Raw genomic sequence first — 55,043 nt, forward strand, 5'->3', positions numbered from 1 at the left:
GCTCCACCGGACTTGGCGCCGGCGTGGCGATCCCTCACGGCCGCATCAAGGGGCTCAAGCAGCCGCTGGCCGCCTTCATGCGCCTGGCCGAACCGATTCCGTTCGAATCGCCCGACGGCAAGCCGGTATCGCTGCTGATTTTCCTGCTGGTGCCGGAACAGGCCACGCAGCAGCACCTGGAAATCCTGTCCGAGATCGCGCAGCTGCTGTCGGATCGCGACATGCGCGAAGGACTGGCGACGTTGCCCACTTCCGAAGCCGTGCACCAGTTGCTGACCGAATGGCATCCCTGATTCACCGATTGACCTGAACGGGCCGGCACAGACCGGACAGGCACAGCGCCTGGCACACCGCCCCACACGTCATACCCGCATGGAACTCACCGGCGTCACCTCCCAGTCCATCTTCGACGACAACGCAGCCGACCTCAAACTCTCATGGGTCGCCGGCCTGGAAGGTGCGGACCGCGCCTTCGACGTGGAATTCGCCCGCGAAGCCACCTCGGCCGCGGACCTGGTGGGCCACCTGAACCTGATCCACCCCAACCGCATCCAGGTGCTCGGCAAGCCCGAGATCACCTACTACCAGCGGCTGGACGACGATATCCGCAAGCGCCAGATGGGCGAGCTGATCCTGCTGGAGCCGCCTTTCCTGGTGGTGGCCGACGGCATGGAGCCGCCGCCGGACCTGGAGCTGCGCTGTACGCGCTCTTCCACGCCGCTGTTCACCACGCCGGTGTCGTCGGCCGCGGTGATCGACCACCTGCGGCTGTACCTGTCGCGCATTTCCGCGCCGCGCGTGACCATGCACGGAGTGTTCCTCGACATCCTCGGCATGGGCGTGCTGATCATGGGCGAATCGGGCCTGGGCAAGAGCGAACTGGGCCTGGAACTGATTTCGCGCGGCCACGGCCTGGTGGCTGACGACGCGGTCGACTTCGTGCGGCTGGGGCCGGACTTCATCGAGGGGCGTTGCCCGCCGCTGCTGCAGAACCTGCTCGAAGTGCGCGGCCTTGGCCTGCTCGACATCAAGACCATCTTCGGCGAGACCGCGGTGCGGCGGAAGATGAAGATCAAGCTGGTGGTGCAGCTGGTGCGCCGCAACGACGGCGAGTTCGAGCGCCTGCCGCTCGATTCGCAATACCTCGACGTGCTGGGCCTGCCGATCCACATGGTCAAGATCCAGGTGGCGGCCGGCCGCAACCTCGCCGTGCTGGTCGAGGCCGCCGTGCGCAACACCATCCTGCGCCTGCGCGGCATCGACACGCTGCGCGATTTCATGGACCGCCAGCGCGCCGCGATGCAGGCCGATGCGGTCTCGCGCGGCCAGGGCCGCCTGCTCTGAGCGGGCTGATTGCCCGCGCACGCGTTTTCAATTGCTTACAACGGCGGCCTCCCCCGCCGTCAACGCCGACGTCCGGTCTGCCGTTTTGTGCTGTAATGGGCATCGAGCCCATTCCAAGGCCGCCACGAGCCCCTGACACCGTGCGGCCGTGATGTTTTCCACACCAAGGAGAGCGAGCATGAAGAAACTGATCGCGATGTGCGCGCTGGTCACCCCGCTGCTGGCATCCGTGGCCTTCGCCCAGTCGGCGTCGGCACCGGCCGCCCCGGCAAAGGACGCCGCCAAGGCGCCCACCGCGCAGCAGGAAAAGATGAAGACCTGCAATACGCAGGCCGGCGACAAGAAGGGCGACGAGCGCAAGGCGTTTATGAAGCAATGCCTGTCGGCCAAGCCGGACGCCACGCCCAAGACCCAGCAGGAAAAGATGGCTGCCTGCAGCAAGGAAGGCAAGGGCAAGAAGGGCGACGAATACAAGGCGTACATGAAGGAGTGCCTGTCGAAGTCGGCCTGAAGCAGGTCTTCTTCCGAAGCAAACCACGGCAATGGCGGACCGCAAGGTTCGCCATCGTTGTTTCCGGGTCCGCAGTCATCCCGCTGTCATGACGCGGCCATCACGTGATGCTATGCTTCAGTTGCTATGCGCATCATCCTCATCACCGGCATTTCCGGTTCCGGCAAGTCCGTTGCACTGAACGTCCTCGAAGATGCGGGGTACTACTGCGTGGACAACCTGCCGGCGCAGTTCATCCCGGAACTGGCCCGCTACCTTTCCAGCCAGGGCTATACGCACCTGGGCATTGCCACCGACATCCGCAGCCGCGAGTCGCTCGACCAGTTGCCCGATACCGTGCGCACGCTCGCCGGCGAGCACCAGGTCGAGGTGCTGTTCCTGACGGCCAGCACGGACGCGCTGGTGCAACGCTACTCCGAGACGCGCCGGCGCCATCCGCTGTCGATCCGCACCGATGGTGGCGTGGCAAGCCCCGGCGGCGAGCCCGCCTTCAACGACACCGCGCTGATGGAAGCGATCGAGATGGAGCGCGAGCTGCTGAGCCCGCTGGCCGAGGCCGCGCACCGCATCGATACCAGCAATGTGCGCACCAATACGCTGCGCAGCTGGATCAAGGAGCTGATCCGCAACGACAGCGAGCGCCTGACGCTGCTGTTCGAATCCTTCGGCTTCAAGCACGGCGTGCCCAGCGACGCCGACATGGTGTTCGACGTGCGCTCGCTGCCCAACCCCTATTACGACCTGGCGCTGCGCCCGCTGACGGGGCGCGACACGCCGGTGATCGATTTCCTGCAGGCGCAGCCGATGGTGCTGGCGATGGCCGAGGATATCCGCGCCTATGTGGAAAAGTGGCTGCCAAGCTTCATCGCCGACAACCGCAGCTACCTGACCGTCGCCATCGGCTGTACCGGCGGGCAGCATCGCTCGGTCTATATTGCGGAAAGGCTCGCCAACTATTTCCGCGCGCATGGTAATGTGCTGGTGAGACACCGAGAGCTCGCGCCGGCGGGCTGACGCCAAGCGCGCGTGCCTGGGGGCACTGGCGGCGTACGGTCCGGCGGCGCGCCGTTGCTGCATTCTGGCATCCCACTGCATCCCCTTATGCACGCTGGCACCGCATGTCTTCCACCGACCTCTACCGCCCCACCTCGTCCGCCGGGTCCGACCCCGAGCCGCAGACGCTAGACAACCTCCCGCTGTTCCCGCTGCACACCGTGCTCTTTCCCGGTGGCCGGCTGCCGTTGCGCGTGTTCGAGGCGCGCTACGTCGACATGGTGCGCAACTGCCTGCGCGACGGCACGCCGTTCGGCGCCTGCCTGATCGAGAGCGGCGAAGAAGTGGCGCGGCCAGGCAAGGCGACCGTGCCGGAGTCCGTGGGCTGCCTGGCCGAAATCGTCGATTGCAACATGGAGCAGCTGGGCGTGCTGCTGATCCGCGCGCGCGGGCGCGAGCGTTTCCAGATCATCAGCCACGAGACCCGCGACGACGGCCTGCTGGTGGCGCGTGCGCAGGTGCTGCCCGCCGACATCATCGACTGCAAGCTCGAGCTGCTGGGCGAATGCCTGGACGCGCTGCGCCGCATCGTGACGCGGCTGCATGCCGAGCAGCCCGACCGGATGCCGTTCGACGAGCCTTACCTGTGGGACGATCCCAGCTGGGTCGCCAACCGGCTGTGCGAACTGCTGCCGGTGCCGCTGAAGGCCAAGCAGATGCTGATGGCGCTGCCTGACGCGGGCATGCGCATCGAGATCGTGCACCGCTACATGCGGCAGAACCACATCGTCTGAGCGGCGCCGCGGCCGGCTTCAGAACAGGCCGCCGCGGGCCTGGTCTTCCAGCAGCCTGCGCACCGGCGCGGGCGTGCCCAGCGCATCGAGATCGTCGAGCGAGAGCCAGCGCTGTGCCGCTTCCGTGGCGCTGTCCTGCGCCATCAGCTCACCTGGCCCCACATCGACGCGAATCGCGCGGATCAACAGGCGGAAGTGCGTGAAGACGTGGGTCAGTTCGCCCGCCATCGCGGCGCGCACGGGTACGCCATAGGCGCGGGCGTAGTCGAGCGCGGCGGCTTCGGCGGCTTCCGCATCGAAGGGCACGGTGTCGACCGGCATCTCGGGCAGGCTCCACAGGCCGCCCCAGATGCCGCTGCCGGGGCGCAGCCGCAACAGCACTTCACGCTCGCGCCGCACCATCAGCATCACCGTGCTGCGCTCGGGGATCGCGGCGCGCGGCTTTGGCGTGGGCAGCACGCCGGTCAACCCTTCGCGGCGCGCCACGCAGTCGGCGGACAGCGGGCACGCGCCGGCATCGGCCAGGCATGCCGGCTTGCCGCGCGAGCAAACCGTCGCGCCGAGGTCCATCAGCCCTTGCGTATAGGCGACCATGTCTTCGGCCTGGCGCGTGCCCGCTGCGGGCAGCGCGATCTCGGCCAGCTGCCACATGCGCGTTTCCACCGCGCGCTCGCCCGGGTGGCCATGGATGCCGAAGCAGCGCGCAAACACGCGCTTGACGTTGCCGTCGAGAATCGGCGAGCGTACGCCGGCGCTGAAGGCAGCGATCGCCGCCGCGGTCGAGCGGCCGATGCCGGGCAGCGTCGCCAGTACCGCGGGATCGGTCGGGAAAACGCCGCCGTGCTCGCTGACCACCTGCATGGCGCAGCGGTGCAGGTTGCGCGCGCGCGAGTAGTAGCCAAGGCCGGCCCAAAGGGCCATCACCTGGTCCGCGGGCGCGGCGGCCAGTGCCTGCACCGTCGGCAATGTAGCGACAAAGCGCTGGAAATACTCGATCACCGCGCTGACCTGGGTCTGCTGCAGCATGATTTCCGACAGCCAGATGCGGTAGGCGTCGCGCGTGTTCTGCCACGGCAGGTCGTGCCGGCCGTGGCAGCGTTGCCAGTTGACGACCCGTGCGCCGAAATCGGGGGGCACCTGGATGTCGTCGGGGATGGGTGCGGTGGCTCGGGGGGCGGACTTGCGGGGCATGGGGTACGGCTTGTGGTGTGGGGCTGGTGTTGGGCCAGCAGCGTGCGAACGTGTCAAAAAAAGCGCCGCTGTACGCGGCGCTACATGATATACCGGCCCTGAAATACGCCTACCGCCAGCCGCTTCCCGTCACGCCACCGCCAGGCTCGCCTGCTCCGCCACGCCCGCCGGCCGCAGCAGGCGTTGCGCAAACCCCTCGATCTTGCCGCTGCGCTCATCCAGCCCGTTCAGCACCTCCTCGAGCTCCGCGATACGGCTTTCCAGCGTATCGGTCGCTTCGTGGATGCGCTCGATCGAATCGACGCGCCGGCGCAACTGCTTCTGGTGCTCGCGCACCTGCGCCTCGAGCGGCGTCATCACCGATTTGAGCCACACCTCGATATCGCGATTCAGGTCGCGGAAGTTCTCCAGCACGCGGCTGGCCATGGTGCTGAATGCGTTCTGCACCAGTTGCGGCCGCGAGCGCGTCAGCATGCTGACCGTGCCGAAGTGCGCATGCACCAGCCGCAGCGTTTCCTGCAGCTCGGCCACGTAGCGCTCGGCGGTGAACTGCATCGGCGTGGGCAGCGTGAAGCCATGCTCGGCATTGAAGCGCCGGTACATGCTTTCGATCAGCTGGTGCAACTGCCCGATCTTGTTGTCGGCATCGGTCACCAGCGCGGTGAGCTGGGCGAACAGCGCATCCATGTCCTCGCGCAGGCCGCGCGAGAAGAAGCGCTCCTTCATCTGCTCGCGCGCGGTCCGCATGGTCCGGCGCACGTCGCGCAGCTGCAGGCTCTTGATGATGTCGGCGCTGTGGCGGCCGAACACCAGCCGCAGAGCCTGGAACTTGCTGATGCTCTGCTCGAACTCTTCCTTCTCGCCCTGCACGCGCATCAGCATGTGCTTGACCATCGCGTGGTTCTTGCCGCGCAGCCCGCGCAGCTCGAACAGTTGCTCGACGATATCGCGGCGGCGGCTCTGCAGCAGCTGCTGCGCGGCCCGCGCCATGTCCTGCGCCTGGCGGTGGACCTGATCGGAGACGATGTCGCGCCGCCGCGGGATCAGCTGGTCGGACAGCACATGCTCGAACTCCGGCAAGCCGCTGCGCGCCAGCAGCGCGTCGTCGTGCGTGACCTTTGCCACCAGGCCCTTCTGTGCCGACACGGGATAGACACGCGCCTGCTCGATGCCCAGCACCTGCGCCGTGCTCGAGACCTGCCGCCCGATCTCGCCGGCGATCTCGGCCGGCTGGCGCAGCGGGTCCCACAGCCCGTCGATCTTGTTGAGCACGGCCAGGCAGCCGCGCCGGTGGCCGGCGTCCACGTGGGTGCGCCACAGTTCCAGGTCGCTCTTGGTCACGCCGGCATCGGCGGCCAGCACGAACACCACCACGTGCGCGTCAGGGATCAGGCGCAGCGTCAGCTCGGGCTCGGTGCCGATCGCGTTCAGCCCCGGCGTGTCCAGGATGACCAGCCCCTGGCGCAGCAGCGGATGCGGGAAATTGATCACCGCATGGCGCCAGCGGGATATCTCGACCATGCCCTCGGCATCGACCGCGTAGGCGGCGTCGGGGTCGCTCTCATGGTAGAGGCCCAGCGCCTCGGCTTGCTGCGGCGGCACGCGCACGGTCTGGACCACGTGCTGGAAGGCTTCGAGCATGCCCTCGGGCGAGGACGGATCCAGCGGCACCGTATGCCAGTGTGCCGACGGGCCGGCCTCGAGAAAATCCGCGGTCGAAGCGTCCTGGAGCCTGGTCTCGATCGGCAGCAGCCGGATGCAAGGCGGCTCGGCCTCGTCGTAGCGCAGCTCGGTCGGGCACATCGTGGTGCGGCCCGCCGACGACGGCAGGATGCGGCGCCCGTAGTCGGCGAAGAAGATCGCATTGATCAGTTCGCTCTTGCCGCGCGAGAACTCCGCAATGAAGGCGACCTTGAGCCGGTCGCTGCGCAGCACGTTCTGGATGCGCTGCACGCGGTCGTCGGCCTGCGCGTCGTACAGGTCGTGCTGCTGCAGCCACGACTGGAATTCGGCCAGGGACTGGAGGACCCCCGTTCTCCAGGCGCCATATTGTTCGAATTGGTGGGCGAGCGTTGTCATGGAGCTGTTCGGCTGACTCGGTTTTTGCCTCGGGGCCGCCGCCGGCGGAGGCGTGCCCGTGTTCCCGCACTGCCGGCCCGCCGCGACCCGGGCGAGCCAATCTGTTCCATTTTTGTAACTTTTTATAACTGCGCACACGATACAGGTTTCCACGGCGGTTTTGTGGAATTCGCGTCCCTTGTGAATGGCGTGCGGGCAGAGTGTTGCGCCGAGCCATCGACAATCGCCGCCGGCGCGCATTGTGCGCCACACGGCGCATCGTAATGGCGGCCACCGGTCAGTGCCGGCTCAGTGCTGGCTCAGTGCTGGCAGTTGGGGCAGTAGAAGGTGGAACGCTGGCCCTGCACGATCTGGCGCACGGGCGTGGCGCAGACCCGGCACGGCTGGCCGGCCCGGTCGTAGACAAAGCAATCGAGCTGGAAGTAGCCGCTGGCGCCGTCGCTGCCGACGAAATCGCGCAGCGTGCTGCCGCCGCGCTCGATCGCCTGCGCCAGGGTCTCGCGCACGGCCTGCGCCAGCCGGTCGCAACGCGCACGGCTGAGGCGGCCAGCCGGCGTGGTCGGGCGGATGCCGGCGCGGAACAGGCTTTCCGAAGCGTAGATGTTGCCGACCCCGACGACGATGCCGCCGGCCAGCAACACCGTCTTGATGGCGGCACTGCGGCCGCGCGTGTGGCGGTGCAGCCAGGCGCCGTCGAAGGCAGCATCGAAGGGCTCGATGCCGAGCGTGCGCAGCAGCGGGTGGGATGGCAGTTCGTGCTCGGGCAGCGTGGTCCACAGCACCGCGCCGAAGCGGCGCGGATCGCGAAAGCGCAGCACCAGCCGGCCCCCGGCGCCCTCCGCCGCCACTACACCCTCTGCACCAGCGGCCAGCACCATGTCCAGGTGGTCGTGGGCGCCGGGTGGCGGCGCCTGCGGCAACACCCTGAGCGTGCCGGTCATGCCGAGATGCACCAGCAGCCAGCCGGCCGGTTCGGCGGGATCGTCGCTGACACACTCGAGCAGCAGGTATTTGCCGCGGCGTTCGATCCGGCGCACCACGCGCTGCGCCAGGCGGGCTTCGAGGTCCGGCTCGACCGGCCAGCGCAACCCGCGGTGGCGCACCGTCACCGCTTCAATGCGCCGTCCCACCACATGCGGCAGCAAGCCGCGCCGGGTCACTTCGACCTCGGGCAATTCAGGCATCGAACCTCTCCGTTGGTTAGCGCTCCAAACTCCTGCCGGCCTTGCTGGCCATGGGCCGGCGCGCCAAGCAGCGCATTGTAGCGGCAGGCTACAATGCCTTTATCCATTCCTTCGCCAGCGCGCGCCCGGAGCACTCGATACATGTCGGACCTGAAGTTGGACCTGACGCCGGACCTGATGCCGGACGCCACATTGCAAGCCTCCCAGTGCGGCATCCCCGTGCACGAGGGCGCATTTTCGCCCACGGCGGGCGCCGCGGGAGCCTTTGCCAGAACCCGCCGCCACGCACGTGCGCTGGGCGCCGCGGCACTGCTCGCGCTGGCCGGCGCCGCGCATGCGGCACCTCCGGCCGGCGACGTGCCGCTGCCGCAGCTTGCGCAGATGCCGCAGCTTGCGCAGATGCAGATCGCCGCCTCCGATGACGCGCGCCCCGCCAGCAGCACCGCCAAGCCGGCACGCAGCCCGCTGCCGTCGCTGGAACTGACCGACGACATCGTCTATATGGTGCTGGCGGCCGAGATTTCCATGCAGCGCGGCCTGGTCGGGCCGGCCTACCGCACCTACCTCGAACTGGCGCGGCAGACCCGCGACCCGCGCTTCGCGCAGCGCGCCACCGAGATCGCCTTCAACGCGCGCATCCCGCAGCAGGCGTTGGATGCGGCCCGGCTGTGGCGTGAAATCTCGCCCAATTCGCCCGCCGCCGCGCAGGTCCTGTCGACGCTGCTGGTGCTGAACGGACGCTGGGACGATGCCCGCCCGCTGCTGCAGCAGCAACTCGCCGCCGTACCCGCCAGCCACCGCGGCGACGCCATCCTGCAGATGCAGCAGCAGCTGTCGCGCACCAGCGATCCCGCCGGCGCGGCCACGTTGCTGCAGGAACTGACGCGCAACGATACGAAACTGCCGGAAACCCACCTGGCGCTGGCGCGCGCGCGCGAAATCGCCGGCGACGTGCCGGGCGCGATCGCCGCGCTGGACCAGGCACTGAAGCTGCGCCCGGGCTTTGAGGCCGCCGCGCTGATGGCCGCCGAGCTGCGCGCCGAAAAGGAGCCCGACGAAGCCGTCGCCATCCTGAAGCGCTTCCTTGACAAGTCGCCCGAATCGGTCAACGGCCATATCACGCTGGCGCGCCTGTACCTGCTGCGCAACGACATGCAGGCGGCACGGCAGGAGTTCGAGACCTTGCGCAAGGTGGCGCCCGCCGATCCGCGCGTGCCACTGGCGCTGGGGCTCACGAGCCTGCAGGCCAAGAACTACAGCGAAGCCGAGCAATACCTGCAGGAGTATCTGCAGCTGGTCGAGAAGCAACCCACGGCCAATCCCGACATCGCCTACCAGTACCTGGCGCAGATTGCCGAAGAACGTAAGGACTATGCCGGCGCGATCCAGTGGCTGGACCGCATCGAGGACATCCGCCTGGCGCCCGCGGCCACCGCCAAGCGCGCGCAGCTGCTGGCACGCCTGGGCAAGCTCGACGATGCGCAGGCACTGTTCGGCGAGATGCTTGCCGATGCCGAGGAAATCCCCGACCCGGGCCAGCGCGCGCAGCGCGTCATGGCGATCCGCCAGGCCGAGGTGGCCACGCTGATGGAGACCAAGGCTTACGACCGAGCACGCAAGCTGCTCGACGACCGCGTCGCCGCCGAGCCCGACAACGCCGACTGGATCTACGAGCTGGCCATGCTCGACGAGCGCCAGAAGCGCTACGACAGCATGGAAAAGGGCCTGCGCCGCGTGATCGCGCTGCAGCCGCAGCAGAAGCAGGGCTACAACGCGCTCGGCTACTCGCTCGCCGACCGCAACGAACGCCTGCCCGAAGCGCGCAGCCTGCTGGAACGCGCCTCCGAGCTGGGCCCGGACGATCCCTACATCATGGACAGCCTGGCCTGGGTCAAATTCCGCATGGGCGAGCTGCGCCCCGCAGCGGACCTGCTGCGCAACGCCTACTCCAAGGCGCCCGAGGCCGAGATCGGCGCGCACCTGGGCGAGGTGCTGTGGCAGCTCGGCGAGCACGAGGAAGCGCGCAAGACCTGGACCGAGGCCATGCGCATCGATCCCGAGAACGAAACCCTGGTCGATACGCTGCGCAGGTACAAGTTCGACGTGCAGCTGGCCAAGTAACCAACCTCCTGATCCCGTGCCCCCGCTTGCCGCGCGCTTGCGTTGCCAGGCGCGGCACGGGATTTCCGTCAGTCCGGCGGCCGCCGCCGCGCGCCGCCGCTCCACGACCATGCCCATGAATCGAACCAGACGCCTGGCACTGCTTTGCCTGGGCGCCCCATTGCTGCTGCAGGCGTGCGCCAGCGTGGCACCGTCGCGCGGCTTCGATGCCGGCGAATCCAGCGCAAGCCGGCAATACACCGGCCGCTTCTCGGCCAACTACCAGCGCTACGGCCGCGACGAAGGCGTGACCGGCAGCTTCCGCTGGGAAGAGCAAGGCCGCAACGTGCGGCTCGACCTGGTCTCGCCGCTGGGCCAGACGCTGGCAGTGGTCACCGCCACGCCGTCCGGCGCCACGCTGGACCTGCCCAACCAGCCGCCGCGCAACGCGCCCGAGGTCGACACGCTGATGGAAGACGCGCTCGGCTTCGCGCTGCCGGTGGCCGGCATGCGCGACTGGCTGCATGGCCGCGCCGCGCAGGGATCGCCCGCGCGCGCCACGCGCGACGAGCAGGGGCGCCTGTCGACGCTGGCGCAGAACGGCTGGACCGTGCGCTACGTCGCGTGGCAGGACACGCAGCCCGCAAGCACCGCCGCGGCGCTGCCGCGCCGCATCGACCTCGCGCGCGACTCCGGCAGCAATCCGCTGTCGGTGCGGCTCGTCATCGATCCCCAGACGCCATGACCCCTGACCGGACCCCGGCACTGCCGCCACCCGAACTGCGCGACTGTCCCGCGCCCGCGAAACTCAACCTGTTCCTGCACGTGACCGGGCGCCGCGCCGACGGCTACCACACGCTGCAGACCGTGTTCCAGCTGGTCGACTGGAGCGACACGCTGCATTTCCGCCGGCGCGACGATGGCATCGTGGCGCGCATCACCGACGTGCCCGGCGTGCCCGCCGACAGCGACCTGGTCGTGCGCGCCGCGCGCGCGTTGCAGGCTGCCACGGGCACCCCCTTCGGCGCCGACATCGAGATCGACAAGGTGCTGCCGATGGGCGGCGGCATCGGCGGCGGCTCGTCGGATGCCGCGACCACGCTGCTGGCGCTGAACCACCTCTGGGGCCTGGGCCTGTCGCGCGAGGAGCTGATGCGCATCGGCCTGGCGCTGGGTGCGGACGTGCCGGTGTTTGTGTTCGGCCAGAACGCATTCGCCGAGGGCGTGGGCGAGCAGCTGACCGCGGTGGAGCTGCCCGAAAGCTGGTTCGTGGTCATCCATCCGAAACAGCATGTGCCGACGTCTGAAATTTTTTCGGACCAGCGCTTGACAAGGGATACGCCCATCTCCATAATTGCGGTCTTCGCTGCTCGCACAAACAAATTCGATTTCGGTCGCAACGACCTGGAACCGATAGCAACAGCGAAGTTCGGCGAAGTCGCCCGAGCCCTGGAATGGCTGAAGCAATACAATCAGCATGCCAGGATGACCGGATCCGGAGCCTGCGTGTTTGCGCGTTTTCCTGACGCAAAGACAGCGCAGCAGGTTTTGGAAAGGTTGCCTCCCGAATGGGATGGCAGGTGTGTGAGGAGTCTGGCACATCACCCGCTCGCAGCGCTCGCATAGCAAGTTATCGTTCGGCGCGGTACGGTAGTTTGGTACCACGAAGAACGGCCCGGTTGTGTAGGGGAGTCGCCAAGTTGGTCAAGGCACCGGATTTTGATTCCGGCATTCGAAGGTTCGAATCCTTCTTCCCCTGCCATTACTTCCTATAGTGTCCTAACGGAACACGATATCTTCCAAGTCACCGGCTTCGCCGGTGACACCAAGCTCCCCCAGCAGCAAGACAGGTGCCCCGAATGAGCAGCGACGGCTTGATGGTATTTACCGGCAACGCCAACCCCAAACTCGCGGAGGCTGTCGTACAGCACCTCGGCATTCCGCTAGGCAAGGCCCAGGTTGGCCGTTTCTCCGACGGTGAAGTCCAGGTTGAAATCCAGGAAAACGTTCGCGGCAAGCACGTCATCGTGCTGCAGTCCACCTGCGCGCCGACCAACGACAACCTGATGGAACTGATGGTGATGGTCGACGCGCTCAAGCGCGCCTCGGCACGCAGCATCACCGCCGCCATGCCCTACTTCGGCTATGCCCGCCAGGACCGCCGCCCGCGTTCGGCGCGCGTGGCAATCTCGGCCAAGGTCGTGGCCAACATGCTGGAAGTCGCCGGCGTCGAGCGCGTGCTGACGATGGACCTGCATGCCGACCAGATCCAGGGCTTCTTCGATATTCCCGTCGACAACATCTACGCATCGCCGGTACTGCTGGGCGACCTGCGCGAGAAGAACTACGGCGACCTGCTGGTGGTCTCGCCTGACGTCGGCGGCGTGGTCCGTGCGCGTGCGCTGGCCAAGGAACTGAACTGCGACCTGGCGATCATCGACAAGCGCCGTCCCAAGGCCAACGTGGCCGAGGTGATGAACATCATCGGTGAAGTCGAAGGCCGCAACTGCGTCATCATGGATGACATGATCGACACCGGAGGCACGCTGTGCAAGGCCGCCCAGGTGTTGAAGGAACGTGGCGCGCTGAAGGTGTTTGCGTACTGTACGCACCCGGTGCTGTCCGGCGGCGCCGCTGCCCGCATCGCCGATTCGTCGCTGGACGAAGTGGTGGTGTGCGACACCATCCCGCTGTCGGAAGAAGCGGCCAAGTGCGGCAAGATCCGCCAGCTCTCGACCGCCCCGCTGCTGGCCGAGACCTTTACCCGCATCGTCAAGGGCGACTCGATCATGTCGCTGTTTGCGGGTTCCTGATAGAATTTAATGCTTTGCTGCGTTGGCAGCCGTTTTGCGGCGGCCAGCGTGACTTGATCGGCGCTGATTCTGTTTTTCACGCCGCAACGAGGCTGTCTGGTCGCGGACGGCCTTCTTTACTTTTGGAGTCATCATGAAAGTTGTCGCTTTCGAGCGTAGCGTACAGGGTACGGGTGCGAGCCGCCGCCTGCGCAATTCGGGCAAGACCCCCGGCATCATCTACGGCGGCGCCGCCGAGCCGAAGATGATCGAACTGGATCACAACGCGCTGTGGCACGCCCTGAAGAAGGAAGCGTTCCACTCGTCGATCCTGGACCTGGAAGTCGCTGGCAAGTCGGAAAAGGCCCTGCTGCGCGCATTCCAGATGCACCCGTTCAAGCCGCTGGTGCTGCACGTCGATTTCCAGCGCGTGTCGGCCAACGACAAGATCCACGTCAAGGTGCCCCTGCACTTCATGAACCAGGAAACCGCTCCTGGCGTGAAGCTGGGCCACGGCCTGGTCAACCACATCGTCAACGACCTGGAAGTGTCGTGCCTGCCGGCCGACCTGCCCGAGTTCATCGAAGTGGACGTCGGCGCGATGGAACTGGGCCAGACCCTGCACCTGGCCGACCTGAAGCTGCCGAAGGGCGTGACCGTCATCACCCACGGTGACGAGAACCCCGCCATCGCCAGCATCTCGCTGCCGGCTGGCGCCGCTTCGGCCGCCGAAGGCGCTGCCGAGGGCGAAGGCGAAACGCCGGCTGCCTGAGCTGCTGCTGCAGCGGGCGCGGCTTCCGGGCCGCGCCACTGAGAAAACCGCCGCCCTTCGCGGCGGTTTTTTTTCGACCCCGCCGAACCGGCACCTGGCTGGATTTTCGGTATCCTTGGCGCCTGTGGCGCAGTCCTGCGCGCCAACGACTCAGTCAATCGCATGATCAAGCTCATCGTCGGCCTCGGCAATCCCGGTGCGGAATACGAGGCCACCCGGCACAACGCCGGCTTCTGGCTGGTGGACCAGCTTGCCCGCATGGGCGGCGCCACGCTGCGCGTGGAAGGCCGCTTTCACGGGCTGGCCGCGCGCGCGCGGCTGTGGGACCAGGACATCTGGCTGCTCAAGCCCTCGACCTTCATGAACCGCTCGGGGCTGGCCGTGGTCTCGCTGGCACGCTTCTACAAGATCCTGCCCGACGAGATCGTCGTCGCCCATGACGAGATGGACCTGCCGTCCGGCACCGTCAAGCTCAAGCGTGGCGGCGGCGCGGGCGGCCACAATGGCCTCAAGGACATCTCGGCCCACCTGACCACGCAAGACTACTGGCGGCTGCGCATCGGCGTTGGCCATCCGCGCAATGCGCCTGGCGGCGCCGGCGCTGGCCGCGAGGACGTAGTCAACTTCGTGCTCAAGCCGCCGCGCAAAGAGGAGCAGGAGGCGATCGAGGCGGCCATCGACCGCAGCATCGATCCGCTGGGGCTGCTGGCGCGCGGCGATGCCGAACGCGCGATGGCGCAGCTGCACACCACTCGCTGAAGGTGGGCAGCGCAGGCACATTCCTGCGACATCCATGTGACACGGGCCGCACACGCGGCCCGTTTGTCGTTGGCGCGCTGCAACTCTTATGTTGCAGACAAGCTGTCATCAAACTTCCATGGGCAGTCCCTACATTGCGGGGTTTCCACCGCGCCGGCATCACATCGTAGCCGGCGCGCATGACAAACCCGCAAGAGAGGAAAGCCCATGTCGTACCTGACCGATGAAGCGCGCGCCGCCGGCCGTGCTGCCAAGCCTGACGTTGACGTGCCCGGCCAGCGGCTGGAAGACATCGTTGCGGCCAACCCGGCCCGCCGCCGCGTGCTGCGCGGCGGCGTGGGCCTGTCGCTGTTCTCCGCCTTCGGCAGCGGCCTGCTGGCCGCCTGCGGTGGTGGCGACGATCCTGCGCCGGCGCCCGCACCTGCCCCCGCTCCGGCGCCGGCCCCCGGTCCGGCACCTGGCGCGGTCACGCCGAGCTATGAGGTCACCTTCGAGCCGGTCGCCAAGTCGACCGCCGACGCGGTGGTCGTGCCGAACGGCTACAGCGTCGACGTGCTATTTTCCGCCGGCGACCCGGTCGAGGCCGGCGCCACCGGCTATGCCGGCGCGTTCCAGTCGTCGGCCGAAACCGAGCGCCAGGCCGGCGGCAACCACGACGGCATGCACTTCTTCGCGCTGTCGGGTGTCGATCCGCAGAAGGGCGGCCTGCTCGCCATCAACCACGAACTGCCGGACTACAACATCCTGTTCGCCGGCGGCACCTACAGCGCAGGCACCGCCACGCCGGAGCAGAAGCGCATCGCGCTGTCGGCGGTCGGCATCTCGGTGATCGAGGTCGAACTGGCTGCCAGCGGCAAGTGGCAGGTCAAGCGCGACTCGATCTACAACAAGCGCTACACCGGCAACACGCTGTACCGCGTGGGTGGTCCGGCCGCTCCGGTGGTGGGCCCGACCGTGGTTGGCATGCTGAACAACTGCTCAAGCGGGTACACGCCCTGGGGCACCTACCTGACCTGCGAAGAAAGCACGGACAACTACCTGGATCCGATCCAGGATGAGAAGGGCTACGGCTGGGTCGTCGAGATCGACCCGTACGGCACGCTGGGCGCGCCGGCCAAGCGCACCGCGATGGGCCGCTTCGACCATGAGAACGTTGCCTTCATGACCGACACCGGCAACAACGTGGCCTTCTACATGGGCGACGACGGCACGCCGGGCTGCATCTACAAGTTCATCCCGAGCAAGGCGTTCGACCCCAACGATCGCGCCGCCAACGCCAACCTGCTGGACAGCGGCACGCTGTACGTGGCGAAGTTCAACGCCGACGGCAGCGGGCAGTGGATCGAGCTGACGCAAGGCAAGAACGGCCTGACCGTCGGCGCCTCGGATCCGGGCAACTGGACCCAGTTCGCCACCGCACCGGCACCGACCACGGTCGACTTCGCCACGCAGGCCGACGTGCTGGTCAACACCAAGGCGGCCGCGCGCGTGGCCGGCGGCACGCTGATGGACCGCCCGGAATGGATCACGGTCGGCCTGGACAAGACCGTCTACTGCACGCTGACCAACAACAGCGGCCGCCAGCAAACCGACGCCGCCAACCCGCGCGTGCAGAACCTGCACGGCCACATCGTCCAGTGGAAGGAAGCCGGCGACTCGCCGCTGGCCACCACCTTCACCTGGAGCATCCTGCTGCAGGCCGGCGACCCGTCGCTGGCCACGGACAACCTGAAGGGCAACATCAACGGCGATACCTTCTCGAGCCCGGACGGCCTGCGCGTGGACCCGAAGGGCCGCCTGTGGGTGCAGACCGACTCGAGCACCAGCTCGACCTACACCAACACCTTCGGCAACAACAGCATGTACTACATCTCGCCGACGGGGCAGTCGAAGCGCTTCCTGGTGGGACCGAAGGGTTGCGAGATCACCGGCATCGCCTACACGCCGGACCTGACCACCTGCTTCATCAACATCCAGCACCCGACCGGCCAGTGGCCGGACGCCGCCAAGCCGCCGCGCTCGTCGACCATCGTCGTGCGCCGCACGGATGGCAAGCCGATGGGTGCGTGACCGCGTTGTACCGTGTAGTGTCGTAGTACCGTAGTAACTGGGGAAAAGTTAAGCCCCCGCCACCTTGCGGTGACGGGGGCTTTTTTTACCTCTGAGTGCAGTGCGACTTGGTGCGGCGTGGTGCGAAGCGATGCGGGCCGACGGCCAGCCGATCAGGCAGCGTGCTTGGCCGCGGTCAGCAGCCGGTAGCGCTGCATCAGCACCTCTTGCGACTCCACCCGGTTCGGATCCTTGGGGATGCAGGCGACCGGGCAGACCTGCTGGCATTGCGGCTCGTCGAAGTGTCCTACGCACTCGGTGCACTTGTTGGGGTCGATTTCATAGATCTCGGGCCCCATCGAAATGGCTTCGTTCGGGCACTCGGGTTCACAAACGTCGCAGTTGATGCAGTCGTCGGTGATCATCAGCGCCATGGTGTTTCCTTCCTGCGGACACGCCCGCGCCCGACTGGCCGCGGTCTGACGTGTCTGAAGCCGTATTTTATTCCGGTTTGGCGATTTTCTCTTGCAGCCAGCGCTCCACCGACGGGAACACGAACTTGCTGACATCGCCGCCCAGCACCGCGATCTCGCGCACGAAGGTGCCGGAGATGAACTGGTACTGGTCCGACGGGGTCAGGAACATGGTTTCCACGTCGGGCAGCAGGTAGCGGTTCATGCCCGCCATCTGGAATTCGTACTCGAAGTCGGACACCGCGCGCAGGCCGCGCACTATCACGCGCGCATTGTTCTTGCGCACGAAGTCCTTGAGCAGCCCGGCGAATCCTTCCACGCGGACGTTGGGATAGTGCCCGAGCACTTCGCGGGCAATGCCGATGCGCTCGTCGAGCGAAAAGAACGGGCGCTTGTTGGGGCTGTGCGCCACGCCGACCACCAGTTCGTCGAAGATGTTCGACGCACGGCGGACCAGATCCTCGTGTCCCCGGGTCATTGGATCGAAGGTGCCGGGATAGACCGCGATGACCATACTTCCTCCTTGATCTGCCCGCTGCCGGCCGTTGTGGCCGCCTCGTTCGCCGGCCGGACCGGCGCGGGTGCTGCGTCGCGAGCGTTGTGACAGCGGCGTAGTGTAACCCTAAATGCGCCACTTGGAAGGCGGGCGGCACACCGTTTTGCGGCACTGCACCCAAGAATCCGTTCCGCAATCGGGAAGGTGCCCTTAGCGCATGGCGAAACTGGAGCTTCGCGCAATCCCGGAGCAGGCCGTCAACCGGCGCCGTTGCCGTGCTGTGGGTGCTGGCGGTGCTGCAGCAGATGGAAATGCACCGCGCCGGCGCGCGCATGGCGCACGATCTCAAGCGATGCCGGGACCGGGGCGTCGACGCCGGTCAGCGCATGGTCGGTTTCGACATAGACGGCGCCACCGGGCCGCAGCAGCCGCGCGGCATGCTCCAGCGACGGGCCGATCCAGTCCTCGGCAAAGGGCGGGTCCAGGAACACCACGTCGAAGCTGCCGTCGGGCAGCTGCGCCGCGACCGTAAAGGCATCGCCCTGCACGACGCGCACCTGGCTGGCATCGAGCCGGTACTGGTTGTCGCGCAGCTGCCTGGCTGCGCGCGGGTTGAATTCCACCAGCGTTACTGCAGCCGCGCCGCGGGAGGCGGCTTCGAAGCCGAGCGCGCCGGAGCCGGCGAACAGGTCCAGGCAGGCTAGCCCCGACAGGTCCTGGCCGAGCCAGTTGAACAGGGTTTCGCGCACGCGGTCGGGCGTCGGACGCAAACCCTGAGCGTCCGGCACCGGCAGCAGCGTACGCTTCCAGCGCCCGCCGATGATGCGGACCTGGGACGGCGCCTGGCGCGGCACCGGGCGCGGAGGGGCTGCGGGAGAACGTCCGCCGGCGGCAGCGGCCGGCGCGGAGGAAGGAGTACGCCCGCCGGGAGCGGGCGAAGGCAATCGGGAACGCGAATTCATCCCGTGATTGTAGAGCCTGCGGGACGGTTCGCCGCAGCCACGCGTGAGGCCGCGCGCATAGGCGGACCCGCGCGTTGAGGCGCCTGCATCACTTCCGCGATGCGGTCGGCGCGCTTCCCACCGGGCCGCCGACGATCACCGTGGCCATGCCGTCCGGGCGCACATGGCGCTGGAAGGCCGCCCTGACCTGCTCGCGGGTGACCTTGCCGACCTGCGCGGTCCAGGTGTCAAGATAGTCCAGCGGCAGTCCGTACCAGCCGATATTGGCAACGTTCGTCAGCAGCTTGCGGTTGTTGTCGATGCGCAGCGGGAAGCCGTTGATCAGGTTGTCCTTGGCCGCGCGCAGTTCCTTGTCGGTCGGCCCTTCCGCGACAAAGCGCGCCAGCACCTGGCGCACCAATGCCAGCGCTTCATCGGTCTGCGCCTTCTTGGTCTGCAGGCTGATGCCGAACGGCCCCGGCTGTTTCGACGGCGCGAAATAGCTGTCGACACCGTAGGTCAGTCCGCGCTTCTCGCGCACCTCGTCGGTCAGGCGCGAACTGAAACCGCCGCCGCCAAGCACGTAGTTGCCCACCAGCAGCGCGAAGTAGTCAGGGTCGCCGCGCGCGATCGACGGCTGGCCGATGGCCACGCTCGATTGCTGCGCCGGATGCGGCAGGCGCTGCTCGCTGGCCGGGATGTTGAGCTTGACCTGCGGCAGCGCCGGGGCGGCACTGCCCTGCGGCAGCCCGCTCGTAAGCCGCTCGGCAAGGGCTTCGGCCTGCTTGCGGTCGATGGCGCCGATCAGCGTCACCACCGCGCGCTGCGCGCCGTAGTTGTCGCGCCAGAATCTGGCGATGTCATCGCGCGTGATCGACTGCACGCTCTCCGGCGTAGCCGCGATGCCGTAGGGATGGTCCGGGTACATGGCCCTGGACAGCGCCTTGTCGGCAATCACCCCCGGCTTGGTGTCGGCCTCGCGGATGGCGGTGATCAGGCGCTGCTTCTCGCGCCCGACCACGGCGTCCGGGTAGGTCGGCGCCTTGATCAGCTGCGCGGCCAGCGCCACCGACTGGTCCAGCTCGGGTTGCGCGGTCAGCGTGCGCAGCCCGATGCCGCCGCGGTCGCCGCCCGCCGCGCCGCCGAAAGCCGCTCCGGTATCGGCAAAGGCGTCGGCAATCTGCGCCTCGTCACGGGCCGGCTGGCCGTCCTGCGCGCCCGCGCCCTTGTCCAGCAGCGCCGCCGTCAGCGTCGCCAAGCCGGCCTTGCCGGGCGGGTCATAGCGGCTGCCGGCATCGAAGTCGATATTGACGTCGAGCATCGGGATCGACGGGCTGTGGACAAAGTACACGCGCGCGCCGGTGGATGCGGTCCAGTGCTCGATCGGGATCGCGGCCTGGGCCAGCTGCGCGGCCAGCAGCATGGCGGCGCCGAGCGCCGCGCCGGCCAGCATGCGCAGCGTGCGGGGCCGCGCATTGAATGAAGTGGCGGACTGGGACATGGTCGTTCCTCAGTGGCGCAGGCCCGACGGGGCCTGGGTCTTGGGCTTGTTCGGATCGATCGGCTGCGGCACCAGCGTGGCCACGGTCAGGTTATCGTCGTTGAAATACTTCGAGGCGACTGCCTGCACCTGCGCCGGCGTGACGGCCTTGATCTTGTCGAGCATACGGTCGATCTGGCGCCACGAGAGATCAGAAATCTCGGATACGCCGATCTCCATGCCTTGCCCGAACACCGAATCGCGCTTGTAGATCTGCCCGGCCACCACCTGCGCCTTGACCCGCTTGAGCTCTTCCGGCGAGACCCCTTCCTTGGCAATGCGCTGGATCTCGGCGCGCAGGGCGCGCTCGATCTCGTCGGTGCTGTGGCCGGCCGCGGGCGTGCCGTCGAGGACGAACAGCGACTCGCCGCGGTTGATGCTGTCGTAGCCGACGTTGACGTCGTCGGCCAGGCGCTGCTCGCGCACCAGTTCGCGCGTCAGGCGGGCATTGTCGTAGCCGTTGAGCACGGCCGCCAGGACTTCCAGCGCGTACGGGTCGACGTCCTTCTCGACATCGCGCAGCCGCGGCACCTTGTATGCCATCACCATGTACGGGTTCTCGGCCGGTGCCTTGACCCAGATGCGCTTGATGCCCTTCTGCTCCGGCTCTTCCTGGTCCTTGCGCAGCGGCAGCGTGCGCGGCTTGAGCTTGCCGTAGTAGCGCTGGGCGAGCGCGCGCACTTCCTCGGCCTTGACGTCGCCGGTGACGATCACCATCGCGTTGTTCGGCACGTACCACTGGCGGTACCAGTCCTTGACGTCCTCGACCCGCATATTGACCAGGTCGTCCATCCAGCCGATCACCGGATGGCGATACGCCGCCGCGGTATAGACGGTGGCGAGCAGTTGTTCATAGACGGTGCCGCGCGACGAGTCGTCGGTGCGCAGGCGGCGCTCTTCCATCACCACCTTCATCTCGCGGTCGAACTCGTCCTTTTTGATGATGAGGTTGGCCATGCGGTCGGCCTCCAGCTCCATCATCTTCGGCAGGTACTGCTTGCCGATCTGCTGGTAGTACATGGTGAAGTCGCGGTTGGTCAGGGCGTTCTCGCGCCCGCCCAGTGCCGCCACCTGCTTGGAGAACTCGCCCACGCCGACCTTGGGCGTGCCCTTGAACATCATGTGCTCGAGCATGTGGGCCACGCCCGTGGTGCCGCTGACTTCGTCGATGCCGCCGACGCGGTACCAGATCTGGTGCGCCACCGTGGGCGCCCGGTGGTCTTCCTTGACGATCAGCCGCAGGCCGTTGGAGAGCCGGTATTCGGTGGTGCCATGCGCGGTGGCGCCGGCGGGCGCGGTCTGCGCGGAAGGCATCGGCGATCCGACCACGCCTTGGGCGCCGGCCGGCAATGACCAGGGGAGCAGGCCGAGCAGCAACGCCGGGACGATGCGCCGCGCCAGGCGCGCGGCGCCGGCTGGAAGTGCTGAGGACGTAGGCTGGGAATGCCGTTGGATGCGTGCTTGGGCACCTTCGGCGCCCGCCGCGGTCAGGACAGCGCAATGGTTCATGCGACCCCGTCTGCTAGAATTTTGCCGATCGATCCGCGCGGGCGGCATGCGCGCGCGGATCAGCCATGTAGCGAACTGATGTAGCGAACTATACGCAATCGCCGGCCGGGACCACAACGGGTTCTCCCCGACCTTCGCGATGTCAGCGTAAGCCCTTGATTATTAACCGGTCGCCTGCCGGCAGTGTGCCACCAGGGTAGCGGCCCCGGTATTGACTCCATTCCCCAATGTTTAGTTTCTGGAAGAAGCGCAAGGCCGAGCCCGCGTCCGTCGAAACGCCAGCGCCGGCACCCGCGCCGCTGGAGGCGCCCGCGCCCACCCCCACGCCTGCCCCGGCCCCTACCCCGGCTCCGGTCCCGACGCCGACACCAGTCCCCGCCCAGGTGCCGCCCCCGGCGCCGGCCCCCGTGGCCGTGTCCCAGGCCGCGCCCGAGGCCGCCACCATCGAAACGCTTGAACTGGTCCCCCCGCCCGCCACCAGCGCCGAAGCCCGGCAAGGATGGATGCAGCGGCTGCGTACCGGCCTGTCCAAGACCAGCCGCAACATCGGCACGCTGTTCGTCGGCGTCAAGGTCGACGAGGCGCTGTTCGAGGAGCTGGAGACCGCGCTGCTGATGGCCGACGCGGGCGTGGAAGCCACCGAATATCTGCTCGCCGAGCTGCGCAAGCGGGTCAGGTCCGAGCGCATCGAATCGGCCGAAGGCGTCAAGGCCGCGCTCAAGACGCTTCTGACCGACCTGCTGCGCCCGCTGGAAAAGACCATGGCGCTGGGCCGCGAACAGCCGCTGGTGATGATGATCGCGGGCGTCAACGGCGCCGGCAAGACCACCAGCATCGGCAAGCTGTGCAAGCACTTCCAGCGCTACGACCAGAAGGTGCTGCTGGCCGCCGGCGATACCTTCCGCGCCGCCGCGCGCGAACAGCTGACGATCTGGGGCGAGCGCAACAACGTCACGGTGGTGGCGCAGGAAAGCGGCGACCCCGCCGCGGTGATCTTCGACGCGGTGAACGCGGCCAAGGCGCGCGGCATCGACATCGTGATGGCCGATACCGCCGGCCGCCTGCCGACGCAGCTGCACCTGATGGAAGAGCTGAAGAAGGTCAAGCGCGTCATCAGCAAGGCCATGCCGACCGCGCCGCATGAGGTGCTGCTGGTGATCGACGCCAATACCGGCCAGAACGCGCTGCAGCAAACCCGCGCCTTCGACGATGCGCTGGGGCTGACCGGCCTGGTCGTGACCAAGCTGGACGGGACAGCCAAGGGCGGCATCCTGGCGGCGATCGCACGCCAGCGCCCGGTGCCGGTGTACTTCATCGGCGTGGGCGAGAAGGTGGAGGATCTGCAGCCGTTCAAGGCGGAGGAATTCGCCGAAGCGCTTCTGGGATAAGCATCCAGAACAACGCCGAGGCCAACGGTTTTGGGTGCTCCCAAGCCGCCCGAGCTAGCCTTAGCAAGGTGTTCTCCCTCTCCCCTCATGGGGACAGGGTTGGGGTGAGGGGTGGTCTAGCAAGGAACCGTGAAGCGAGACCAGCGGTTTGAACCCACAGGCGTCAGCCGTTGAGACCCTCCAGCCCTCACCCCTGCCCCTCTCCCGCAAGCGGGAGAGGGGAGCAAACCCTCAGCACATCAAAGCAACACGCTCACTCCGCGTCCGGCTGCGCCTTCGGCTCCGCCTTCTGGAACGCCTCCATCGCCATGCACGCTTCGTAGATCCTCGCGATCGCCGGATAGCGGCTCACGTCGACATTGAAGCGCTGCGCATTGAACACCTGCGGCACCAGGCAGATATCGGCCAGCGTCGGCGTATCGCCAAGGCAGAAGCGCCCCGCCTTGCCGCCGCGCGCCAGGTTGGCCTGCAGCGACTCGAAGCCCAGCTCGATCCAGTGGCGGTACCACGCGTCCTTGACCTCGTCGGTCACACCCACCTTGTGCTTCAGGTACTTGAGCACGCGCAGGTTGTTCAGCGGATGGATCTCGCACGCGATTTCCTGCGCCAGCCCGCGCACATAGGCGCGGTCCAGCGCCGTGCCGGGCAGCAGCTTCGGCTCGGGATGGACTTCGTCCAGGTATTCGACGATGGCCAGCGATTGCTGCAGCACGTTGCCGTCGTCGGCCAGCGCCGGCACCAGGCCGTCAGGGTTCACCGCGCGGAATTCGGGCTTGAGCTGCTGGCCGCCGTCCTTGAGCAGGTGCACCGGCACGTATTCGTACGGCAGCCCCTTCAGTTCCAGCGCGATGCGCACGCGGAACGAGGCTGAGCTGCGGAAGTAGCTGTAGAGCTTGAGCATCGGATCAGACTACCTTGATGGTGAGGTCGCCCACGCCGCCGACGTGGCATTGCATGACATCGTCCTTGACCACCGGGCCCACGCCTTCAGGCGTACCGCTGAAGATCAGGTCGCCCGGCTGCAACTCGAACAGCCTGGACAGGTACGACACCATCTCCGGCACCGACCAGATCAGGTCCGACAGGTCGCCGCGCTGCTTCTCCACGCCGTTGACCGACAGCGTCACTTCGCCCTTCTGCGGATGGCCGATGGCCGAGACCGGCACGATCGGGCCGATCGGCGCCGACTTGTCGAAGGCCTTGCCGGTTTCCCAGGGGCGGCCGGTTTTCTTGGACTCGTTCTGCAGGTCGCGGCGGGTCATGTCCAGGCCCACGGCGTAGCCGAACACGTGCTGCGCGGCGCTTTCCACAGGGATGTCGCGCCCGCCCGTGCCGATCGCCACCACCAGCTCCACTTCATAGTGGCAGTTGCTGGTGCCCGGCGGGTACGGGAACGCCCCTTCGGTGCCGTCGGCGACGTAGCTGACCGCGTCGGCCGGCTTGCAGAAGAAGAACGGCGGTTCGCGGTCGGGGTCCGAGCCCATTTCGCGGGCATGGGCAGCATAGTTGCGGCCGACGCAGTACACGCGGCGGACCGGGAAGCTAGCGTCGCTGCCACGCACCGGCACCCCAACGGGGGCCGGCGGGGCGAACACGAATTCGGTCATGCATCTCTCCAGATTTTTTCTGATCGGTCCCGCAGCCGGGATGCGAGGGTGTGCATCGCGGCGTCGCCAGCAGACGCCCCCGGCGCGGCAGGGCCACAGGATACACCGCGCGCGGTGGGCTGCGTACGACGGCATACAATGAATCCAGGCGGGCCCGCGACCACTCTGCACCACGGCAGTGCAGCGTGGACCGCCGAACCCGGCGCGAATCTTGCATGGCGCACTGCAACAGAATCAAGCCATGACCCGACGCCATCCGCCCCCATCGCCATCGACGCCTGCCCCCGCCGCCGGTCGGGCGCTGCGTATCCTGCTGGTGCGCGATCCCCTTGACGGTAACCCACTCAACGTCGAGACCATCCGCAACGGACTGGTCAGCGCGGGCTTCAGCGAGATCCAGATCGTCGATGCCGACTTGCGGCTGCCGGACGTGATCACCGCGACCCAGCCCGACATGCTGATCATCGCCTCGGAATCGGCCGCGCGCGACACCATCGAGCACGTCTGCGTCTCGACCCAGCATGCGCCGCGCCCCATTGTGCTGTTCACCGACAACGACGACAGCCAGCGCATCAAGGCCGCGCTGTCGGCGGGCATCACCGCCTATATCGTCGACGGCCTGCGCGCCGAGCGCGTCAAGACGGTGCTCGACGTCGCCTATGCCCGCTTCGAGCTGGACCAGCAACTGCGCGCCGAACTCGACGCCACCCGCCTCAAGCTGGCCGAGCGCAAGGTGGTCGAGCGCGCCAAGGGCCTGCTGATGCAGGCGCGCGGCATCACCGAGGACGAGGCCTACAAGCGCCTGCGCAGCATGGCGATGGAGCGCGGCCTGAAGCTGGTCGATGCAGCCCAGCGCGTGATCGACGTCATGGGCTGAACGCCCGCCTGCCGGCCGCGTGGCGCCACAGCCCGCGGCTGGTGCAATGCACGATACTGGCGCTGCCCCAAAGCGAATCCTTCGCGCCCCGCCGTCCTCGGCTCTGCCCCGGGATGCGGCAGCGCAGCCGGCGCACGCACCGCGTTCGCTCATTTCATCCCGAAGCATCACTCCGCCGGCACGGTTCCGCCCCGAAATGCTGCACCGCACAGGCTGGCACACGCCTTGCGATATGCAGGCATCGGCCAACGGCGGCCGATCACAATTTAGGCGGACCCAGCCAACGCAGGCTGCGTCACGCCATGGACAACGGCGTCCCTGCACCGTACCCGTCTTCTGGCGAAGCCGGCACGGACGGGGACGCTTTTTTCTTGGAGTTTCGCAATGCCCTCTCGCCTCAGGATTGCCAAGCCGCTGCACGCGGCGGTGAACGCCTCCGAAGCCGCCTCGGCGGCCGCAGCCGACGCGGTGCCGGCCAGCAGCGGCCGCCGCCGCGCGCTGGCGACCATCGCCGGCGCCAGCGTGATGACGCTGGTCGATCCGCTGGTGCGCGCCGGGGCGTGGGCGGCGGGCTCCGACGCCCCCGAGAAGACCGACGTGCGCATCGGCTTCATCCCGCTGACCGACTGCGCCTCGGTGGTGATGGCGTCCACGCTCGGCCTCGACAAGAAGTACGGGATCAAGATCACGCCGACCAAGGAAGCCTCGTGGGCCGGCGTGCGCGACAAGCTGGTCAACGGCGAGCTCGACGCCGCGCACGTGCTGTACGGCCTGATCTACGGCGTGCAGCTCGGCATCGGCGGCCCCAGGAAAGACATGGCGGTCCTGATGAACCTGAACTACAACGGCCAGGCCATCACGCTGTCGTCCAAGCTGGCCGAGAAAGGCGTGCGCGACGGTGCCAGCCTGAAGGCGCTGATGATGAAGGAAAAGCGCGACTACACCTTCGCGCAGACCTTCCCCACCGGCACGCACGCGATGTGGCTGTACTACTGGCTCGCGGCCAACGGCATCAACCCGATGCAGGACGCCAAGGCCATCACCGTGCCGCCGCCGCAGATGGTGGCCAACATGCGCGTGGGCAACATGGACGGCTTCTGCGTGGGCGAGCCCTGGGGCGCGCGCGCCATCGCCGACAAGATCGGCTTTACCGCCGAGACCACCCAGTCGATCTGGAAGAACCATCCGGAGAAGACGCTCGGCACCACCGCGGAATTCGTGCAGAAGTACCCCAACACCGCGCGCGCGATGGTGGCTGCGGTGCTGGAAGCGTCCAAGTTCATCGACGCTTCGGCCTCGAACCGCCGCAAGACCGCCGAGACCATCGCCGCCAAGTCCTACGTCAACACCGACATGGACATCATCCTGGACCGCATGCTTGGCCGCTACAGCAACGGCCTGGGCAAGACCTGGGACGATCCCGATGCCATGAAGTTCTACCAGGACGGCAGCGCCAACTACCCGTTCCTGTCCGATGGCATGTGGTTCCTGACCCAGCACAAGCGCTGGGGCCTGCTCAAGGAGCACCCCGACTACCTGGCCGTGGCGAAGCAGGTCAACCGCATCGACATCTTCAGGCAGGCCGCCACCGCGGCGCAGGTGCCGCTGCCCAAGGGCGACTTCCGTACCGCAAAGCTGATCGACGGCGTGGTCTGGGATGCCACCAAGGACCCGAAGGCGTATGCCGACGGCTTCAAGATCAAGGCCGGCGCGCAGAACGCTTGACCACAGGCCGCCACCACCCCACCGATCCGCAGCGCCCCTGGATAAAGGAGCCCGATGTGAATGCCATCGCCCACACCGCGCCTGAAGGCGCCAATGCTGCCAATGTCGCCGCCACCGACACCGACATCAAGGAACGCGCACGGCGGCGCGAGCTGGAAATCGCCGCGCAGGAACGGCGCGCACAACGCCACGCACAACGCCAAGACCTGCTCGGCGCGCTGGTGCTCAAGGCCGTGCCGCCGATCCTGGGCTTTGCCGTGTTCGTGATGGCCTGGCACGGCATCGCCACACTGATCCCGGCGATTCCGACGCCGGGTGCAACGTGGAACGCGGCGGTGCCGCTGTTCTCCGACCCGTTCTACCGCAACGGCCCCAACGATCAGGGCATCGGCTGGAATGTGCTGGCGTCGCTGGCGCGCGTGGCCGCGGGCTTCGGCCTGGCCGCCGTGATCGGCATTCCGGCGGGCTTCCTGATCGGGCGCTTTGCATTCCTGAACGCGATGGCGTCGCCCGTGATCAGCCTGCTGCGGCCGGTCTCGCCGCTGGCGTGGCTGCCGATCGGGCTGCTGCTGTTCAAGGCTGCCAACCCGGCGGCGATCTGGGCCATCTTCATCTGCTCGATCTGGCCGATGGTGATCAACACCGCGGTAGGCGTCACGCGCGTGCCGCAGGACTACCTGAACGTGGCGCGCGTGCTTGACCTGTCGGAATGGAAGGTGTTCACGCGGGTGCTGTTTCCCGCGGTGCTGCCCTACATGCTGACCGGCGTGCGGCTGTCGATCGGCACGGCGTGGCTGGTGATCGTCGCGGCCGAGATGCTGACCGGCGGCACCGGCATCGGCTTCTGGCTGTGGGACGAGTGGAACAACCTGAAGGTCGAGCACATCGTGATCGCGATCTTCGTGATCGGCATCATCGGACTGATGCTCGAGCATGCATTGCTGGCACTGGCACGGCGCTTCAGCTACGGCGCCAACTAAAAGCGAGGGAGAGACGCCATGGACAAGTTCGTCAGCATCGAGAACGTCGGACAGACCTTCAAGACGCGCAAAGGGCCGTTCGTCGCCCTGCGCGACATCAACCTTCAGATCGCCGAGGGCGAGTTCATTACGCTGATCGGCCACTCCGGCTGTGGCAAGTCCACGCTGCTGAACCTGATCGCGGGGCTGGCCACGCCGACCACCGGCGCGCTGATCTGCGCCGGGCGCGAGATCGCCGGACCCGGGCCGGAGCGCGCCGTGGTGTTCCAGAACCATTCGCTGCTGCCGTGGCTGACCTGCTTCGAGAACGTCTACCTGGGCGTGGAGCGTGTGTTCGGTGCCAGCGAAGGCAAGGCTGAACTGAAGACGCGCACGCACGAGACGCTGGCACTCGTGGGCCTGACGCACGCCGAGGGCAAGTATCCGCACGAGATCTCCGGCGGCATGAAGCAGCGCGTCGGCATTGCCCGCGCGCTGGCGATGGCGCCCAAGGTGCTGCTGATGGACGAACCCTTCGGCGCGCTCGATGCCCTGACCCGCGCACACCTGCAGGACGAACTGATCAAGATCGTGGCGCGCACGCGCAGCACGGTGGTGATGGTCACGCACGATGTCGACGAGGCCGTGCTGCTCGCCGACCGCATCGTGATGATGACCAACGGCCCGGCCGCCACCATCGGCGAGATCCTCAGGGTGGACCTGCCGCGCCCGCGCGACCGCGTGGCGCTGGCCGACGACAAGGACTACCACGCCTGCCGTACCGCGGTGCTGGACTTTCTCTACCGCAAGCAGCGCAATCCCGCGCTCCAGGAAGCAGCCTGAGCGTGCTCCCCGCCGTCGCGCTCGTCCGTGGCAACGGGCGGCGATGGGCGCGACGGCGCTGCTCCGCTATCATGAACCCAGAACAGACTCCTCCCCCAAGCCGCCATGACCACGCCAGCCAACCCGTTTTCCGCCGCCCGCTATATCAAGGAAGTCGGCCGTGGCGTCAACGGCGCGCGCGCGCTGCCGCGCGACGACGCCAAGACCCTGTTCGACGCGATGCTGGCTGGGCGCGTGTCCGACCTGGAGCTGGGCGCGATCCTGATGGCCTACCGCATCAAGGGCGAGGCCCCGCACGAACTGGCCGGCATGCTCGAGGCCGCCCATGCGCACTGCCAGCCGCTGCCCGCGCCGCCCGAGCGCCAGGTGGTAGTGATCCCCAGCTACAACGGCGCACGCAAGCAGCCGAACCTGGTGCCGCTGCTGGCGCTGCTGCTGGCTCGCGACGGCATCCCCGTACTGGTGCACGGGACGCGCGTCTTCAATGACCGCATCACCAGCATGACCCTGTTCGAGGCGCTGGGCATTCCCCTGTGCGCCAGCACGGCCGAAGCCTCGGCACGGCTGCGCGAGACCGGCGGCGACGGCCCGCTGGCGGTGCTGCCGGTCGATGTGCTGTCGCCGGGCCTGTCGCAGCTGCTGGAGCGGCGCACCGTGATCGGCTTGCGCAACTCGTCGCATACCGTGGCCAAGATGCTGCAGCCGGTGGGCGAGCACGCGCCGGCTGAAGGCTTGCGGCTGTATAGCTATACCCACCCGGAATACCGCGAGACGCTGACCGACTATTTCTCTCACGAGCCGGCCAACGTGCTGCTGGCACGCGGCACCGAAGGCGAAGTGGTGGCCGATGCGCGCCGCAGCGGCCGCATCGACTGGCTGCATGAAGGGCACCAGCAGACGCTGGTCGATCCCTCCGGCGGATCGCTGGCCGAAGTGCCGGATCTGCCGCCCGGCAATGATGCCGGCCTGACCGCGGCATGGATCCGGCGCGTGCTCGATGGCGCCGTGCCGGTGCCGGCGCCAATCGCCACGCAGGTCGAAGCCATCCGCGAGTGCCTGAAGCTCGGCACCCGCGTCACCTGGGCCAGTCCGGTCTAAACGCGCGGTCTGAGCGCGGTCTGAGCCCGGACCGCCCGGTTCAGGGCTTGCGCGCCGGCAGCGGGATGCGCTCGCGCTCGTCGCCCGGCACGCGCGGAAACTGGTCGTCCTCCCAGCGTCTGGCAGCGGACTCGATGGCTTCCTTGCTGCTGGCCACGAAATTCCAGTAGATGAAGCGGCGGCCGTCGGTCGGGTCGCCTCCCAGCAGCATCACGCGCGAAGGCGCCGTCGCCATCAGCAGCGCCGGCTGCCCGGGCGTCAGCACCACCATGTGCTCGGCCGGCAGCGGCTCGCCGTCCAGCGACACCGCGCCGTCCACCGGGTAGATGCCGCGCTCGGCATGGTCGGCGGGGATCTCCACGCTCGCGCCCGCATCCAGCTCGATCGCCACGTACAGGGTGCGGCTGAAGACCTTGACCGGCGAAGTCTTGCCGAAGGCATCGCCGGCGATCACCACCATGCGCACCCCCGGCCGCTCGATGCGCGGCAGCGTTGCAGCGGGATGGTGGAAGAAGGACGGTTCGTCGGTCTCGTGCGACTGCGGCAATGCCACCCATGTCTGGATGCCGTGCAGGCGCGCGCCGTCGGCGCGCGCGGAATCGGGCGAGCGCTCCGAATGGACGATGCCGTGGCCGGCAGTCATCCAGTTGACGTCGCCCGGCCGGATCGCCTGCTCGCTGCCGAGACTGTCGCGGTGAATGATCTCGCCTTCGAACAGGTATGTGACGGTCGCCAGCCCGATATGCGGATGCGGGCGCACATCGGCACCCTCGCCCGGCGGCATCTGCACCGGCCCCATATGGTCGAAGAAGATAAATGGCCCGACCGTCTGGGTCGCAGCGGCCGGCAGCAGGCGGCGCACGGTGAAATCGCCCAGGTCGCGCACATGCGGTTTCAACAAGTGTTCGATAGCAGACATAGCTCCTCCGGAGTATGAGAGATCGGCAAGCGTGCCAGCTTGCCGCCGCTTGCGTCGAGTGTAGCCGCTGGCGCAACAAATCATTCCACTGGCATGCAGAACCGGCGGGCACACATTCGCTCTAACACGAGTGTACCCAGCCACGAGTATCCCCGAAGCCGCTTCATAGCGTTATTGCTATTCTATGCGGTGAGTCAATCGACGGGAACTATCAAGACCGTTGGGACTCCAATTAGCACTCACCCGGATGGAGTGCTAAGATGTGTTGCAGTGCCGCCGCCGTTCCCACAAGGACGTGCGGGACATGACCCGGCAACCCAACCGCCGGATGCGAAAGGAGCGATTGAGTGAACGCAGTCTTGTCTGCCGAACAAACCCTGACGACTAGCCGTCTGCCGACGGCGCCCCGTAGCGGGAGCAGCTTTGCGCTGACCTTCCCGGCGACCGTGGGCAATCTCGACAGCTATATCCAGGCTGTCCACCGAATTCCGTTGCTGACCGCGGAGGAAGAGCAGCGCCTGGCGCGCGATCTCCGCGATAACGATTCCGTCGATGCCGCCCGCCAGCTGGTGATGTCCCACCTGCGACTGGTGGTGTCGATCGCCCGCCAGTACCTGGGCTATGGCCTGCCGCACGCCGACCTGATCCAGGAAGGCAATATCGGCCTGATGAAGGCCGTGAAGCGCTTCGATCCCGAGCAGGGCGTACGCCTGGTCTCGTATGCGATGCACTGGATCAAGGCCGAGATCCACGAGTACGTGCTGAAGAACTGGCGCATGGTCAAGGTGGCAACCACCAAGGCCCAGCGCAAGCTGTTCTTCAACCTGCGCAGCCACAAGCAGGGTTCGCACACGTTCACGCCGGAGCAGGTCGAGGCCGTGGCGCGCGAGCTGAACGTGAAGCCGGAAGAAGTAATGGAGATGGAAACCCGCCTGTCGGGCGGCGACCTCGCGCTGGAAGGCCAGGTCGACGACGGCGAAGAGGAATTCGCCCCCATCGCCTACCTGGCTGACAACCACAACGAACCCACGCGCGTGCTGGAAGCCAAGCGCCAGGACCGCATGCAGGTCGAAGGCCTGGAAGAAGCGCTGGGCCGGCTGGACGAGCGCAGCCGCCGGATCATCGAGGCGCGCTGGCTGAACGTGGCCGACGACGGCTCGGGCGGCGCCACGCTGCATGAGCTGGCCGCCGAGTTCGGCGTCTCGGCGGAGCGCATCCGCCAGATCGAAGCCGCGGCGATGAAGAAGATGAAAGGGGCGCTGCAGGCATTTGCCTGATGCCGGGCACCCATGCAAAAAGCCGGTCCAAGTGGACCGGCTTTTTTTTGCCTGCGATCGCAGCGGTGCGACGTTATGCCGCACCGTCAGGCGTCAGGAAAGCAGCTGCTTCAGGTCGTGCGCGATCGGCTCCGGCCCCTGGCCGTGGCGGATGAACAGCCGCAGCCGGCCTTCCGGATCGAATACATAGCTGCCCGCCGAGTGATCCACCGTGTAGTTGTTGGGCGAGCTGCCCGGCACCTTGGCGTAGAACACCTTGAAGTCCTTGGCCAGCTTCTGCAGCGCGGCGTCGTCGGCCGGGCGCAGGCCCAGGAAGCGCGGGTCGAATGCTGGGACGTACTGCGCCAGCAGCGCCTGCGTGTCGCGCTCCGGATCGACCGTGACGAACAGCACCTGGACGCGGTCGGCATCGGGGCCCAGCTGCTCCATCACCGCCTTGAGCTCGGCCATGGTGGTCGGGCATACGTCGGGGCAATGGGTGTAGCCGAAGAACATCACCACCGCCTTGCCCTTGAAGTCGGCAATGGTGCGGACTTTGCCATTGTGGTCGGGCAGCGAGAAATCCTTGCCGAAATCCGCCGCGCCGCTGATATCGACATTGCGGAACGACGCCTTCTGCTGGCCGCAGGCTGCCAGCGCCAGCGCGAGCGCGGCAACCAGGGAAAAGCGGCGGAAGGCTGAGAACAGGCCGGAAGCGGGTCTGGGCATGCGCGAAAGCTTGTGTGGAACGATCAGCAATGGAAAGGTCGGCGAAAGCACCCAGTATCGCCGATGGCGCCGCCGCGCTGCGCCGGCCGCGACAAGATGACGCAGCCCGCAGCGTGGCAAGGCCGGTCAGACCTGCGGCACGAACTTGAAGTAATGGTCGACCAGCAGCGCCGCGAACAGCAGCGACAGGTACAGGATCGAGAAGCGGAAGGTGCGCTGCGCCAGCTCGTCCGAGTAATTGCGGTACATCTTCCAGGCATAGGCCAGGAAGCCGCCGCCCAGCGCCAGCGCGGCCACCAGGTAGATGTAGCCGCTCATGCCGTAGACGAACGGCAGCAGCGTCGCCGCGATCATGATCAGCGTGTACAGCAGGATATGCAGCAGCGTGTAGCGCTCGCCGTGGGTGACCGGCAGCATCGGCAGGCCCGACTTGGCATAGTCGGCGCGCCGGTACAGCGCCAGCGCCCAGAAGTGCGGCGGCGTCCACGTAAAGATGATCAGCACCAGGAACCAGGCCTCGGCCGGCACTTCGCCGGCGACGGCGGCCCAGCCCAGCGCCGGCGGCATAGCGCCGGACAGCCCGCCGATGACGATGTTCTGCGGCGTGGCCGGCTTGAGCAGGATGGTGTAGACCACCGCATAGCCCAGGAAGGTGGCGAAGGTCAGCCACATCGTCAGGTCGTTGGCGAACTCGTGCAGCATCCACATGCCAGCGCCGCCAAGGATGGCGGAGAACACCAGCGTCTGCGGGGTGGTGATCTCGCCGGTGGCGGACGGGCGCCAGGCGGTGCGGCGCATCAGCGCATCGATCTTCTGCTCGACCAGGCAATTGATGGCAAAGGCGGCGCCGGCAAGCAGCCAGATGCCTGCGGCACCGCCGATCAGCACGCGCCACGGCACCATGCCGGGCGTGGCCAGGAACATGCCGATGATGGCGCAGAAGACTGCCAGCTGCGTCACGCGCGGCTTGGTCAGGGCGGCATATTGCCGGGCCAGGTGCCGTATCCGGCTCAGCTTGCCCAGTGAATGAGGGTGTGTAGCGGTAACCACGGAAGGGGTCTTGTCTTTCATGTGGCGCGGGCGGCGTTCGGCATGGCTTTGGGGGCGCCGGCGGCCCGGGTCGCGAGCCCTATATTGTAGTGGAGGCGGACCAGCAGCAGCAGGAGCACCGCCGCGCCGCCGTTGTGGGCGACCGCCGCCACCAGGGGCCAGTCGAACACGATATTGGACATCCCGGTGGCCAGTTGCAGCACCAGCATGCCGAGCAGCCAGCCTGCCTGCCGGTGCAGCCCGTCGAGCCGGCGCGCACGCAAGCCGAACCACGCCAGGTAGCCCAGCACCACGAATGCAAAGCCCCGGTGCACCCAGTGGATCGCAACCAGCGCAGCGTGCGGGATGTAGTCGCCAGCGGCCGTCATGCCAAGCTGGCGCCACAGCGTGAAGCCGTGCCGGAAGTCCATCTCGGGCACCAGCTGGCCGTTGCACAGCGGGAAATCCGTGCAGGCGAGCACCGCGTAGTTGGTGCTGACCCAGCCGCCCAGGAAAATCTGGATCACCAGCAACAACAGGCCGATGCGAACCGGCCAGTGCAGCCGCGCCGCCTCGGGTACGACCGGGTGCGGCGGGTCGCTGCGCGAGCCCAGCTGGATCAGCGCGGCCAGCAGTGCCATGCCCAGCATCAGGTGCGTGACCACGATGATCGGCTGCAGCTTCATGGTCACGGTGAACGCGCCGAATGCGCCCTGCACGCACACCAGCACCAGCACGCCGGTGGCGAACCATGGCGATTGCTTCAGCTCGCGGCGCTTGACCCATGCCAGCACCATCAGCGCGATGATCAGCACGCCCACCGCCATGGCGAAGTAGCGATGGATCATCTCGATCCACGCCTTCATCAGCGTCACCGGACCGCTGGGCAGCGCGGTCTCGGCCGCCCGGATCGGCTCCATCGCGGCATGCGGGTTGGAGTGTCCATAGCAGCCCGGCCAGTCCGGGCAGCCCAGGCCGGAGTCGGTCAGCCGCGTGAAGCTGCCGAACATGATCAGGTCCAGCGTCAGGAAGGCGGTGATCCAGACCAGCTTGCGGTATTTGTTGCGATCGCCCTTGACCAGCACGTAGCTGAGCGGCAGCAGTGCGATCAGGACGCCGATGACGGCCAGTTGCAGCAGCATGCCCTTCCCCTTAACCGATGCGCGAGACCTTGAGCAGCTTCTTCAGGTCGCCGCTCAGCTTCTTGGGGTCCGGATCCTGCGGGAAGCGCATCATCAGGTTGCCGAGCGGATCCACCAGGAAGATGGTGTCCTCGGCACGCTTGCCCGGCTCGGCCGGCAGCCATTGCTGCGCCACCTGGTGGTCGATGCGCAGGAAGCGCACGCCGGCGTAGGGCTCGTTGTAGGCGGTGCTCAGGCGCTCGTCGATCTTGCCGTCATCGGTGATCAGCCACACCGGCACGATGCGCTCGCGGTCCTGGCCTTGCCCGGCGCGGATCTGGCGGATGGTGAAGAGCTTCTTTGCGCAGGCCTCGTCGCACGCGGACGGATCCGCCGTCACCAGCAGCCACTTGCCGCGGTACTGCTCCAGCGGCACGGCGTTGCCTTGCTCGTCGGTGACGCGCACCGGCGGCATCGGCCGTTGTGGATCGACCAGCGCGCCGTAGTTGGTGGCGCCGCCCCTGGGCTTGATGACGTAGTAGGTGAAATAGGAGGCGATCACCGGCGAGGCGCACACCAGCAACAGCATCAGCATCTGCAGGCGGCCACGGCGCGTGCGCGCGTCGATGCGGGGATCCTGCGGCGAGGCCGACATCGCGGGAGGCCCGACGGGTGCCGGGGCGGAGTCTTGCTGTGACATGGGAGTACGTCTGTCCTTTTTCATCTGCAGTCAGGCCCGTCCGGGAACCTGCCCCGGTCGTGCTGCCATCCGTTCATGCGTTGTTGCGGGCCGCGGACGATACCGCGCGCCGGCGCGTGCGCCAGCCCAGCACCGCCACCAATACCACCGTCAGCGCAGCCAGGCCGAACCACTGGAAGGCATAGCCATAGTGCCGGTCCGCGCCCGCATCGGCCGGCGCCCAGTCGCGAGCGAGGCCGTCGCCGGTATCGCTGCGCTGCGCGACCACCAGCGGCTGCAGCGCCAGCCCGGTTTCGGCGGCGTAGTCGGCGATTTCCAGGTTCTGGCGGATCTTGCTGCCGGCCTCGGCGCTGGCCGCCTGGCCCAGGCCATAGACCCGCGGCACGGCCGCCAGTGCCGTGCCTTCGATGGTCACCTCGCCGTCGGGCGTCGGAAAGGGCGCGATCCGGGTGCGGTCCTGCGCATCGCGCGGCAGCCAGCCGCGCAGCACCAGCACCGCCCGCGTGGCGCCGGCACCGTCCTGTGCCGGACTAATCACCAGCGGCGTGACCACCAGGAAGCCGGCACGGCTGTCGCCGCTGCGCCCGCCGGCGCCGTGGGGGCGATTATCCAGCAATACGGTGCGGGCCGTGTCGAACCGCCCCGTGACCCGCACCCTTCGATCCGTCACAACTTGTGACAGCGGCGCGGTGCCCAGTTCCACCGGCGGCTGTGCCGCCAGTGCCTGCAGCCGCGCGGCGCGCGCCTCTTTCTCGTGCGCGCGGTTGAGCTGCCAGTTGCCAAGCGCAGCGGTCACGGCAATCACCACCAGCGCGGCGGCCAGCGGCAGCACGCCGAGTAGGCGGCCTGCCTTCATTGCGCCGACATGCCCGGCGGCATGCATGCGGGGCCGGTGCGATAATGTGCCGCACCGTCATCCATCGCGGCCACTACTACGAGACTGCGGCAAGCTCCGCTGCCAACCCGCCCCGCCATGCGCTTCGTCATCATCGTCGCCTTCATCCTGATCATCGCCAGCCTGGCCTCCGCCCTGTTCTTCATGATGCGCGACCGCGGCAAGACGCCCAACATGATGCGCTCGCTGATGCTGCGCGTGGGTTTTTCGGTGGCGCTGTTCCTGTTCATCCTGTTCTCGAGCTGGATGGGCTGGATCCATAGCACGGGCATCCGCATGGCGCCCTGACGGACCGCATGGCTTGAGGCCAATGCAAACGACAAACGCCGCAGGCTGCCGGGCCTCCTGCGGCGTTTCTCCTTTGCGTTGGCGCCGGCACCCCGCTGCGGGGCGGCCGGCGGGTATGGCAGCTTACAGCCAGTACACCACGACGTAGAGCAACAGCCACACCACGTCAACGAAGTGCCAGTACCAGGCGGCGCCTTCGAAGGCAAAGTGGTGATCCGGCGTGAAGTGGCCCTTGAGCACGCGGCCCAGCACCACCGCCAGCATGATCGCGCCCATGGTCACGTGGAAACCGTGGAAGCCGGTCAGCAGGAAGAATGTCGAACCGTAGATGCCCGAGGTCAGCTTCAGGTTCAGGTCCTGGTAGGCGTGCATGTACTCGTACACCTGCAGGCACATGAAGATCGCGCCCAGCAGGATGGTCAGCACCATGCCCTGGATCAGCTGGTTGCGCTTGCCGGCCAGCAGCGCGTGGTGCGCCCAGGTCAGCGTCACGCCCGACATCAGCAGCAGCGCGGTGTTGATGGTCGGGATCGGCCACGGGCCCATGGTCTGGAACGATTCCACCACGCCGGCCGGCCCCAGGTTGGGCCACACCGCGGCGAAGTCGGGCCACAGGATCTTGTTGTTCAGGTCGCCCAGCCACGGCATGGCGATGGCGCGGGCATAGAACAGCGCGCCGAAGAACGCTGCGAAGAACATCACCTCGGAGAAGATGAACCAGCCCATCGACCAGCGGAACGAGATGTCGATGTTCTTGCCGTACATCCCGCCTTCGGATTCGCTGATGGCGTCGCCGAACCAGCTCTTGAGCACGAACAGGAACCACAGCAGGCCGAAGACGCACAGGTACGGCGCCCAGGATTGCCCGTTCACCCAACCGGCGGCTCCGGCACCTGTCATCAGCAGGCCGAAGCTTGCCGTGATCGGGTGGCGCGACGGGCCCGGTACGAAGTAGTACGGAGCGTTTGCGCGATTCGCACTCATTCTTTTATCTCCAGCTCAGAGTCTTTGATTCAGTATTCGTTATCCGTGCCGGTTTTCCCGGGGCCGCCCGCCTCCTGTGGACGGCCCCGTCGGCGCGGTTGTTTTTCTGCGACTGCCTTGTTGTCTACCCTTCCTGCCTTGCTACCCTGCCGCCTGGCTGACCACCATCCGGACGATGACGACCAGCACCGCGATAAACACTGCCGCGGCGATCAGCCCGGCGATGACCACATGCACCGGGTTCAGCCGCGCCATGTCGCGCTCGTGCTCCGCGCCCTTGCGCAGGCCGATAAACGACCACAGCACCGCGCGCATGGTCTGCGCGAAGGACATCTTCCGTTTGGCGGCGTCCTTGAGTTCGTCCATCGCGCCCCCTTAGCTGCCCTTGCCCGCCGGCGCCGTCGCCGGTGTCGACAATTGGCCTTCGGGAGCCTGCGCCACCGGTGTGCCCACCTCGAAGAAGGTGTACGACAGCGTAATGCTCTTCACATCCCTGGGCAGCGCGGGGTCGATCACGAACACCACCGGCATCTCGCGCGCCTCGTTCGCCTTGAGCGTCTGCTGCTTGAAGCAGAAGCACTCCAGCTTCTTGAAATACTGGGTCGCCTGCTTGGGGGCGTAGCTCGGGATGGCCTGCGCGGAAATATCGCGCGACTGCCCGTTGGCCACCTCGTAGACGATGGTCATCATCTCGCCCGGATGCACTTCCATGCTGTTCTTCACCGGACGGAAGGCAAAGGGCCCGCGCGCGTTGGAGTCGAACTCCACCGTGACCGTGCGGCTCTTGTCGACCTGCGTGTTCTTCACCGAACCGCCATGCAGCTCGCGCGTGGTCACCACGTTGATGCCGGTGATGTCGCAGATCTTCTTGTACAGCGGAACCAGCGCATAGCCGAAGCCGAACATCACGGCGACGATCACCACCAATCGCACCATCATGCCGCGGTTGAAGCGCTTGTCGGCTTCCCGCGCTTCCTGCGCTTCCCTGCCCTGCTGGTCGACGCTCATCTCGCTACCCTGCCACCTCAGCCAAGGAACACCATCTTGGCGAAGAACCCCAAAAAGAAAACCACCACGATCGACAGCAGGATCAGGCCAAGGCGCCGGTTGGCGGCCTTCGGGTCCGGGTGTGATGGGTTTTTGTCTGGAGCCTGCATGTTGTGTGACTGGCTGGCGTGGGGGGGGGCCTTGACGCCACCACGCCTGGTTACGCTGGCCGCTTAGCGAACCTGCGGGGGCACTTCAAAGGTGTGGAACGGCGCCGGCGACGGCACGGTCCATTCCAGTCCTTCGGCGCCTTCCCAAGGCTTGTCCGCGGCCTTCTCGCCGCCACGGTACGACGGCAGCACCACGAAGAAGAGGAAATACACCTGCATCAGGCCGAAGCCGAGCGCGCCGATCGACGCAATCGCGTTGAAGTCGGTGAACTGGGTCGGGTAGTCGGCATAGCGGCGCGGCATGCCGGCCAGGCCCAGGAAGTGCATCGGGAAGAAGGTCACGTTGAAGAAGATCAGCGAGCCCCAGAAGTGGACCTTGCCGCGGGCTTCGTTGTACATGAACCCGCTCCACTTCGGACCCCAGTAGTAGAAGCCCGCGAACAGCGCGAACAGCGAGCCGGCCACCAGCACATAGTGGAAGTGCGCCACGATGAAGTAGGTGTCCTGCAGCTGGATGTCGATCGGCGCCACCGCCGGCATCAGGCCGGTAAAGCCGCCGATGGTGAACACGAAGATAAAGCCGATCGAGAACAGCATCGGGGTCTCGAAGGTCATCGAGCCGCGCCACATCGTCGCGATCCAGTTGAAGATCTTCACGGCGGTGGGCACCGCGATCAGCATGGTCGCGTACATGAAGAACAGCTGGCCGGTCACCGGCATGCCGGTCGTGAACATGTGGTGGGCCCACACGATGAACGACAGGATGGCGATCGAGGCGGTGGCGTACACCATCGAGCTGTAGCCGAACAGGCGCTTGCGGGCAAACGCCGGCACCACCTGCGAGATGATCCCGAATGCCGGCAGGATCATGATGTACACCTCGGGGTGGCCGAAGAACCAGAAGATGTGCTGGTACATCACCGGGTCGCCGCCGCCGGCGGCCGAGAAGAAGCTCGTGCCGAAGTGGCGGTCGGTCAGCACCATGGTGATGGCGCCGGCCAGCACGGGCATCACGGCGATCAGCAGGTAGGCGGTAATCAGCCAGGTCCAGCAGAACATCGGCATCTTCATCAGCGTCATGCCGGGGGCACGCATGTTGAGGATGGTCACGATGATATTGATCGAGCCCATGATCGACGACGCGCCCATGATGTGCATCGCGAAGATGGCCATGTCCATGCCCGCGCCCATCTGCACCGACAGCGGCGCGTACAGGGTCCAGCCGGCGGCGGTGGCGCCGCCCGGGGCGAAGAACGAGCCGGCCAGCAGCAGCGCGGCCGGAGGCATCAGCCAGAAGCTGAAGTTGTTCATGCGCGCGAACGCCATGTCGGACGCGCCGATCTGCAGCGGGATCATCCAGTTGGCGAAGCCGACGAAGGCCGGCATGATCGCGCCGAACACCATCACCAGGCCGTGCATGGTGGTGAACTGGTTGAACAGCTCGGGGCGGAAGAACTGCAGGCCCGGCTCGAACAGCTCCAGGCGGATCAGCAGCGCCAGCAGGCCGCCCGACAGCAGCATGATGAACGAGAACAGCAGGTACAGCGTGCCGATGTCCTTGTGGTTGGTGGCGAACAGCCAGCGGCGCCAGCCATGCGGGTGATCGTGCGCGTGGTCGTCATGCGCATGATCGTGCGGATGGGCGAGTGCGTCCGGGGTAGCAGTACTCATCGCAAATGCTCCTCTAATCCTGTTCTGTCTTCAGCGGGTCAGCCTGCAACGCGGTTGCCCGCGAGGCTGGCCTGCTTGGCGCCGGGCTTGGCGTCGGCCTTGGGGGCTTCGCCGCCGGCCGCGCCGCCGCCTTCGGGGAACTTGCCCGCGCGGGCACCCACGAAGTCGCTCGGCTGGATCACTTCACCCGTCTTGTTGCTCCAGGCGTTGCGCGTATAGGTCATGACCGCCGCCAGCTCGGTGTCCGACAGCTGCTTCCACGACGGCATGCCGCCCTTGCCTTCCAGCAGGATGTGCATCTGGCCGGCCTTCGGGCCATTGACCATCTTGGAGCCGTCCAGCGCCGGGAAGGCGCCGCCGCCCTTGCCGTTGGGCTGGTGGCAGACCGCGCAGTTGGCGGCGTAGACCTTCTCGCCACGCACCTTGGATTCGTCCAGCGTCCAGGTCTTGTTGGGATCGTCGGCCTTGGCCATCAGCTCTTTTTTCTTGCCGTCGACCCACTTGGTGTAGTCGGCATCGGAAACCACGCGCACCACGATCGGCATGAAGGCGTGTTCCTTGCCGCACAGCTCGGCGCACTGGCCGCGGTACACGCCGATTTTCTCGGCCTTGAACCAGGTGTCGCGCACGAAGCCGGGGATCGCATCCTGCTTGACGCCGAAGGCCGGGATCATCCAGGCGTGGATCACGTCGTTGGCGGTGGTGACGATGCGGATCTTCTTGTTGACCGGCACGACCAGCTCGTTGTCCACCTCCATCAGGTAGGTGTTGCCCTTGGGCTGCTCGTTGTTGATCTGCTCGCGCGGGGTGGTCAGGGTCGACACGAAGGAGATGCCCTCGCCTTCGCCCTTCAGGTAGTCATAGCCCCACTTCCACTGGTAGCCGGTGGCCTTGATGGTGATGTCGGAGTTGGTGGTGTCCTTCATCGCGACCACGGTCTTGGTGGCCGGCAGCGCCATCGCGATCACGATCAGGAACGGGACGATGGTCCAGACCACCTCGACCGTGATGCTCTCGTGGAAGGAAGCGGGCTTGGAGCCCTTGGCCTTGCGGTGCGTGAAGATGGAATAGAACATCACGGCGAACACCGCGACGAAGATCACCGTGCAGATGATCAGCATCATCCAGTTCAGCCAGTGAATCTGTTCGGCGATCTTGGTAACGGGCTCGGTCAGGTTGAGCTGGCGCACGGCGGGGCCGCCGGGCATGTCGCTGACCGCGAACGCCGCGTGGCTGGCAAGCAGGGACGCACCTGCCAGACAAGCTGCGGATGCCTTCTTCCACATTTTCATTTGTTATCTACCCAATTTACAGATTCAAATCTGTCCCCGCCGCCGCCCCTGCCCCCTCTCAGAGGTGGCGCAAGGCCGCTGCGAGCTCCTGCGCGAACTTGCGCCGCCGGTACGGGTCCACGTAACACCCCACCTGTACCTCACGCCCGCCCGAGCGCAGCGTCACCAGCGCGCGGAGCGATTCACCCAGTTCGACCCGCACCCAGCGCGGGTTGAATTCGTGGCGCGTCACCTGCGTGCCGCTGGCTGTCTCCACGACCAGCATGCCGTCGGTAATGCTGACGCGCTCATAGTCTGTCGCATGGCGCGCATACACAAGCAGGGCGATCCCCAGCCCGGCCAACTCGATGCTGGCAAACGGCAGCACGAGCCAGGACCCTTGCCACGCGAAAAACAGCGCGATGGCAAGCGAGACAGTGAGGATCGAGAGGTAAAACCAGCCGACCTGGCGTGGACTCAGCGAGCAATTCCGCTTCATCAGCCAGTCGTGGGGCGCGGGGAGAGGTCCGTCGTGATTTCCGCCGGAGTCACCACCTGCCGTCTGGAATGCGATACCCAAGTCTTGCATCGCCAACCACTCTGCATCGGATGCACACCCGGGACGATGGCGCCCGGGCTGCACAGTGCAGGTGCAAAACCAGGACGTTCTTGTGCCAGGGGACCACTGCGACAAACTGGCGCATTATAGGGCGCTTCCCATACACGGACAAGGGCGGTCCTTGACCATGGCGCTTGCGCGCCGCTCTATTCTGTGCATGGGAAATAGCCCGGGATGCCGCGCCAGCCCTCGCTCTGCGGCAATCTGTCGCACGCGCAAGTTAACTCTGTTTTAACCTGCCCGACGCGGCTTTGCACGCCCGATCTGGTCCAGCGGCACCACGGCGCGGCCCTGGTCGTCGAGCGCCTGTCCACCGCGCGCCGGCAGCTTCCACGCATGGCCGTAGACGATCTCGAAGGTCAGCGGGATCACCCCGTCGGCGTTGCGGCGCCGCTCCAGCGCCTGCGTCAGGGCCTGGTACCAGCGCCGGCCGCGCAGGCCTTGCGGCAGCGCGCCGGCAGGGCCGCGCAGGCCGCCGAAGGCCTGCACCTCGCGCAGCAGCGTGGCGGGCGACTCGTAGGTCACGGTCAGCGTTTCCATGTCCATCACCGGCGTGGACCAGCCGCCGTGGACCAGCATGTCGCCAATGTCGTGCATGTCGACAAAACGCAACGTATGGGGCGCGCCGTCGACTTCGGCGAAGGCCGCGCGCAGCTCGCCAAGGGTGTCGGGGCCGAACAGCGAGAACAGCACCAGCCCTTCGTCGCGCGTCACACGGTGCCATTCCGGGAACACGCGGTGCGGCTCCGGATGCCAGTGCAGCGCCAGGTTGGACCACAGCAGGTCGAAGCTCGCGGGCGCAAACGGCAGTGTGGCAAGATCGCCCTGGACCAGGTCGAACAGCGGCCGCTTGCCCAGCATGCGGCCGAGCCAGCCCGGGCGGCGCTGCGGGTCGCGCTGGCCGGCTTCGGCCAGCATCGCCCCGGAGATGTCGAGGCCGGCAATCTGCGCATCCGGGAAGCGGGCGCGCAGCGCCGCCAGCCCCTGGCCATGGCCGCAGCCGATGTCCAGCGCACGCCGCGGCGCCAGCCGGATCACCTCCATGCGCTCCTGCATGCGGCGGCCGATCTCGCCCAGCAGGAAGTCCAGCTGGCCGAAATGGCGGCTGCGCCGGTCGAAGGCGAGCCGGGTCAGGCGCGCGGGCGGCAGGAAGGCATCGTTACCAGCGGAGCTATCGGGGAGATCGGCGGCATGCAGGGACACGGACAGGCAGGGCAGCAAGAAAACCAGGAACCGGCGCGCGCGCCGGACGAACGCGGCCGCCGCGCCCGATGGGCCGCGGCCGGACGGCAAGTATACGCGCGCGCCGCGATGGGCGCCGGGAAGGCTCTCGGCGCCGTCTGGCGGGCCGCTGTGCCCGCGCTGCTGCCAAGCGCCTGCGCGCTATGCGGCAGCGTGCAGCGGGATGTGGTGTGCGCACCCTGCGCGGCCGACCTGCTGCGGCCGGTACGGCGCTGCCCTGTGTGCGCGCTGGCGCTGGGCCGCCATAGCGGCTGCGCGGCCTGCGCCGCCATGCCGCCGGCGTTCGACCATGCCTGCACGCTGGGTGACTACGCCAGCCCGCAGGACAGCCTGGTGCTGTCGCTCAAGTTCGGCCACGCGCTGCCGCTGGCCGACTGGCTGGCGGGCCGCCTGGCTGCCGCGCTGCCGGCGGCCTGGGCGGCGCAGCGGCTGGCGCCGCCCGACCTGCTCGCCCCGATCCCGCTGGCGCCGCAACGGCTGGCCGTGCGCGGCTTCAACCAGGCCTGGGAAATCGCCCGCCCGCTGGCGCGCCGGCTCGGCCTGCGCGCCGACCCCGTGCTGCTGCGGCGCCGGCGCGATACCGGCAGCCAGCGCGCGCTGGACCTGGCCGCGCGGCAGGTGAACCTGCGCGATGCGTTCCGGCTGACGCGGCCCGCGCGGCTGGATGGGCTGCATGTGGCGCTGGTGGACGACGTGATGACTTCCGGCGCGACGCTGCATGAGGCGGCGCTTGCGCTCAAGGCGCACGGCGCGGCACGCGTCAGCGTGATCGTCGCGCTGCGTACGCCCTAGCCCGGATGACAGCGCCCGGTGCGCGCGTTAAGCTGCGCACCGTTCTCAAGAAGCTCCGCATCATGTTCAACGTCGTCCTGGTCGAACCCGAAATCCCGCCCAATACCGGCAATGTGATCCGCCTGTGCGCCAACACCGGCGCGCAGCTGCACCTGGTGAAGCCGCTGGGATTCCCGCTGGAAGACGCGCGCATGCGCCGCGCCGGGCTGGACTACCACGAGTACGCGACCATGCGCGTGCACGAGAACTGGGACGCGCTGATGGCCAGCGAGCAACCCGATCCCGCGCGCATGTTCGCGCTGACCACGCGCGGCTCGACGCCGTTCGGCCAGGTGGAATTCCGGCCGGGGGACTGGTTTGTGTTTGGCTCGGAAACGCGCGGGCTGTCGCCGCAGCGGCGCGAGTGGTTCCCGCCCGCGCAACGCATCCGGCTGCCGATGCGGCCGGACAACCGCAGTCTCAATCTGTCGAATACGGTAGCGGTGGTGGTGTTCGAAGCGTGGCGGCAGAACGGGTTCGCGGGCGGCAGCTAAGCCGCTTGTTTGCTCGCCTCTCCCGCGCGCGGGAGAGGCGAGCACGCAACCGGTGATTCAAAGCTGCGTGGCTACTCCGGCTGCACGCCCGCGGCCCGGATGACCTTGTCCCAGCGCGCCTTCTCGCTGACCATGGTCTGGCGCAGCGACGCCGGCGCCGTCCCGGCAGGCACGAAATACTGCGCCCGCATCTTGTCGCGCACGTCGGCGCTGCCGATGATCGCCACCAGTTCACGATATAGACGATCGATCACCGCCTGCGGCGTACCGGCGGGCGCCAGCACGGCCTGCCACGAGATCGCCTCGAAGCCCGGATAGCCCGATTCCGCCACCGTCGGCACCGAGGGCAGCACCGCGGTGCGGCCGGTGGTCGTCACCGCCAGCACGCGCAGCTTGGCCGCATTGACCTGCGGCATCGCGATGGCCGGCACCATGAAGCCGGCCTGCACCTGCCCGCCCACCATCGCCGTCGTGACCTGCGGGAAGCCGGGATACGGCACGTGCTGCAGGTCGATCCCGGCCATGGCCTTGAGCTGCTCCATCGCCAGGTGCGACGCGCTGCCGTTGCCGGGCGAGCCATAGTTCAGCGCGCCCGGTTTCGACCTGGCCAGCGCGACAAATTCACGCAGGCTATGCACCGGCAGCCGCGCGTCGACCACCAGCACATTGGGCGAGGTAGCCACCAGCGTCACCGGGGCGAGCTGGCGGAACGGGTCGTAGTTGAGGTTGCGCGACAGCGTGGGCGCGGTGACCAGCGGTCCGTTGATGGTGAACAGCAGGGTATAGCCGTCCGGCGTGGCACGCGCCACCATGCCGGTCCCGATATTGCCGCCGGCGCCGGGCCGGTTGTCGATCACCACCGGCTGGCCCAGCGCGACAGCCAGCTTCTCGGTGACGATGCGGGCGATCAGGTCGGGCGATGAGCCCGGCGGGAACGGCACCACCATGCGGATGGGGTGCGCGGGCCACGGTTGCGCCAGCACGCCGGCAGACGCGCAGGCAGCGCACGCGGCGGCAAGCGCGATCAGCGCGTGTCGGCGGGTAGGCATGCGGAAAATATCTTCAGGAGCATTGGAGCGCGCGCGACGTCATTCATCGCGCGCATCGCGCTGGAGCAACTGCGCGACCGCATCGGCGGCACTCAGGCCATCGAACAGCACCGCGCACACCGCGCGCGCGATCGGCATCTCGACGCCGTGCGCGGCGGCCAGCTCGGCCACCGCCTGCGCGCAGCGCACGCCTTCGGCGACGTGGCCCAGGCCGGCCAGGACCTGGTCCAGGCTCTGCCCGGCGGCCAGTTGCTGCCCGACCTTGCGATTGCGCGACAGGTCGCCGGTCGCGGTCAGGATCAGGTCGCCCACGCCGGCAAGCCCCATGAAGGTCTCGACCCGTCCGCCCAGCGCCAGCCCCAGCCGCGTCATCTCGGCCAGCCCGCGCGTCACCAGCGCGGCCCGCGCGTTCAGGCCGAGGCCAAGCCCGTCGCTGGCCCCGGTGGCGATCGCCAGCACATTCTTGACCGCGCCGCCGACCTCGACGCCGGTCAGGTCGTCGCTGCCGTAGATGCGCATGGCGTGGTGGTGGAAGGCCCGCTGCGCCCGCTCCGCCAGCGATGGCACGCTGCCCGCCACCGTCAGCGCGCACGGCAGGCCCTGCGCGACTTCGCGCGCGAAGCTGGGACCGGTCAGCACGCCATAGTCGAAGCCTTCGGTGCGGCCGGCGGCGTCCAGTTCGGCGCGCACCATCTGGTGCGGCAGCAGGTGCGTGCCGGCCTCGAAACCCTTGCACAGCCACAGCATCGACACCGGCTGCGCGCTGCGCGTGGCCAGCCGGCGCGTCATTTCGCGCAGCCCGGAGACCGGCGTGGCCACCACCACGATGCCGTCCGGGTCGTCCGCGGCATGGGCCACCGCTTGCTCGAAATCGGCTTGCACCGCCAGCCGCCCGGACAGCTTCACGCCAGGCAGGTAGGCCGCGTTTTCACGCGTGGCGGCGATGGCCGCCAGTTGCGCGGCATCGCGTCCCCACAGCACCACGTCATTGGTGGCCGCGGCATGGCTGGCGAGGGCAGTGCCCCAGGCACCGGCACCGAGAAAGGTCAGTTTCATGGCAGCTCGATCGGAGAGATGATCGGAGAGATATCAGGCGCTGGAACATGCGCACAAACAAAACGGGGCCGCAGCCCCGTTCCGTAGCATGGCGCGGCAGGCCGCTCGCTTAGTGGCGAGCCTGGCTGCCGTCGGGCATCACGATGCCGCTGTTGCCGCCTTCGGCCGCCTGGGCTTCCTGCATGGCCGCCTGCAGGCGTTGCTCGTACAGCGCCTGGAAATTGATTTCCGACAGGTGGATGGCCTGGAAGCCGGCGCGGGTGATCACGTCGGCGATATTGCCGCGCAGGTACGGGTACAGGATGGTCGGGCAGGCAATGCCCAGCAGCGGGTCCAGCTGCTCCACCGGCACGTTGCGGATATCGAAAATGCCGGCCTGGTGCGCTTCCACAAGGAATGCCACCTTGTCCTGCACCTTGGTCGTCACGGTGCCGGTCACGACCACCTCGAAGATGCCTTCCTGCAGCTGCGAAGCGCCGACGTTGACCTGCACTTCCACCGACGGGGCTTCCGATTCCAGGAAGATGCCGGGCGAATTGGGCTGCTCCAGCGACATGTCCTTCAGGTAGACGCGCTGGATGTTGAAGAAGGGTTGATCGTCCTGCTGGGTGTTTTGCTGGTCGCTCATGAAAGGCTTCCGGGAGGATGGGCGTTGGGCGCGGCGGCGGCAGCGCCCGCGAGGCGCAAGGACTGGCCGGTGCCCGGTTGGAAAAGTGGAAAGCGCATATGGTACATGACGCGGGTGGCGATTTCACCCGCGCCGGCGCCCGGCCGGCCAGGAATCAGAGAGTTCTGACCGGCAGCGCGATCAGGCCGCCAGCAGCGACACCAGGCCGCCCTTGCGGTCCAGCGCCGAAAGGTCGTCGAAGCCGCCCACATGGGTCTCGTCGATGTAGATCTGCGGCACGGTACGGCGCCCGGTGCGCGACATCATCTCTTCGCGCTTGCCCGGTTCGCGGTCGATCAGGATCTTCTCGATCGTCTCGACCCCGCGGGACTTGAGCAGGCGCTCGGCCATGTTGCAATACGGGCACACCATGGTGCTGTACATGACGACGCGGGCCATGCGGGTTCTCCTTCAATACGAATGCGGCGCGCCTGGCGAACCGGGCGCACTGTGATGGATGCGGCGGAATTGCCTGCGGGATCCGGGGCTTGCTTAGCCGGGCTTACTTGACCAGCGGCAGACCTGCCTGCTGCCAGGCGGCGATGCCGCCCTCGAGCGCATAGATCTCACTGTAACCGGCTTCCTTCAGCGCTGCCTGGGCCTTGCCCGAGCGCTGGCCATTCTGGCATACCACGATGATGGGGGCCGTCTTGTCCTTTGCAAGACCCGCTGCGCGCGACGCCAGGTCGGCCAGCGGGGCGCTCTTGGCCTGCGGCAGGTGGCCCTTGGCATACTCGGCGGGCTCGCGGATGTCGACCACGACGGCGCCACGCTTGTTGATCAGCTGCGTGGCGGCGGCCGTATTGACGGACTTGGCGCCGGTGCTGCGCGAGATCGCAGGCCAGGCCAGCAGGCCGCCGGAGACCACGGCCAGGGCGATCAGGGCGAGGTTGTTGTAGTCGGCAAAGAAATTCACGTTGGCTTTCCGGTAGGTTGGGTCGGCGGCATTATAAAATACGCGGTTTGGCGTCCGGGCCCCTGCCGCAGCGGGCCACCCGTCATTGTCGCCTGTCCGAGACATGGGACACCCATGGAGAACTTCGGCGCACTTCGGACCAGGTGACGGCGCGGACGCACGCAGGTTACCTACTCTCTGGAAGCAGCAGCATGTACAAGCTCGTCCTTATCCGCCACGGCGAATCCACCTGGAACCTTGAAAACCGCTTCACCGGCTGGGTCGACGTCGACCTGACCGAAACCGGCGCCGCCCAGGCCCGCCAGTCCGGCAAGCTGCTCAAGGAAGCCGGCTTCGACTTCGACATCGCTTACACCTCGGTGCTCAAGCGCGCCATCCGCACCCTGTGGCACGTGCAGGACGAAATGGACCTGATGTGGATCCCGGTGCGCAACGAATGGCGCCTGAACGAACGCCACTACGGCGCGCTCGCCGGGCTGAACAAGGCCGAGACCGCCGCCAAGTTCGGCGACGAGCAGGTGCTGGTGTGGCGCCGCAGCTATGACACGCCGCCCCCGGCGCTGGAGCCGGCCGATCCGCGTGCCTCGTTCGACGATCCGCGCTACGCCAATGTGCCGCGCAACGAGATCCCGCTGACCGAGTGCCTGAAGGACACGGTTGCCCGCGTGATGCCGCTGTGGAACGAATCGATCGCTCCCGACATCAAATCCGGCAAGCGTGTGGTCATTGCCGCGCACGGCAACAGCATCCGCGCGCTGGTGAAGTACCTGGACCAGATTTCGGATGACGATATCGTTGGACTCAACATCCCCAACGGCACCCCGCTCGTGTACGAGCTGGACGCCGACCTGCGCCCGATCCGCCACTACTACCTGGGCGACCAGGAAGCCATCGCCGCCTCGCTGGCGGCCGTGGCCAACCAGGGCAAGGCGCGCTGACGCCCGCCCGGGCAGCCGTGCCGGCGCTGGTGCGCCGATGTGCGGCCGCCCACCCTGAACCGGGACGTGGCAGGTCCGTTTCCCCGCACGCCCTTATACTGTCGGACACAGGCGCCCCGCTAACCCGGTCTCCCCGGCGCCGGGCGCCCGCAGCCGGCATAATCCCCATACGTACAATCCGTACACGTTCAGGCAGCCCTCATGCGCAAGACGCTCAAGAACATCAGTCTAGTTTCTGTCGGCCTCGTCGCCGGCGTGCTCGCCACGCTGCAGATCTCGGCGACCGCACAGAACTCATCGGGCCCCCTGCCGCTGGACCAGTTGCGGCTGATGGCCGATATCTTCGGGCAGATCAAGCGCGAATACGTCGAGCCGGTCGATGACAAGAAGCTGCTGACCGAGGCCATCAAGGGCATGGTCGCCAGCCTCGACCCGCATTCGTCCTACCTGGACGAGAAGGATTTCAAGGAACTGCAGGAAGGCACCCGCGGCCGCTTTGCCGGCCTCGGCATCGAGATCTCGCAGGAAGAAGGCCTGGTCAAGGTGATTAACCCGATCGAGGACACGCCCGCGTTCCGCGCCGGCATCCAGCCGGGCGACCTGATCACCCGCATCGACGACAAGCCGGTGCGCGGCCTGCCGCTGGAGCAGGCGGTCAAGCGCATGCGCGGCGAGCCGGGCACCAAGGTCACGCTGACCATCTACCGCAAGAGCGAGGAACGTACCTTCCCGGTCTCGATCACGCGCGCCGAGATCCGCGTGCAGTCGGTCAAGGCCAAGATGCTCGACAACAATATCGGCTGGGTGCGCCTGACCAGTTTCCAGGAACGTACCGTTGCCGACCTGTCGCGCAAGCTGGCCGACCTGGCGCAGAAGAACCCCAACATGAAGGGCCTGGTGCTGGACCTGCGCAACAACGGCGGCGGCGTGCTGCAGGGCGCGGTCGGCGTGGCCGCGGCCTTCCTGCCGGAAGACTCCACCGTGGTCTCGACCAACGGCCAGGTGCCCGATGCCAAGCGTACCTACAAGGCGTCGTACAACAACTACCGCCTGTCGTCGCTGGAAGACGATCCGCTCAAGAGCCTGCCCGCGCTGTACAAGAAGATCCCGATGGTGGTGCTGACCAACGCCTACTCGGCCTCGGCTTCCGAGATCGTCGCGGGCGCGCTGCAGGATCACCACCGCGCCCAGATCATGGGCAAGACCACGTTCGGCAAGGGCTCGGTGCAGACCGTGCGGCCGCTGACCAACGACACCGGCATCAAGCTGACCATCGCGTACTACTACACGCCGAGCGGCAAGTCGATCCAGGCCAAGGGCATCCGCCCGGATATCCCGGTCGACCAGAACCCCGAGGGCGATCCGGACGACGCGCTGATCACGCGCGAGATCGACACCGAACGCCACCTGCACAACAAGCAGGAATCGGAAGAGCCGGAAATGACCGAGCGCGAGCAGCGCCGCGTCGAGGAACTGCGCCGCCTGGAAGAAGAGAACGCGAAGAAGTCGCCGGAAGAGCGCGAGAAGGAACGCCGCAAGAAGCCGGTTGAATTCGGCTCCGCCGACGACTTCATGCTGCAGCAGGCGATCGCGCAGCTCAACGGCCAGCCGGTCAAGCGTTCCAAGTCAAAGCTGGAAACCAACCCGCCGGCTGACAACGGCAAGGCGGCGAAGCCGAAGGGCGGCGCCAAGCCGGCCGCCAAACCCGCTGCTCCGGCCCCGGGCAAGCAGCCACCGGCGAGCGCGCCGATCGGCGAGCCGCTGGGGACGCCGACCGGCAAGGCGCCCTAAGGGGGGTTCCTCCCCTCTCCCGCTGAGGGAGAGAGGGAGAACACCTTGCTTAGGCTAGCTCGGGCGGCTTGGGAGCACCCAACACCGCGCTCCTCTTCTGCCTTGTTCCGGATTTCATCATGAGCGACGACGGCCTCAACGACGAACAGCTGCTGCGCTACTCCCGGCACATCCTGCTGGACGAACTCGGCATCGAAGGCCAGCGGCGCCTGCTGGCCGGCCACGCGCTGGTGATCGGCGCCGGCGGCCTGGGCGCCGCCGCGCTGCCCTTCCTGGCCTCGGCCGGCGTGGGCCGCATCACCATCGTCGACAACGACGAGGTCGACCTGACCAACCTGCAGCGCCAGATCATCCATACCACCGCCAACGTCGGCAGGCCCAAGGTCGACTCGGCGCGCGAAGGCATGCTGCGCATCAACCCGGGGCTGGACATTGTCACGGTGCCGGCGCGCGTGGGCGATGCGGAGCTGGAACAGCTGGTCGCCTCGGCCAGCGTGGTGCTGGACTGCTGCGACAACTTTGCCACGCGCCAGGCGGTCAACCGCGCCTGCGTGCACCACAACGTGCCGCTGGTGTCGGGGGCGGCGCTGCGCTTCGACGGCCAGATCAGCGTGTTCGACCGGCGCCAGCCCGAAGCGCCCTGCTACGCCTGCCTGTTCCCGCCGGCAGAGCCCGCGCCCGAAGTGGCCTGCGCCACCATGGGCGTGTTCGCGCCGCTGGTCGGCATGGTCGGCACGGTGCAGGCGGCCGAGGCACTCAAGCTGCTGGCCGGCGTGGGCGAGAGCCTGGCGGGACGGCTGCTGATGGTCAACGCGCTGACGATGGAATGGACCACAATGCGGCTGGCGCGCACGCCGGATTGCCCGGTGTGCGGCGGGCACTGATCGCGCGAATGGGGCTGCCGCTCAGTCTTGCGGCGCCGCGTGCGCGAGCAGCCAGTCGGTGACCGCGGCGCGGTCGCCGCGGAACACGATGCGCGGCTCGCGCTGCGCGCGCTGGTAGGCATACATGGGATCGTAGTAGTCGCGCAGCAGGATCTCGATCCAGCCGCGGTGCAGCGCCACGTCGCCTGACCCGGCCTGCCGCGCCAGCGCCTGCTCCAGCAACGCCGACAACTTGCCGTAGCGCTCACCCCCGAGCCGCGGCGCGATCGCCGCCATGGCTTCGCGCAGGCGGGCGGAATAGGCGTCGAAACCCATGCCGTCGCCATGCCCGGCGACGAATTCCGCCGCCAGGTCCTGCACGTAGTCGCGCAGCACGCGCTCCACGCGTTCCTCGAAAGACGCCTCCAGCCACACCAGCGGACTGGCGTGCATGCGCTGCGCCAGCGCCTGCGGCACATCGCGGCTGCCGATAAAGCGGCCCTCGTCTTCCACCACCAGCGCGCGGAAGCGGGCCTCGATACGGCGCAGCACATCGATCGCCAGCGCGTTCTCGAAGTCCACCTGCGGCGGCTGCGCCTGCGCGCGCCGGCCAAAGGCCGAGCCGCGGTGCCGCGCATGGCCCTCGAGATCGAGCGCGGCCGGCACGTCGGCCAGCACGTCGGTCTTGCCGCTGCCGGTCATGCCGCCCAGCACCAGCCACTGCTGCGCGGCCGCCGCCTCGTCGAGGGTCGCGATCAGGAAGGCGCGCATCGCCTTGTAGCCGCCCGTCACGCGCGGGTAGTTGATGCCCGCGTCATGCAGCCATTGCTGCACCAGCTGCGAGCGCAGCCCGCCGCGGAAGCAATACAGGTAGCCGTCCGGATGCGCACGGGCAAAGTCCGACCAGCCGGCGATGCGCGCCGACTTGAGTTCGCCCGACACCAGCTGGTGCCCGAGCTCGATCGCGGCCTCCTGCCCTTTCTGCGCGTAGCACAGGCCGACGGCGTGCCGCTCGGCATCATCCATCAGCGGCAGGTTGACCGCGCCCGGAAAGGCGCCGCGCGCGAACTCCAGCGGCGCCCGCACGTCCAGCATCGGCACGCCGCTGAGAAACAGGCTGCGGAAGTCCGCGGTATCAGCACGCATGTCAGCCGGCCTCACACGACCTCGACGGCCAGCGCCGCACGCGCCACCATTTCGCCGATCGGCGTCAGCGACAGGCCGAGGCGCTGGCATTCGGCTGCGAACTCCGCTTCGCCGGCCAGCTCGACCGCCACCAGCAGCCCGCCACTGGTCTGCGGATCGCACAGCACCGCGCGCTGCGCCTCCGTCAGCGGCGTGATGCGGTGGCCGTAGCTGTCGAAATTGCGCTGCGTGCCGCCCGGCACGCAGCCCTGGCCGATGTAGTCGACCACGTCGTCGAGCACCGGCACCGCTGCGTAGTCCAGCCGCGCGGTCAGGCCGCTGCCGTCGGCCATCTCGACCAGGTGGCCGAGCAACCCGAAGCCGGTCACGTCGGTCATCGCGCGCACGCCAGGGAGGCGCCCGAAGGCACTGCCGGGACGGTTCGGCACGCACATCCAGTCGCGCGCGAGATTGCGGTTGTCGGCCCGCAGCAGGCCCTTTTTCTCGGCCGTGGTCAGCACGCCGATGCCCAGCGGCTTGGTCAGGTACAGGCGGCAGCCAGGCGTGGCGGTGTCGTTGCGCTTCATGTGGGCGCGCTCCACGATGCCGGTAACGGCCAGCCCGAAGATCGGCTCCGGCGCATCGATCGAATGCCCGCCGGCAAGGGGAATGCCGGCGTCGTCGCAGGCGCGGCGCCCGCCCGCCACCACCTCGCGCGCTACCTCGGGCGGCAGCACGTTGACCGGCCAGCCGAGGATGGCGATGGCCATCAGCGGGTCGCCGCCCATTGCATAGATGTCGCTGATCGCATTGGTGGCGGCGATGCGCCCGAAGTCGAACGGGTCGTCGACGATGGGCATGAAAAAGTCCGTCGTCGACACGACGCCCCTGCCGCTATCCGTGCCATCGAGCGCATACACCGCTGCATCGTCGCGCGAGGCGTTGCCGACCCACAGCCGCGGATCGAGATGCTGCGCGCCGCTGCCGGCGAGGATCACATCGAGCACTTTCGGGGAGATCTTGCAGCCACAGCCAGCGCCGTGGCTGTACTGGGTCAGGCGGATGGGACCGGTGGTCATGGTGGGCTCCGTCGCAGCGCGCCGACCGGGGAGGAGCCACTACCCGGCCAGGCACGCCTGGATGAAGAAAGGAATTGGAATGAGAAGGGTTACTGCCTACAGCCGAACAACGTGGCAGCGCCGGGTGGCGCCGCGCGGTGGGGCTGGCCGCCCTTGCAGCATACTGCAGCGGCGGCCCGGCCTGTGGGACGGACGGCTTACTGCTCGCCCGGCTCCATCTGCGACTGCAGGTAGTTCTGCAGGCCGACCTTGTCGATCAGGTCCAGCTGCGTTTCCAGGTATTCGATGTGTTCCTCGGTGTCGGTGAGGATATCGACCAGGATTTCGCG

57 protein-coding genes and 1 tRNA gene (2 of these 58 only partly in view) are annotated in these 55,043 nt (G+C 67.4%); 26 read left to right on the top strand and 32 right to left on the bottom strand.

The window, feature by feature from the left end; translation table 11 throughout:
- From ptsN to ACAD63_RS20300, 5 genes are all read left to right on the top strand, one after another.
- Positions 1–293 carry the 3' portion of a PTS IIA-like nitrogen regulatory protein PtsN gene (gene ptsN, locus ACAD63_RS20280; RefSeq protein ID WP_029046777.1) on the top strand. 163 nt of this gene lie to the left of the window's left edge, so the window shows 293 of its 456 coding nt (coding positions 164–456); the start codon falls outside the window, past its left edge; its stop codon occupies positions 291–293.
- A gap of 79 nt (positions 294–372) precedes the next feature.
- Complete coding sequence (hprK, locus tag ACAD63_RS20285; protein WP_063236682.1) at positions 373–1,344, top strand: HPr(Ser) kinase/phosphatase; 972 nt, start codon at positions 373–375, stop codon at positions 1,342–1,344.
- A gap of 178 nt (positions 1,345–1,522) precedes the next feature.
- Complete coding sequence (locus tag ACAD63_RS20290) at positions 1,523–1,855, top strand: PsiF family protein (protein WP_133093640.1); 333 nt, start codon at positions 1,523–1,525, stop codon at positions 1,853–1,855.
- A gap of 126 nt (positions 1,856–1,981) precedes the next feature.
- Positions 1,982–2,869: an RNase adapter RapZ gene (gene rapZ, locus ACAD63_RS20295; protein ID WP_135704362.1), complete on the top strand. Its 888-nt coding sequence runs from the start codon at positions 1,982–1,984 to the stop codon at positions 2,867–2,869.
- Between the two features lie 104 nt (positions 2,870–2,973).
- Positions 2,974–3,642, top strand: coding sequence for an LON peptidase substrate-binding domain-containing protein (locus ACAD63_RS20300; protein WP_133093638.1), 669 nt, complete (start codon positions 2,974–2,976; stop codon positions 3,640–3,642).
- Positions 3,643–3,660: 18 nt separating this feature from the next.
- Here the strand turns inward: ACAD63_RS20300 and mutY are convergent, their stop codons facing one another.
- The 3 genes from mutY to mutM form a co-directional block, all read right to left on the bottom strand.
- Positions 3,661–4,833 carry an A/G-specific adenine glycosylase gene (mutY, locus tag ACAD63_RS20305; RefSeq protein ID WP_434033206.1) on the bottom strand — a complete coding sequence of 391 codons (1,173 nt, stop codon included), beginning with the start codon at positions 4,831–4,833 and terminating at the stop codon, positions 3,661–3,663.
- A 129-nt stretch (positions 4,834–4,962) separates the two neighbouring features.
- Entirely contained in the window at positions 4,963–6,912 is a 1,950-nt protein-coding gene (locus ACAD63_RS20310; RefSeq protein WP_133093636.1) for a dynamin family protein, read from the bottom strand.
- 299 nt (positions 6,913–7,211) lie between these two features.
- Entirely contained in the window at positions 7,212–8,096 is an 885-nt protein-coding gene (gene mutM / locus ACAD63_RS20315) for a bifunctional DNA-formamidopyrimidine glycosylase/DNA-(apurinic or apyrimidinic site) lyase (protein ID WP_133093635.1), read from the bottom strand.
- 141 nt (positions 8,097–8,237) lie between these two features.
- Between mutM and ACAD63_RS20320 the strand changes: the two genes are divergently transcribed.
- The 8 genes from ACAD63_RS20320 (at position 8,238) to ACAD63_RS20355 (ending at position 16,589) form a co-directional block, all read left to right on the top strand.
- On the top strand, positions 8,238–10,217 hold the full coding sequence (locus ACAD63_RS20320) for a tetratricopeptide repeat protein (protein ID WP_255519880.1): 1,980 nt from the start codon (positions 8,238–8,240) through the stop codon (positions 10,215–10,217).
- Between the two features lie 115 nt (positions 10,218–10,332).
- Positions 10,333–10,941 carry a lipoprotein insertase outer membrane protein LolB gene (gene lolB, locus ACAD63_RS20325; protein WP_133093633.1) on the top strand — a complete coding sequence of 203 codons (609 nt, stop codon included), beginning with the start codon at positions 10,333–10,335 and terminating at the stop codon, positions 10,939–10,941.
- A complete protein-coding gene (gene ispE, locus ACAD63_RS20330; protein ID WP_135704355.1) occupies positions 10,938–11,822 on the top strand; it encodes a 4-(cytidine 5'-diphospho)-2-C-methyl-D-erythritol kinase in 885 nt (294 codons plus the stop codon). The genes lolB and ispE overlap by 4 nt, the downstream gene beginning before the upstream one ends.
- A 59-nt stretch (positions 11,823–11,881) precedes the next feature.
- Positions 11,882–11,958 (top strand) — tRNA-Gln (locus ACAD63_RS20335).
- Between the two features lie 97 nt (positions 11,959–12,055).
- Positions 12,056–13,009 (top strand): ribose-phosphate pyrophosphokinase, encoded by a 954-nt coding sequence (locus ACAD63_RS20340; RefSeq protein WP_133093631.1) that lies wholly within the window; start codon positions 12,056–12,058, stop codon positions 13,007–13,009.
- A gap of 133 nt (positions 13,010–13,142) precedes the next feature.
- A complete protein-coding gene (locus tag ACAD63_RS20345) occupies positions 13,143–13,760 on the top strand; it encodes a 50S ribosomal protein L25/general stress protein Ctc (protein WP_133093630.1) in 618 nt (205 codons plus the stop codon).
- Positions 13,761–13,922: 162 nt separating this feature from the next.
- Complete coding sequence (gene pth, locus ACAD63_RS20350; RefSeq protein ID WP_135704353.1) at positions 13,923–14,519, top strand: aminoacyl-tRNA hydrolase; 597 nt, start codon at positions 13,923–13,925, stop codon at positions 14,517–14,519.
- 207 nt (positions 14,520–14,726) lie between these two features.
- Entirely contained in the window at positions 14,727–16,589 is a 1,863-nt protein-coding gene (locus tag ACAD63_RS20355; protein WP_135704352.1) for a PhoX family protein, read from the top strand.
- Between the two features lie 152 nt (positions 16,590–16,741).
- Here ACAD63_RS20355 and ACAD63_RS20360 read toward each other — a convergent pair whose 3' ends face one another.
- The 5 genes from ACAD63_RS20360 to ACAD63_RS20380 form a co-directional block, all read right to left on the bottom strand.
- Positions 16,742–17,002, bottom strand: a complete 261-nt coding sequence (locus ACAD63_RS20360; RefSeq protein ID WP_029046762.1) for a YfhL family 4Fe-4S dicluster ferredoxin — start codon at positions 17,000–17,002, stop codon at positions 16,742–16,744.
- 67 nt (positions 17,003–17,069) lie between these two features.
- Entirely contained in the window at positions 17,070–17,555 is a 486-nt protein-coding gene (gene coaD / locus ACAD63_RS20365) for a pantetheine-phosphate adenylyltransferase (RefSeq protein ID WP_029046761.1), read from the bottom strand.
- Between the two features lie 239 nt (positions 17,556–17,794).
- The gene (rsmD, locus tag ACAD63_RS20370) at positions 17,795–18,499 is read right to left on the bottom strand and encodes a 16S rRNA (guanine(966)-N(2))-methyltransferase RsmD (RefSeq protein WP_195430511.1); all 705 of its coding nucleotides are present in this window, start codon (positions 18,497–18,499) and stop codon (positions 17,795–17,797) included.
- Positions 18,500–18,587: 88 nt separating this feature from the next.
- Positions 18,588–19,979, bottom strand: coding sequence for a M16 family metallopeptidase (locus ACAD63_RS20375; RefSeq protein ID WP_133093626.1), 1,392 nt, complete (start codon positions 19,977–19,979; stop codon positions 18,588–18,590).
- A gap of 9 nt (positions 19,980–19,988) precedes the next feature.
- Positions 19,989–21,527 carry a M16 family metallopeptidase gene (locus ACAD63_RS20380; protein WP_135704349.1) on the bottom strand — a complete coding sequence of 513 codons (1,539 nt, stop codon included), beginning with the start codon at positions 21,525–21,527 and terminating at the stop codon, positions 19,989–19,991.
- Between the two features lie 227 nt (positions 21,528–21,754).
- On the opposite strand from ACAD63_RS20380, the gene ftsY reads away from it, so the two are divergent.
- Entirely contained in the window at positions 21,755–22,915 is a 1,161-nt protein-coding gene (ftsY, locus tag ACAD63_RS20385) for a signal recognition particle-docking protein FtsY (RefSeq protein WP_195430497.1), read from the top strand.
- 253 nt (positions 22,916–23,168) lie between these two features.
- On the opposite strand, the gene maiA is transcribed toward ftsY, so the two are convergent.
- Complete coding sequence (maiA, locus tag ACAD63_RS20390) at positions 23,169–23,816, bottom strand: maleylacetoacetate isomerase (RefSeq protein ID WP_133093623.1); 648 nt, start codon at positions 23,814–23,816, stop codon at positions 23,169–23,171.
- Positions 23,817–23,820: 4 nt separating this feature from the next.
- Positions 23,821–24,522: a fumarylacetoacetate hydrolase family protein gene (locus ACAD63_RS20395; protein WP_133093622.1), complete on the bottom strand. Its 702-nt coding sequence runs from the start codon at positions 24,520–24,522 to the stop codon at positions 23,821–23,823.
- 241 nt (positions 24,523–24,763) lie between these two features.
- Between ACAD63_RS20395 and ACAD63_RS20400 the strand changes: the two genes are divergently transcribed.
- The 5 genes from ACAD63_RS20400 to ybiB all read left to right on the top strand — a co-directional run bounded on the left by ACAD63_RS20400 (position 24,764) and on the right by ybiB (position 30,024).
- On the top strand, positions 24,764–25,399 hold the full coding sequence (locus ACAD63_RS20400) for an ANTAR domain-containing response regulator (protein ID WP_133093621.1): 636 nt from the start codon (positions 24,764–24,766) through the stop codon (positions 25,397–25,399).
- Between the two features lie 384 nt (positions 25,400–25,783).
- Positions 25,784–27,124 (top strand): CmpA/NrtA family ABC transporter substrate-binding protein, encoded by a 1,341-nt coding sequence (locus ACAD63_RS20405; RefSeq protein WP_133093620.1) that lies wholly within the window; start codon positions 25,784–25,786, stop codon positions 27,122–27,124.
- A 56-nt stretch (positions 27,125–27,180) separates the two neighbouring features.
- Complete coding sequence (gene ntrB, locus ACAD63_RS20410) at positions 27,181–28,104, top strand: nitrate ABC transporter permease (RefSeq protein WP_133093619.1); 924 nt, start codon at positions 27,181–27,183, stop codon at positions 28,102–28,104.
- Between the two features lie 18 nt (positions 28,105–28,122).
- Positions 28,123–28,926: an ABC transporter ATP-binding protein gene (locus tag ACAD63_RS20415; protein WP_133093618.1), complete on the top strand. Its 804-nt coding sequence runs from the start codon at positions 28,123–28,125 to the stop codon at positions 28,924–28,926.
- 105 nt (positions 28,927–29,031) lie between these two features.
- The gene (gene ybiB / locus ACAD63_RS20420) at positions 29,032–30,024 is read left to right on the top strand and encodes a DNA-binding protein YbiB (RefSeq protein WP_135704343.1); all 993 of its coding nucleotides are present in this window, start codon (positions 29,032–29,034) and stop codon (positions 30,022–30,024) included.
- A 40-nt stretch (positions 30,025–30,064) separates the two neighbouring features.
- On the opposite strand, the gene ACAD63_RS20425 is transcribed toward ybiB, so the two are convergent.
- Positions 30,065–30,943, bottom strand: coding sequence for a pirin family protein (locus tag ACAD63_RS20425; RefSeq protein ID WP_133093616.1), 879 nt, complete (start codon positions 30,941–30,943; stop codon positions 30,065–30,067).
- A 347-nt stretch (positions 30,944–31,290) separates the two neighbouring features.
- Here ACAD63_RS20425 and rpoH point away from each other — a divergent pair, with 347 nt between their 5' ends.
- Positions 31,291–32,220: an RNA polymerase sigma factor RpoH gene (rpoH, locus tag ACAD63_RS20430; protein ID WP_133093615.1), complete on the top strand. Its 930-nt coding sequence runs from the start codon at positions 31,291–31,293 to the stop codon at positions 32,218–32,220.
- 93 nt (positions 32,221–32,313) lie between these two features.
- On the opposite strand, the gene ACAD63_RS20435 is transcribed toward rpoH, so the two are convergent.
- The 5 genes from ACAD63_RS20435 to ACAD63_RS20455 form a co-directional block, all read right to left on the bottom strand.
- The gene (locus ACAD63_RS20435; protein ID WP_133093614.1) at positions 32,314–32,928 is read right to left on the bottom strand and encodes an SCO family protein; all 615 of its coding nucleotides are present in this window, start codon (positions 32,926–32,928) and stop codon (positions 32,314–32,316) included.
- Between the two features lie 126 nt (positions 32,929–33,054).
- Entirely contained in the window at positions 33,055–33,999 is a 945-nt protein-coding gene (cyoE, locus tag ACAD63_RS20440) for a heme o synthase (protein WP_133093613.1), read from the bottom strand.
- On the bottom strand, positions 33,996–35,099 hold the full coding sequence (locus ACAD63_RS20445) for a COX15/CtaA family protein (protein WP_195430494.1): 1,104 nt from the start codon (positions 35,097–35,099) through the stop codon (positions 33,996–33,998). The genes cyoE and ACAD63_RS20445 overlap by 4 nt, the downstream gene beginning before the upstream one ends.
- Before the next feature lie 10 nt (positions 35,100–35,109).
- The gene (locus ACAD63_RS20450; protein ID WP_135704339.1) at positions 35,110–35,778 is read right to left on the bottom strand and encodes an SCO family protein; all 669 of its coding nucleotides are present in this window, start codon (positions 35,776–35,778) and stop codon (positions 35,110–35,112) included.
- Positions 35,779–35,851: 73 nt separating this feature from the next.
- Positions 35,852–36,634, bottom strand: coding sequence for an SURF1 family protein (locus ACAD63_RS20455; RefSeq protein WP_135704337.1), 783 nt, complete (start codon positions 36,632–36,634; stop codon positions 35,852–35,854).
- A gap of 117 nt (positions 36,635–36,751) precedes the next feature.
- Here ACAD63_RS20455 and ACAD63_RS20460 point away from each other — a divergent pair, with 117 nt between their 5' ends.
- Positions 36,752–36,961, top strand: coding sequence for a twin transmembrane helix small protein (locus tag ACAD63_RS20460; protein ID WP_029046742.1), 210 nt, complete (start codon positions 36,752–36,754; stop codon positions 36,959–36,961).
- 123 nt (positions 36,962–37,084) lie between these two features.
- Here the strand turns inward: ACAD63_RS20460 and ACAD63_RS20465 are convergent, their stop codons facing one another.
- From ACAD63_RS20465 to ACAD63_RS20500, 8 genes are all read right to left on the bottom strand, one after another.
- On the bottom strand, positions 37,085–37,945 hold the full coding sequence (locus ACAD63_RS20465) for a cytochrome c oxidase subunit 3 (protein ID WP_133093609.1): 861 nt from the start codon (positions 37,943–37,945) through the stop codon (positions 37,085–37,087).
- A gap of 141 nt (positions 37,946–38,086) precedes the next feature.
- The gene (locus ACAD63_RS20470) at positions 38,087–38,311 is read right to left on the bottom strand and encodes a DUF2970 domain-containing protein (protein WP_133093608.1); all 225 of its coding nucleotides are present in this window, start codon (positions 38,309–38,311) and stop codon (positions 38,087–38,089) included.
- A gap of 9 nt (positions 38,312–38,320) precedes the next feature.
- A complete protein-coding gene (locus ACAD63_RS20475; RefSeq protein WP_135704335.1) occupies positions 38,321–38,953 on the bottom strand; it encodes a cytochrome c oxidase assembly protein in 633 nt (210 codons plus the stop codon).
- Positions 38,954–38,970: 17 nt separating this feature from the next.
- On the bottom strand, positions 38,971–39,102 hold the full coding sequence (locus ACAD63_RS20480; RefSeq protein WP_209756341.1) for a cytochrome oxidase small assembly protein: 132 nt from the start codon (positions 39,100–39,102) through the stop codon (positions 38,971–38,973).
- Positions 39,103–39,165: 63 nt separating this feature from the next.
- Positions 39,166–40,773 carry a cytochrome c oxidase subunit I gene (gene ctaD / locus ACAD63_RS20485; RefSeq protein WP_135704334.1) on the bottom strand — a complete coding sequence of 536 codons (1,608 nt, stop codon included), beginning with the start codon at positions 40,771–40,773 and terminating at the stop codon, positions 39,166–39,168.
- A gap of 38 nt (positions 40,774–40,811) precedes the next feature.
- Positions 40,812–42,065: a cytochrome c oxidase subunit II gene (gene coxB / locus ACAD63_RS20490; protein ID WP_133093605.1), complete on the bottom strand. Its 1,254-nt coding sequence runs from the start codon at positions 42,063–42,065 to the stop codon at positions 40,812–40,814.
- Between the two features lie 58 nt (positions 42,066–42,123).
- On the bottom strand, positions 42,124–42,633 hold the full coding sequence (locus ACAD63_RS20495; RefSeq protein ID WP_133094196.1) for a DUF2244 domain-containing protein: 510 nt from the start codon (positions 42,631–42,633) through the stop codon (positions 42,124–42,126).
- A 261-nt stretch (positions 42,634–42,894) separates the two neighbouring features.
- A complete protein-coding gene (locus ACAD63_RS20500; protein WP_240745918.1) occupies positions 42,895–43,866 on the bottom strand; it encodes a methyltransferase domain-containing protein in 972 nt (323 codons plus the stop codon).
- On the opposite strand from ACAD63_RS20500, the gene ACAD63_RS20505 reads away from it, so the two are divergent.
- A complete protein-coding gene (locus ACAD63_RS20505) occupies positions 43,855–44,697 on the top strand; it encodes a ComF family protein (RefSeq protein ID WP_434033207.1) in 843 nt (280 codons plus the stop codon). The genes ACAD63_RS20500 and ACAD63_RS20505 overlap by 12 nt on opposite strands.
- Before the next feature lie 62 nt (positions 44,698–44,759).
- Complete coding sequence (trmL, locus tag ACAD63_RS20510; protein WP_195430484.1) at positions 44,760–45,230, top strand: tRNA (uridine(34)/cytosine(34)/5-carboxymethylaminomethyluridine(34)-2'-O)-methyltransferase TrmL; 471 nt, start codon at positions 44,760–44,762, stop codon at positions 45,228–45,230.
- A gap of 71 nt (positions 45,231–45,301) precedes the next feature.
- Here trmL and ACAD63_RS20515 read toward each other — a convergent pair whose 3' ends face one another.
- The 5 genes from ACAD63_RS20515 to ACAD63_RS20535 form a co-directional block, all read right to left on the bottom strand.
- Positions 45,302–46,279: a Bug family tripartite tricarboxylate transporter substrate binding protein gene (locus ACAD63_RS20515; protein ID WP_135704328.1), complete on the bottom strand. Its 978-nt coding sequence runs from the start codon at positions 46,277–46,279 to the stop codon at positions 45,302–45,304.
- 39 nt (positions 46,280–46,318) lie between these two features.
- Positions 46,319–47,335, bottom strand: a complete 1,017-nt coding sequence (locus tag ACAD63_RS20520; RefSeq protein ID WP_434033208.1) for an NAD(P)H-dependent glycerol-3-phosphate dehydrogenase — start codon at positions 47,333–47,335, stop codon at positions 46,319–46,321.
- A gap of 109 nt (positions 47,336–47,444) precedes the next feature.
- On the bottom strand, positions 47,445–47,963 hold the full coding sequence (gene secB / locus ACAD63_RS20525) for a protein-export chaperone SecB (RefSeq protein WP_029046730.1): 519 nt from the start codon (positions 47,961–47,963) through the stop codon (positions 47,445–47,447).
- Between the two features lie 180 nt (positions 47,964–48,143).
- Positions 48,144–48,401: a glutaredoxin 3 gene (gene grxC, locus ACAD63_RS20530; protein ID WP_133093599.1), complete on the bottom strand. Its 258-nt coding sequence runs from the start codon at positions 48,399–48,401 to the stop codon at positions 48,144–48,146.
- A 103-nt stretch (positions 48,402–48,504) separates the two neighbouring features.
- Positions 48,505–48,918: a rhodanese-like domain-containing protein gene (locus ACAD63_RS20535; RefSeq protein WP_133093598.1), complete on the bottom strand. Its 414-nt coding sequence runs from the start codon at positions 48,916–48,918 to the stop codon at positions 48,505–48,507.
- A 191-nt stretch (positions 48,919–49,109) separates the two neighbouring features.
- On the opposite strand from ACAD63_RS20535, the gene gpmA reads away from it, so the two are divergent.
- The 3 genes from gpmA (at position 49,110) to ACAD63_RS20550 (ending at position 52,531) form a co-directional block, all read left to right on the top strand.
- On the top strand, positions 49,110–49,856 hold the full coding sequence (gene gpmA, locus ACAD63_RS20540; RefSeq protein WP_133093597.1) for a 2,3-diphosphoglycerate-dependent phosphoglycerate mutase: 747 nt from the start codon (positions 49,110–49,112) through the stop codon (positions 49,854–49,856).
- Between the two features lie 201 nt (positions 49,857–50,057).
- On the top strand, positions 50,058–51,647 hold the full coding sequence (locus ACAD63_RS20545) for a S41 family peptidase (RefSeq protein WP_434033209.1): 1,590 nt from the start codon (positions 50,058–50,060) through the stop codon (positions 51,645–51,647).
- Positions 51,648–51,766: 119 nt separating this feature from the next.
- The gene (locus ACAD63_RS20550; protein ID WP_133093595.1) at positions 51,767–52,531 is read left to right on the top strand and encodes a HesA/MoeB/ThiF family protein; all 765 of its coding nucleotides are present in this window, start codon (positions 51,767–51,769) and stop codon (positions 52,529–52,531) included.
- A gap of 21 nt (positions 52,532–52,552) precedes the next feature.
- Here the strand turns inward: ACAD63_RS20550 and mnmH are convergent, their stop codons facing one another.
- The 3 genes from mnmH to bfr form a co-directional block, all read right to left on the bottom strand.
- Complete coding sequence (mnmH, locus tag ACAD63_RS20555) at positions 52,553–53,656, bottom strand: tRNA 2-selenouridine(34) synthase MnmH (RefSeq protein WP_434033210.1); 1,104 nt, start codon at positions 53,654–53,656, stop codon at positions 52,553–52,555.
- Positions 53,657–53,667: 11 nt separating this feature from the next.
- Positions 53,668–54,714 carry a selenide, water dikinase SelD gene (gene selD / locus ACAD63_RS20560; protein ID WP_434033211.1) on the bottom strand — a complete coding sequence of 349 codons (1,047 nt, stop codon included), beginning with the start codon at positions 54,712–54,714 and terminating at the stop codon, positions 53,668–53,670.
- A gap of 197 nt (positions 54,715–54,911) precedes the next feature.
- Positions 54,912–55,043, bottom strand: partial view of a bacterioferritin gene (bfr, locus tag ACAD63_RS20565; protein ID WP_133093592.1) — the 3' end only. It continues 348 nt past the right edge of the window; 132 of the gene's 480 nt are visible here — the last part of the coding sequence; its start codon lies beyond the right edge, outside the window; its stop codon occupies positions 54,912–54,914.

The organism is Cupriavidus sp. a3, assembly GCF_051015765.1.
Lineage (GTDB): Bacteria > Pseudomonadota > Gammaproteobacteria > Burkholderiales > Burkholderiaceae > Cupriavidus > Cupriavidus oxalaticus_A.

Excerpts from the sequence above, each read along its gene's own strand:
- ispE (WP_135704355.1), top strand. The coding sequence starts at position 10,938 with ATGACCCCTGACCGGACCCCGGCACTGCCGCCACCCGAACTGCGCGAC.
- ACAD63_RS20310 (WP_133093636.1), bottom strand. The coding sequence starts at position 6,912 with ATGACAACGCTCGCCCACCAATTCGAACAATATGGCGCCTGGAGAACG.
- pth (WP_135704353.1), top strand. The coding sequence starts at position 13,923 with ATGATCAAGCTCATCGTCGGCCTCGGCAATCCCGGTGCGGAATACGAG.
- ACAD63_RS20470 (WP_133093608.1), bottom strand. The coding sequence starts at position 38,311 with ATGGACGAACTCAAGGACGCCGCCAAACGGAAGATGTCCTTCGCGCAG.
- maiA (WP_133093623.1), bottom strand. The coding sequence starts at position 23,816 with ATGCTCAAGCTCTACAGCTACTTCCGCAGCTCAGCCTCGTTCCGCGTG.
- mnmH (WP_434033210.1), bottom strand. The coding sequence starts at position 53,656 with ATGCGTGCTGATACCGCGGACTTCCGCAGCCTGTTTCTCAGCGGCGTG.
- ACAD63_RS20520 (WP_434033208.1), bottom strand. The coding sequence starts at position 47,335 with ATGAAACTGACCTTTCTCGGTGCCGGTGCCTGGGGCACTGCCCTCGCC.
- ftsY (WP_195430497.1), top strand. The coding sequence starts at position 21,755 with ATGTTTAGTTTCTGGAAGAAGCGCAAGGCCGAGCCCGCGTCCGTCGAA.
- rapZ (WP_135704362.1), top strand. The coding sequence starts at position 1,982 with ATGCGCATCATCCTCATCACCGGCATTTCCGGTTCCGGCAAGTCCGTT.
- grxC (WP_133093599.1), bottom strand. The coding sequence starts at position 48,401 with ATGGCCCGCGTCGTCATGTACAGCACCATGGTGTGCCCGTATTGCAAC.
- ACAD63_RS20475 (WP_135704335.1), bottom strand. The coding sequence starts at position 38,953 with ATGAGCGTCGACCAGCAGGGCAGGGAAGCGCAGGAAGCGCGGGAAGCC.
- ACAD63_RS20445 (WP_195430494.1), bottom strand. The coding sequence starts at position 35,099 with ATGCTGCTGCAACTGGCCGTCATCGGCGTCCTGATCGCACTGCTGCCG.
- ACAD63_RS20400 (WP_133093621.1), top strand. The coding sequence starts at position 24,764 with ATGACCCGACGCCATCCGCCCCCATCGCCATCGACGCCTGCCCCCGCC.
- ACAD63_RS20435 (WP_133093614.1), bottom strand. The coding sequence starts at position 32,928 with ATGCCCAGACCCGCTTCCGGCCTGTTCTCAGCCTTCCGCCGCTTTTCC.
- ctaD (WP_135704334.1), bottom strand. The coding sequence starts at position 40,773 with ATGAGTACTGCTACCCCGGACGCACTCGCCCATCCGCACGATCATGCG.
- trmL (WP_195430484.1), top strand. The coding sequence starts at position 44,760 with ATGTTCAACGTCGTCCTGGTCGAACCCGAAATCCCGCCCAATACCGGC.
- ACAD63_RS20290 (WP_133093640.1), top strand. The coding sequence starts at position 1,523 with ATGAAGAAACTGATCGCGATGTGCGCGCTGGTCACCCCGCTGCTGGCA.
- selD (WP_434033211.1), bottom strand. The coding sequence starts at position 54,714 with ATGACCACCGGTCCCATCCGCCTGACCCAGTACAGCCACGGCGCTGGC.
- rsmD (WP_195430511.1), bottom strand. The coding sequence starts at position 18,499 with ATGAATTCGCGTTCCCGATTGCCTTCGCCCGCTCCCGGCGGGCGTACT.
- secB (WP_029046730.1), bottom strand. The coding sequence starts at position 47,963 with ATGAGCGACCAGCAAAACACCCAGCAGGACGATCAACCCTTCTTCAAC.
- ACAD63_RS20495 (WP_133094196.1), bottom strand. The coding sequence starts at position 42,633 with ATGCAAGACTTGGGTATCGCATTCCAGACGGCAGGTGGTGACTCCGGC.
- coaD (WP_029046761.1), bottom strand. The coding sequence starts at position 17,555 with ATGGTCATCGCGGTCTATCCCGGCACCTTCGATCCAATGACCCGGGGA.
- ACAD63_RS20340 (WP_133093631.1), top strand. The coding sequence starts at position 12,056 with ATGAGCAGCGACGGCTTGATGGTATTTACCGGCAACGCCAACCCCAAA.
- ACAD63_RS20415 (WP_133093618.1), top strand. The coding sequence starts at position 28,123 with ATGGACAAGTTCGTCAGCATCGAGAACGTCGGACAGACCTTCAAGACG.
- gpmA (WP_133093597.1), top strand. The coding sequence starts at position 49,110 with ATGTACAAGCTCGTCCTTATCCGCCACGGCGAATCCACCTGGAACCTT.
- ACAD63_RS20465 (WP_133093609.1), bottom strand. The coding sequence starts at position 37,945 with ATGAGTGCGAATCGCGCAAACGCTCCGTACTACTTCGTACCGGGCCCG.
- ACAD63_RS20300 (WP_133093638.1), top strand. The coding sequence starts at position 2,974 with ATGTCTTCCACCGACCTCTACCGCCCCACCTCGTCCGCCGGGTCCGAC.
- ACAD63_RS20550 (WP_133093595.1), top strand. The coding sequence starts at position 51,767 with ATGAGCGACGACGGCCTCAACGACGAACAGCTGCTGCGCTACTCCCGG.
- ybiB (WP_135704343.1), top strand. The coding sequence starts at position 29,032 with ATGACCACGCCAGCCAACCCGTTTTCCGCCGCCCGCTATATCAAGGAA.
- ACAD63_RS20425 (WP_133093616.1), bottom strand. The coding sequence starts at position 30,943 with ATGTCTGCTATCGAACACTTGTTGAAACCGCATGTGCGCGACCTGGGC.
- ACAD63_RS20450 (WP_135704339.1), bottom strand. The coding sequence starts at position 35,778 with ATGTCACAGCAAGACTCCGCCCCGGCACCCGTCGGGCCTCCCGCGATG.
- ACAD63_RS20395 (WP_133093622.1), bottom strand. The coding sequence starts at position 24,522 with ATGACCGAATTCGTGTTCGCCCCGCCGGCCCCCGTTGGGGTGCCGGTG.
- ACAD63_RS20375 (WP_133093626.1), bottom strand. The coding sequence starts at position 19,979 with ATGTCCCAGTCCGCCACTTCATTCAATGCGCGGCCCCGCACGCTGCGC.
- ACAD63_RS20320 (WP_255519880.1), top strand. The coding sequence starts at position 8,238 with ATGTCGGACCTGAAGTTGGACCTGACGCCGGACCTGATGCCGGACGCC.
- cyoE (WP_133093613.1), bottom strand. The coding sequence starts at position 33,999 with ATGAAAGACAAGACCCCTTCCGTGGTTACCGCTACACACCCTCATTCA.
- ACAD63_RS20455 (WP_135704337.1), bottom strand. The coding sequence starts at position 36,634 with ATGAAGGCAGGCCGCCTACTCGGCGTGCTGCCGCTGGCCGCCGCGCTG.
- ACAD63_RS20380 (WP_135704349.1), bottom strand. The coding sequence starts at position 21,527 with ATGAACCATTGCGCTGTCCTGACCGCGGCGGGCGCCGAAGGTGCCCAA.
- ACAD63_RS20480 (WP_209756341.1), bottom strand. The coding sequence starts at position 39,102 with ATGCAGGCTCCAGACAAAAACCCATCACACCCGGACCCGAAGGCCGCC.
- hprK (WP_063236682.1), top strand. The coding sequence starts at position 373 with ATGGAACTCACCGGCGTCACCTCCCAGTCCATCTTCGACGACAACGCA.
- coxB (WP_133093605.1), bottom strand. The coding sequence starts at position 42,065 with ATGAAAATGTGGAAGAAGGCATCCGCAGCTTGTCTGGCAGGTGCGTCC.
- ACAD63_RS20545 (WP_434033209.1), top strand. The coding sequence starts at position 50,058 with ATGCGCAAGACGCTCAAGAACATCAGTCTAGTTTCTGTCGGCCTCGTC.
- ACAD63_RS20355 (WP_135704352.1), top strand. The coding sequence starts at position 14,727 with ATGTCGTACCTGACCGATGAAGCGCGCGCCGCCGGCCGTGCTGCCAAG.
- lolB (WP_133093633.1), top strand. The coding sequence starts at position 10,333 with ATGAATCGAACCAGACGCCTGGCACTGCTTTGCCTGGGCGCCCCATTG.
- ACAD63_RS20360 (WP_029046762.1), bottom strand. The coding sequence starts at position 17,002 with ATGGCGCTGATGATCACCGACGACTGCATCAACTGCGACGTTTGTGAA.
- ACAD63_RS20515 (WP_135704328.1), bottom strand. The coding sequence starts at position 46,279 with ATGCCTACCCGCCGACACGCGCTGATCGCGCTTGCCGCCGCGTGCGCT.
- ACAD63_RS20505 (WP_434033207.1), top strand. The coding sequence starts at position 43,855 with ATGCAGGGACACGGACAGGCAGGGCAGCAAGAAAACCAGGAACCGGCG.
- ACAD63_RS20405 (WP_133093620.1), top strand. The coding sequence starts at position 25,784 with ATGCCCTCTCGCCTCAGGATTGCCAAGCCGCTGCACGCGGCGGTGAAC.
- mutM (WP_133093635.1), bottom strand. The coding sequence starts at position 8,096 with ATGCCTGAATTGCCCGAGGTCGAAGTGACCCGGCGCGGCTTGCTGCCG.
- ACAD63_RS20460 (WP_029046742.1), top strand. The coding sequence starts at position 36,752 with ATGCGCTTCGTCATCATCGTCGCCTTCATCCTGATCATCGCCAGCCTG.
- mutY (WP_434033206.1), bottom strand. The coding sequence starts at position 4,833 with ATGCCCCGCAAGTCCGCCCCCCGAGCCACCGCACCCATCCCCGACGAC.
- ACAD63_RS20345 (WP_133093630.1), top strand. The coding sequence starts at position 13,143 with ATGAAAGTTGTCGCTTTCGAGCGTAGCGTACAGGGTACGGGTGCGAGC.